General features: G+C 60.8%; 57 protein-coding genes (1 of these 57 running past the window's edge). 32 read left to right on the top strand and 25 right to left on the bottom strand.

What is annotated here, in order from left to right:
• The 3 genes in view from CKO42_RS15040 to CKO42_RS15030 are tightly spaced (at most 45 nt apart) and all read left to right on the top strand, a layout consistent with a single transcriptional unit that may run on beyond the window.
• Positions 1–443, top strand: partial view of a hypothetical protein gene (locus tag CKO42_RS15040; RefSeq protein ID WP_200245685.1) — the 3' portion only. The gene continues 91 nt to the left of window position 1, outside the view; the window shows 443 of its 534 coding nt (coding positions 92–534); the start codon falls outside the window, past its left edge; the stop codon is at positions 441–443.
• 45 nt (positions 444–488) lie between these two features.
• Positions 489–686 (top strand): hypothetical protein, encoded by a 198-nt coding sequence (locus CKO42_RS15035; protein ID WP_200245683.1) that lies wholly within the window; start codon positions 489–491, stop codon positions 684–686.
• Positions 687–721: 35 nt separating this feature from the next.
• The gene (locus CKO42_RS15030; RefSeq protein ID WP_200245674.1) at positions 722–1276 is read left to right on the top strand and encodes a Uma2 family endonuclease; all 555 of its coding nucleotides are present in this window, start codon (positions 722–724) and stop codon (positions 1274–1276) included.
• A 91-nt stretch (positions 1277–1367) separates the two neighbouring features.
• Here CKO42_RS15030 and CKO42_RS15025 read toward each other — a convergent pair whose 3' ends face one another.
• Both CKO42_RS15025 and CKO42_RS15020 read right to left on the bottom strand, forming a co-directional pair.
• Complete coding sequence (locus tag CKO42_RS15025) at positions 1368–2579, bottom strand: YbfB/YjiJ family MFS transporter (RefSeq protein ID WP_200245672.1); 1212 nt, start codon at positions 2577–2579, stop codon at positions 1368–1370.
• A 78-nt stretch (positions 2580–2657) separates the two neighbouring features.
• Positions 2658–3659, bottom strand: coding sequence for a Uma2 family endonuclease (locus CKO42_RS15020; RefSeq protein WP_200245671.1), 1002 nt, complete (start codon positions 3657–3659; stop codon positions 2658–2660).
• A gap of 283 nt (positions 3660–3942) precedes the next feature.
• Here CKO42_RS15020 and CKO42_RS15015 point away from each other — a divergent pair, with 283 nt between their 5' ends.
• The 6 genes from CKO42_RS15015 (at position 3943) to kaiC (ending at position 12844) form a co-directional block, all read left to right on the top strand.
• Positions 3943–5166, top strand: coding sequence for an efflux RND transporter periplasmic adaptor subunit (locus CKO42_RS15015; protein WP_200245669.1), 1224 nt, complete (start codon positions 3943–3945; stop codon positions 5164–5166).
• Complete coding sequence (locus CKO42_RS15010; RefSeq protein WP_200245667.1) at positions 5163–8240, top strand: efflux RND transporter permease subunit; 3078 nt, start codon at positions 5163–5165, stop codon at positions 8238–8240. Before CKO42_RS15015 ends, CKO42_RS15010 begins: the two co-directional genes overlap by 4 nt.
• Entirely contained in the window at positions 8237–9757 is a 1521-nt protein-coding gene (locus CKO42_RS15005; RefSeq protein ID WP_200245660.1) for a sensor histidine kinase, read from the top strand. The genes CKO42_RS15010 and CKO42_RS15005 overlap by 4 nt, the downstream gene beginning before the upstream one ends.
• 303 nt (positions 9758–10060) lie before the next feature.
• Positions 10061–10921 carry a response regulator gene (locus CKO42_RS15000; protein WP_200245658.1) on the top strand — a complete coding sequence of 287 codons (861 nt, stop codon included), beginning with the start codon at positions 10061–10063 and terminating at the stop codon, positions 10919–10921.
• 31 nt (positions 10922–10952) lie between these two features.
• On the top strand, positions 10953–11321 hold the full coding sequence (locus CKO42_RS14995; RefSeq protein ID WP_200245656.1) for a circadian clock KaiB family protein: 369 nt from the start codon (positions 10953–10955) through the stop codon (positions 11319–11321).
• Between the two features lie 11 nt (positions 11322–11332).
• On the top strand, positions 11333–12844 hold the full coding sequence (gene kaiC / locus CKO42_RS14990; protein WP_420844317.1) for a circadian clock protein KaiC: 1512 nt from the start codon (positions 11333–11335) through the stop codon (positions 12842–12844).
• 218 nt (positions 12845–13062) lie between these two features.
• Here the strand turns inward: kaiC and CKO42_RS14985 are convergent, their stop codons facing one another.
• The 12 genes from CKO42_RS14985 to CKO42_RS14930 all read right to left on the bottom strand — a co-directional run bounded on the left by CKO42_RS14985 (position 13063) and on the right by CKO42_RS14930 (position 23932).
• Positions 13063–13938 (bottom strand): DUF1295 domain-containing protein, encoded by an 876-nt coding sequence (locus CKO42_RS14985; RefSeq protein WP_200245652.1) that lies wholly within the window; start codon positions 13936–13938, stop codon positions 13063–13065.
• A 124-nt stretch (positions 13939–14062) separates the two neighbouring features.
• Positions 14063–14455, bottom strand: a complete 393-nt coding sequence (gene hisI, locus CKO42_RS14980) for a phosphoribosyl-AMP cyclohydrolase (protein WP_207148745.1) — start codon at positions 14453–14455, stop codon at positions 14063–14065.
• 127 nt (positions 14456–14582) lie between these two features.
• On the bottom strand, positions 14583–15470 hold the full coding sequence (locus CKO42_RS14975) for an Rpn family recombination-promoting nuclease/putative transposase (protein ID WP_200245650.1): 888 nt from the start codon (positions 15468–15470) through the stop codon (positions 14583–14585).
• 71 nt (positions 15471–15541) lie between these two features.
• Positions 15542–16159: an urease accessory protein UreG gene (gene ureG, locus CKO42_RS14970; RefSeq protein WP_200245642.1), complete on the bottom strand. Its 618-nt coding sequence runs from the start codon at positions 16157–16159 to the stop codon at positions 15542–15544.
• Positions 16156–16809, bottom strand: a complete 654-nt coding sequence (locus CKO42_RS14965; protein ID WP_242479412.1) for an urease accessory protein UreF — start codon at positions 16807–16809, stop codon at positions 16156–16158. The genes ureG and CKO42_RS14965 overlap by 4 nt, the downstream gene beginning before the upstream one ends.
• Before the next feature lie 22 nt (positions 16810–16831).
• Positions 16832–17434 carry an urease accessory protein UreE gene (ureE, locus tag CKO42_RS14960; RefSeq protein ID WP_200245638.1) on the bottom strand — a complete coding sequence of 201 codons (603 nt, stop codon included), beginning with the start codon at positions 17432–17434 and terminating at the stop codon, positions 16832–16834.
• Between the two features lie 126 nt (positions 17435–17560).
• On the bottom strand, positions 17561–19285 hold the full coding sequence (ureC, locus tag CKO42_RS14955) for an urease subunit alpha (RefSeq protein WP_200245636.1): 1725 nt from the start codon (positions 19283–19285) through the stop codon (positions 17561–17563).
• Positions 19282–19662 carry an urease subunit beta gene (locus CKO42_RS14950; RefSeq protein ID WP_200245629.1) on the bottom strand — a complete coding sequence of 127 codons (381 nt, stop codon included), beginning with the start codon at positions 19660–19662 and terminating at the stop codon, positions 19282–19284. The genes ureC and CKO42_RS14950 overlap by 4 nt, the downstream gene beginning before the upstream one ends.
• A gap of 55 nt (positions 19663–19717) precedes the next feature.
• On the bottom strand, positions 19718–20020 hold the full coding sequence (gene ureA, locus CKO42_RS14945) for an urease subunit gamma (RefSeq protein WP_200245621.1): 303 nt from the start codon (positions 20018–20020) through the stop codon (positions 19718–19720).
• A 144-nt stretch (positions 20021–20164) separates the two neighbouring features.
• The gene (locus CKO42_RS14940) at positions 20165–20998 is read right to left on the bottom strand and encodes an urease accessory protein UreD (protein WP_200245618.1); all 834 of its coding nucleotides are present in this window, start codon (positions 20996–20998) and stop codon (positions 20165–20167) included.
• 113 nt (positions 20999–21111) lie between these two features.
• Positions 21112–21807, bottom strand: a complete 696-nt coding sequence (urtE, locus tag CKO42_RS14935) for an urea ABC transporter ATP-binding subunit UrtE (RefSeq protein WP_200245610.1) — start codon at positions 21805–21807, stop codon at positions 21112–21114.
• A 139-nt stretch (positions 21808–21946) separates the two neighbouring features.
• A complete protein-coding gene (locus CKO42_RS14930; RefSeq protein ID WP_200245601.1) occupies positions 21947–23932 on the bottom strand; it encodes an ATP-binding cassette domain-containing protein in 1986 nt (661 codons plus the stop codon).
• A gap of 165 nt (positions 23933–24097) precedes the next feature.
• On the opposite strand from CKO42_RS14930, the gene CKO42_RS14925 reads away from it, so the two are divergent.
• From CKO42_RS14925 to CKO42_RS14885, 9 genes are all read left to right on the top strand, one after another.
• Positions 24098–24805, top strand: coding sequence for a Crp/Fnr family transcriptional regulator (locus CKO42_RS14925; protein WP_200245591.1), 708 nt, complete (start codon positions 24098–24100; stop codon positions 24803–24805).
• 207 nt (positions 24806–25012) lie between these two features.
• A complete protein-coding gene (locus CKO42_RS14920) occupies positions 25013–25426 on the top strand; it encodes a DUF6858 family protein (protein WP_200245589.1) in 414 nt (137 codons plus the stop codon).
• Between the two features lie 34 nt (positions 25427–25460).
• Complete coding sequence (locus tag CKO42_RS14915; protein ID WP_200245587.1) at positions 25461–25808, top strand: NifB/NifX family molybdenum-iron cluster-binding protein; 348 nt, start codon at positions 25461–25463, stop codon at positions 25806–25808.
• Positions 25809–25840: 32 nt separating this feature from the next.
• The gene (locus CKO42_RS14910) at positions 25841–27493 is read left to right on the top strand and encodes a cytochrome ubiquinol oxidase subunit I (RefSeq protein ID WP_200245585.1); all 1653 of its coding nucleotides are present in this window, start codon (positions 25841–25843) and stop codon (positions 27491–27493) included.
• Positions 27490–28632, top strand: coding sequence for a cytochrome d ubiquinol oxidase subunit II (gene cydB / locus CKO42_RS14905; protein ID WP_207148741.1), 1143 nt, complete (start codon positions 27490–27492; stop codon positions 28630–28632). The genes CKO42_RS14910 and cydB overlap by 4 nt, the downstream gene beginning before the upstream one ends.
• A gap of 185 nt (positions 28633–28817) precedes the next feature.
• Positions 28818–28952 carry a cytochrome bd-I oxidase subunit CydX gene (cydX, locus tag CKO42_RS14900; RefSeq protein WP_200245583.1) on the top strand — a complete coding sequence of 45 codons (135 nt, stop codon included), beginning with the start codon at positions 28818–28820 and terminating at the stop codon, positions 28950–28952.
• Positions 28953–29131: 179 nt separating this feature from the next.
• The gene (locus CKO42_RS14895) at positions 29132–29911 is read left to right on the top strand and encodes a YciK family oxidoreductase (protein ID WP_338034926.1); all 780 of its coding nucleotides are present in this window, start codon (positions 29132–29134) and stop codon (positions 29909–29911) included.
• 74 nt (positions 29912–29985) lie between these two features.
• Entirely contained in the window at positions 29986–30975 is a 990-nt protein-coding gene (locus CKO42_RS14890) for a transketolase (RefSeq protein ID WP_242479411.1), read from the top strand.
• Positions 30972–32102 carry a transketolase family protein gene (locus CKO42_RS14885; protein ID WP_242479410.1) on the top strand — a complete coding sequence of 377 codons (1131 nt, stop codon included), beginning with the start codon at positions 30972–30974 and terminating at the stop codon, positions 32100–32102. The genes CKO42_RS14890 and CKO42_RS14885 overlap by 4 nt, the downstream gene beginning before the upstream one ends.
• A 153-nt stretch (positions 32103–32255) precedes the next feature.
• Here CKO42_RS14885 and CKO42_RS14880 read toward each other — a convergent pair whose 3' ends face one another.
• Entirely contained in the window at positions 32256–33551 is a 1296-nt protein-coding gene (locus tag CKO42_RS14880) for a type II toxin-antitoxin system HipA family toxin (RefSeq protein WP_200245570.1), read from the bottom strand.
• Positions 33552–33615: 64 nt separating this feature from the next.
• Positions 33616–33939 carry a helix-turn-helix domain-containing protein gene (locus CKO42_RS14875; RefSeq protein ID WP_200245562.1) on the bottom strand — a complete coding sequence of 108 codons (324 nt, stop codon included), beginning with the start codon at positions 33937–33939 and terminating at the stop codon, positions 33616–33618.
• A 161-nt stretch (positions 33940–34100) separates the two neighbouring features.
• Between CKO42_RS14875 and CKO42_RS14870 the strand changes: the two genes are divergently transcribed.
• The 4 genes from CKO42_RS14870 (at position 34101) to lpdA (ending at position 41814) form a co-directional block, all read left to right on the top strand.
• On the top strand, positions 34101–35387 hold the full coding sequence (locus CKO42_RS14870; RefSeq protein ID WP_242479409.1) for a RuBisCO large subunit C-terminal-like domain-containing protein: 1287 nt from the start codon (positions 34101–34103) through the stop codon (positions 35385–35387).
• A 293-nt stretch (positions 35388–35680) separates the two neighbouring features.
• Positions 35681–38392 carry a pyruvate dehydrogenase (acetyl-transferring), homodimeric type gene (gene aceE, locus CKO42_RS14865; protein WP_200245560.1) on the top strand — a complete coding sequence of 904 codons (2712 nt, stop codon included), beginning with the start codon at positions 35681–35683 and terminating at the stop codon, positions 38390–38392.
• A 136-nt stretch (positions 38393–38528) separates the two neighbouring features.
• Positions 38529–40322 carry a dihydrolipoyllysine-residue acetyltransferase gene (gene aceF, locus CKO42_RS14860; RefSeq protein ID WP_200245557.1) on the top strand — a complete coding sequence of 598 codons (1794 nt, stop codon included), beginning with the start codon at positions 38529–38531 and terminating at the stop codon, positions 40320–40322.
• A gap of 61 nt (positions 40323–40383) precedes the next feature.
• Complete coding sequence (gene lpdA / locus CKO42_RS14855) at positions 40384–41814, top strand: dihydrolipoyl dehydrogenase (RefSeq protein ID WP_200245555.1); 1431 nt, start codon at positions 40384–40386, stop codon at positions 41812–41814.
• Positions 41815–41878: 64 nt separating this feature from the next.
• On the opposite strand, the gene CKO42_RS14850 is transcribed toward lpdA, so the two are convergent.
• From CKO42_RS14850 to CKO42_RS14825, 6 genes are all read right to left on the bottom strand, one after another.
• Positions 41879–43312, bottom strand: a complete 1434-nt coding sequence (locus CKO42_RS14850; protein ID WP_200245552.1) for a hypothetical protein — start codon at positions 43310–43312, stop codon at positions 41879–41881.
• Between the two features lie 55 nt (positions 43313–43367).
• A complete protein-coding gene (locus CKO42_RS14845) occupies positions 43368–44291 on the bottom strand; it encodes an outer membrane lipoprotein-sorting protein (RefSeq protein WP_200245551.1) in 924 nt (307 codons plus the stop codon).
• A gap of 18 nt (positions 44292–44309) precedes the next feature.
• Positions 44310–45065 carry an SEL1-like repeat protein gene (locus CKO42_RS14840; RefSeq protein WP_200245549.1) on the bottom strand — a complete coding sequence of 252 codons (756 nt, stop codon included), beginning with the start codon at positions 45063–45065 and terminating at the stop codon, positions 44310–44312.
• A 234-nt stretch (positions 45066–45299) separates the two neighbouring features.
• Entirely contained in the window at positions 45300–46532 is a 1233-nt protein-coding gene (locus tag CKO42_RS14835) for a TIGR03087 family PEP-CTERM/XrtA system glycosyltransferase (RefSeq protein ID WP_200245547.1), read from the bottom strand.
• Between the two features lie 72 nt (positions 46533–46604).
• Entirely contained in the window at positions 46605–47720 is a 1116-nt protein-coding gene (locus CKO42_RS14830) for a glycosyltransferase (RefSeq protein ID WP_200245545.1), read from the bottom strand.
• Complete coding sequence (locus CKO42_RS14825; protein ID WP_200245543.1) at positions 47717–48502, bottom strand: ElyC/SanA/YdcF family protein; 786 nt, start codon at positions 48500–48502, stop codon at positions 47717–47719. The genes CKO42_RS14830 and CKO42_RS14825 overlap by 4 nt, the downstream gene beginning before the upstream one ends.
• Before the next feature lie 46 nt (positions 48503–48548).
• Between CKO42_RS14825 and CKO42_RS14820 the strand changes: the two genes are divergently transcribed.
• The 10 genes from CKO42_RS14820 (at position 48549) to CKO42_RS28730 (ending at position 55827) form a co-directional block, all read left to right on the top strand.
• Positions 48549–49646, top strand: coding sequence for a GNAT family N-acetyltransferase (locus tag CKO42_RS14820; protein ID WP_200245541.1), 1098 nt, complete (start codon positions 48549–48551; stop codon positions 49644–49646).
• On the top strand, positions 49643–51142 hold the full coding sequence (gene xrtA / locus CKO42_RS14815) for an exosortase A (protein ID WP_200245539.1): 1500 nt from the start codon (positions 49643–49645) through the stop codon (positions 51140–51142). Before CKO42_RS14820 ends, xrtA begins: the two co-directional genes overlap by 4 nt.
• A gap of 6 nt (positions 51143–51148) precedes the next feature.
• On the top strand, positions 51149–53026 hold the full coding sequence (gene asnB, locus CKO42_RS14810; RefSeq protein WP_200245538.1) for an asparagine synthase (glutamine-hydrolyzing): 1878 nt from the start codon (positions 51149–51151) through the stop codon (positions 53024–53026).
• A 95-nt stretch (positions 53027–53121) separates the two neighbouring features.
• The gene (locus tag CKO42_RS14805; RefSeq protein ID WP_242479407.1) at positions 53122–53463 is read left to right on the top strand and encodes a hypothetical protein; all 342 of its coding nucleotides are present in this window, start codon (positions 53122–53124) and stop codon (positions 53461–53463) included.
• 238 nt (positions 53464–53701) lie between these two features.
• A complete protein-coding gene (locus tag CKO42_RS14800; RefSeq protein ID WP_200245536.1) occupies positions 53702–54067 on the top strand; it encodes a toxin-antitoxin system TumE family protein in 366 nt (121 codons plus the stop codon).
• Complete coding sequence (locus CKO42_RS14795; RefSeq protein ID WP_200245534.1) at positions 54064–54414, top strand: HVO_A0114 family putative DNA-binding protein; 351 nt, start codon at positions 54064–54066, stop codon at positions 54412–54414. Before CKO42_RS14800 ends, CKO42_RS14795 begins: the two co-directional genes overlap by 4 nt.
• A gap of 38 nt (positions 54415–54452) precedes the next feature.
• Positions 54453–54719, top strand: coding sequence for a transposase (locus CKO42_RS14790; RefSeq protein ID WP_200245532.1), 267 nt, complete (start codon positions 54453–54455; stop codon positions 54717–54719).
• Positions 54720–54884: 165 nt separating this feature from the next.
• Positions 54885–55349: a helix-turn-helix domain-containing protein gene (locus tag CKO42_RS14785; RefSeq protein ID WP_200245530.1), complete on the top strand. Its 465-nt coding sequence runs from the start codon at positions 54885–54887 to the stop codon at positions 55347–55349.
• The gene (locus CKO42_RS14780) at positions 55350–55664 is read left to right on the top strand and encodes a hypothetical protein (RefSeq protein ID WP_242479406.1); all 315 of its coding nucleotides are present in this window, start codon (positions 55350–55352) and stop codon (positions 55662–55664) included.
• A complete protein-coding gene (locus CKO42_RS28730) occupies positions 55633–55827 on the top strand; it encodes a VapC50 family PIN domain-containing toxin (RefSeq protein WP_242479405.1) in 195 nt (64 codons plus the stop codon). Before CKO42_RS14780 ends, CKO42_RS28730 begins: the two co-directional genes overlap by 32 nt.
• Before the next feature lie 290 nt (positions 55828–56117).
• On the opposite strand, the gene CKO42_RS14775 is transcribed toward CKO42_RS28730, so the two are convergent.
• The 3 genes from CKO42_RS14775 to CKO42_RS28285 all read right to left on the bottom strand — a co-directional run bounded on the left by CKO42_RS14775 (position 56118) and on the right by CKO42_RS28285 (position 56966).
• Complete coding sequence (locus CKO42_RS14775) at positions 56118–56417, bottom strand: type II toxin-antitoxin system RelE/ParE family toxin (RefSeq protein WP_200245528.1); 300 nt, start codon at positions 56415–56417, stop codon at positions 56118–56120.
• Positions 56414–56659, bottom strand: coding sequence for a type II toxin-antitoxin system ParD family antitoxin (locus CKO42_RS14770; RefSeq protein ID WP_200245525.1), 246 nt, complete (start codon positions 56657–56659; stop codon positions 56414–56416). Before CKO42_RS14770 ends, CKO42_RS14775 begins: the two co-directional genes overlap by 4 nt.
• Positions 56660–56837: 178 nt before the next feature.
• A complete protein-coding gene (locus tag CKO42_RS28285; RefSeq protein ID WP_338034925.1) occupies positions 56838–56966 on the bottom strand; it encodes an MBL fold metallo-hydrolase RNA specificity domain-containing protein in 129 nt (42 codons plus the stop codon).
• Between the last annotated feature and the right edge of the window lie 288 nt (positions 56967–57254).

Raw genomic sequence — 57254 nt, 5'->3', positions numbered from 1 at the left:
ATCTTGGCACTTGGGAGCGCGAACTGCTCGAGCAAGAACTGGCCAAGCCGGATCGAGTAGCCTGGCTGCGCAACCTGGATCGCAAGTCCTGGTCGCTGGAGATCCCCTACCAAACCGGCGGCGATATTCGGCCGCTGTTTCCCGATCTGGTCATGGTGCGCCAGCAAAACACTGCCGATGGAGATGAGCCAAGCTATCTGTTCGATATCCTCGAACCGCACGACCCGAGCCGGTCTGACAATTTTGAGAAAGCCATCGGGTTGGCACGCTTTGCCGAGCACCATGGGCACCTGTTTGGGCGGATTCAGCTCTTACGCAAAGACAGCAACGGCCATTTCCAGCGCCTGGAGATGAACGACTCCAGCATCTGCAAACAGGTCTTGCTAGTGACCTCTAACCCGCAGTTGGATGCGTTGTTTGATGCGCATGGGCTAGTTTGTTGATTGATCCAACGACGACTAAAGGGCTCACCAAATATGGAAAAAGCGATGAGTAATCGATTTCCAAAAGGCTGGGATGAAGAGCGTGTCAATCAAGTGATCGCTCATTATGAGGGCCAGTCGGAGGACGAACAGTTCGCCGACATTGAAGCGGCCTTTGAGCAAGAAGATATGATCATGATGGCTGTACCCGCGAGTCTCGCTCCTGAAATACGGGCGCTGATCGCGCGGAGGCCCGATCGCTAGGCGGCGAGTCCAACCCCGTCGAATAGGCAACAGCCATGCAACATGCTTACAAGCAAACCCTGTACGAACAGCTCGAAACCCTGCCCGGGGGGCTCACCGGAGAGATCCTCAACGGCCAATTGCACACCCAGCCTCGGCCAGCCGGGCCTCACGCTAAAGCAGAGAGTGAGCTGACCTACGATCTGGTCGGCAGCTATGGGCGCGGCCGAGGCGGACCGGGTGGCTGGTGGATCATCGTCGAGCCCGAGATCCACTTCATCACCGATACGGAGGTCACGGTTCCGGATCTTGCGGGTTGGCGCAAAGAGCGCATGCCTCAAATCCCCGAGGGACATCGCTTCGAGGTCGTCCCGGACTGGATCTGCGAGATCCTATCCCCCTCGACCGAAAGCAAAGACCGTCACATCAAGATGCCCATCTACGCCCATTACGGGGTTGCCTACGCCTGGCTCGTTGATCCCAAACAACGAACCTTGGAGGCCTATGGACTGGATAGCGGCGAATGGCGGTTACTCGCAGAGGTAGCCGGTAACGATTGCATCGCGGTCGCCCCCTTCGATGCGCTGAAGCTCGAGCTGGTAGTGTTATAGATCTGGATGCCCTCCGAAACCATGGCGTGATGATCCAGTTACAGGGTTACAGGGATAGCGTCATCTACTCGTTACCAACATATCTGTAGCACTACCGAGCGCCCCTACCGCGATCTCGAACCGCAATCATCGCCATCGCCACCAGGCACAATAAGCCGAGTCCCATCATCGCACTGACCCAGATCAGCGAGCCATCGAAGCTGCCTGTCACCTCAGCCAGCTCGCCAGCGACCACCGGCGCGATGATCTGCGCGATGCCGTAACCCACCGTCAGCCGCGCCATGATCTGTGCCGGATGCGCGGGATAGCGCACACCGACCATGGTCAGCACCAGCGAGACGATGCCAATGAAGGTCAGCCCAAACAGCAGCGAGCTGGCTACCGCGGCGATCAAGGAGCCGCTGAGCACTGGCAGCAGGATACCGATGATCTGCAGCAGATAGGCGACCTGCAGCGTGCGCAGATAACCCCAGCGGCGCGCGATCCGGTCCCAGAGGATCGGCGCCGGGGCCGCGGCCAGCCCGACCAGTAGCCACATCAGCCCACCCTGCCCGCTCAGGGCTGGCTGCTGCTCGGTGATCAGCACGGTGAAGGTGGCATTGATCGCATAGCCGAAGCCGGCGCAGAGATAGGCCGCCTGCAGCAGCCACAACCAGAGCGGCCCAGGCTCGCCCTCGACCGCGCTCGCGCCAGCTTGGAGCTGCATGCCCTGATTCGGCCGCGGCAGCCAACGCCAGGCTGGGATCAACAGCAGCAGCCCGACGCCGGTGAGCAGCCACCATTGGCCGCACCAGTCGGTGTAAGGCGCGGCCAGCTCGACCAGCAGGCCACCGAGCACAATCCCCAGCCCGAGTCCGCTGAAATGGATGCCCAGCTCACTGCGGTGGCCATGGCGGATCAGCCAGTTCAGGATCAACCCAGAGCCGAGCATCAGCCCACCGGCGGTGCTGAGGCCGGCCAGAAAGCGGCTCAGGCCCCAGATCAGTGGCGCATTGGCCAGGAACATTGATAGCGGCATGCCGGCCAGCGGCATCATCGCCGTGGTCAGCACCGCCAACAGCAGGCTGATGCGATACAGACGGTCCTTGAGCATCAGATCCTTGAGCCGTGTCACCAGCAGCACGCCGGACAGATAGCCGAGATAATTCCAGCCCGCCAGCCAGCCAGCGAGCGCATCGCCCATGCCGGTCTGCGGCTGCATGTAGGCCAGCATCGGCGTGTAAGCAAAGCGCGCCACGCCCATGGTGAGGATCAAGGCGAAGATGCCCGAGACGAGCACGAACAAGGGACGGGGCGACATCATCGACCAGCTCCAAGGCTAACAGTGCCCGGATGAGGATACCGGGCGCTGGACTCCAGAGGCTCCCCTGAGCGTTTGCGACTATCCGCCGGAGGTGCCGCGCAGACGCGCCAGCTCCGCTTCGAGCGCCGCTCGTGCGACCGCCTCGCGCCGAGCCTCTGCCAAGGCCTCATCGCGCTCACGGCTGGCTTGATCGCGCTCGTGGCTGGCTTGATCGCGTTCGCGACTGGCTTGATCACGTTCGCGGCTGGCTTGATCGCGCTCGTGGCTGGCTTGATCACGTTCGCGACCGGCTTGATCGCGCTCGCGACTGGCCTCTTCGCGCTCGCGCTCAGCCAGGGCTCGCGCCTGCTCGGCTCGAGCTTGCGCCTCCTCGGCCCGCGTCCATTCCGGCAGCACGAAACCGCTGTAGACCGGGTCGCGACGAATCGCATCGAGATCAGGCCGGCGGATCAGGTCATTGACGCGGAACTGGAAGCCTGGCAATACCCGCGAGCGCACCAGGCGCTCGTCACCGCTGCCCTCGATCGGCAGTGGGCTGTAGACGCGGCTGCCCCGGGTGCGGCCGTAGAAGGCCAGATTGCCATGCTCGCGGTGCAGCACGTAATACTCGGGCACACCGCCGGCGGCGTACTCGGCCTTCTTGACCACCAGGTCGCGATGCACATAGGCCGGCTTTTCCGTCGACAGGGCCTCGACACAGAGGTCGAAGATGCCATGATAGGAGCTATCGGTCAGATCAAGGGCGACCGGGTTGCTGTCCAGCACCACGGCTAAGTCCGGCTTACGGATCACCGTGCCCGAGCTGAGCGACAGTCGGAAGCCCATCTCCAGCGCCACCAGCTTGCCGATCGGCTGCAGCCGTAGGTAGTGCCGCAACAGCTCCAGGAACCAGAGGTAGACCTGAAAGGTCTCGAAATCCGACACCGGCTTCTCCTCCAAGCGGCCATTGTTCCACTCGTAGCTGAGATCACCGGTGTTGTACCAGTCCTGCCAGTACTCGGCTTCGCTCACCAGCCGGCCGTCAGCGGAGGTCGTCTCGACGCCGGCGAGCGGCTCACCTGTCACTGGCCATTGAGTCATTCGCGCGACCCTCGAGTCGATCAGATGGCGTTCGATACTAGTCAATGCCGGTCAGTACCGCAACCGCGCATGCAGACCAGACCACAGCGATCGGCTGAGCGTGCCATAAGCCTAGGCCGACATTGAATAGGCCTGCCTTGATCATGACTTTGACTGTTGTATACTCCCGCCAAACGTACTAAACAGACGTTTGAATCTAAGCGATTCAGTTGTCGTGTCAGTGATCTTGGTCTCCCGCACTCGCCCCCCAACTCGCCCCCTAATCCGCCCACGGAATCGATTCATGATCCTGCGCTCGCTGCTCGTCTTCTTCCTCCTCGCGCTGCTGGCCGGCGGACTCGCCTTTCTGAAGTATCAGCAGATCCAGGAAGGCATGGCCATGTTCTCACAGCCGCAGCCGCCCGCCGTGGTCTCGGCGGCCAAGGTCCAGATGAGCAGCTGGCAGCCGCGACTAGAGGCGGTTGGCAATGTACAGGCCGTCCAGGGCGTGATGGTCAATAACGAGGTCGCCGGGCAGATCAAAGAGATCCTTTTCGAGTCCGGCGATCAGGTGACCGCAGGCCAGGAACTGGTGCGGCTCGACACCGAGGTCGACGAGGCCGACCTGAACGGGCTCCGAGCCGGCTTGAATCTGGCGCAGTTACAGCTGGATCGGAACCAGAAGCTACTGCGCGATCGCGCCGTCTCGCAGGGCGACTTCGACCAGATCAGCGCGCAAGTGACCCAAGCACTGGCCCAGGTCCAGGCCAAGCAGGCCCTGATCCGCAAGAAGACCATCCGCGCGCCCTTTACCGGCCAGCTGGGCATCCGGCGCGTCAATCTGGGACAGTTTCTCGAGGCCGGCTCGGCGATCGTCGAGCTGGAGGCCCTCGACCCGGTCTATGTCGACTACGCGCTGCCGGAGCGGCGACTGTCTGAGATCGCGGTTGGCCAACCGGTCGAGGTGCGGGTCAGCGCCTACCCGGATCAGGTCTTTGAGGGCAAGATCAGCGCCATCAGCCCGGCGGTGAACCAAGCGACACGTAACATCCAGGTGCGCGCCTTGTTGCAGAACCCGGATCAACGACTGCTGCCGGGCATGTTCGCCAAGATCTCCACCCTGCTACCAGTCAAGGATCAGGTGCTGACCCTGCCACGACAAGCGATCACCTTCAATACCTACGGAGATTCGGTGTTCCTGATCCAGCCCGGCGAGGGCGAGCAGGAGGGTCAGCTGGTGGTCCAGCGCCGGCAGGTCAAGACCGGCGCCGTGCGTGACCAAGAGGTCGAGGTGCTGGAGGGCCTAGAGGCCGGCGATCAGGTGGTCTCGTCCGGCCAGGTCAAGCTGCGCAATGGCTCGGCCGTCAGCATTGCCGATGACAGCGACGCTGTCGGACCGGACGCTCCCGCCGAGAGCAGGGTGCCGAGCAACGCTGAAGGCGCGCCCGACTCGGCCTCGATCGCACCGGTTGATGATCGACGCTCGCAGGCTGATCTGCGCGACCCGAATCAAGGCCTGCCGGCATGAGATTCACTGACCTCTTCATCCATCGACCGGTCCTCTCCAGTGTCGTGAGCCTGCTGATCTTGGTGCTTGGGCTGCGAGCGATGCTCGGCCTCGAGATCCGCCAGTATCCCGAGACCCAGAACACCGTCGTCACCGTCACCACCGCCTATCCCGGCGCCAGCAGCGAGCTGGTCAAGGGCTTCATCACCACGCCGCTGCAGCAGGCCATCGCCGAGGCCAATGGCATCGACTATTTGACCGCCACCAGCACCCAGGGCGTCTCGGTGATCGAGGCCAATATGCGCCTCAACTACGACCCCAACGCCGCCATCGCCGAGATCCAGGCCAAGGTTGCGAGCAAGCTCAATGTGTTGCCGGCGGCGGCGCAGAATCCGGTGATCGACTCGACCACCGGCGATTCCACCGCGCTGATGTATCTGGCCTTCTACAGCCGCGAGATGACCCTACCGCAGATCACGGATTACATGATCCGCGTGGTCCAACCGCAGCTGCAGGCACAAGAAGGCGTGGCCAAGGCCGAGCTGCTGGGCAACCAGACCTATGCGATGCGCGTCTGGCTGGACCCGGACCAGATGGCCGCGCTCGGCGTCAGCGGCGATGAGGTGGCGCGCGTACTCGGCGCCAACAACTATCTCGCCGGCATCGGCCAGATCCGCGGCGAAAATGTCCAGGAAGACCTGTCCATCACCACCGATGTCGGCAGCGTCGCGGCCTTCCGCCAGCTGGTGGTGCGTGAGGACGGCGGCACCCTAGTGCGGCTCGAGGACATCGCCCGGGTTGAGCTGGGCGCCGAAGATTACGACTCGCGCACCCTCTACAAGGGCATCCCGGCGATCTTCATCGGCGTCGAGCAGACCCCGGGCGCGAACCCGCTGCAGGTCGCCGAGCGCATCCACACGCTGTTGCCCGAGCTGCGCGCCCAGTTCCCGGAGGGACTGGAGGCACACATCCCCTACGACGCCAGCGAGTTCATCGAAGAATCGATCATTGAGGTCTTCAAGACCCTGGCCGAAGCGGTGCTGATCGTGCTGTTCGTGATCTTCCTGTCGCTCGGCTCGATCCGCGCCGCGATCGTGCCCTCGGTCGCGGTGCCGCTATCGATCGTCGGCGCCGCCTTCCTGATGCTACTGATGGGCTTCTCGATCAACCTGCTGACGCTGTTGGCGATGGTACTGGCGATCGGCATCGTCGTCGACGACGCCATCGTCGTGGTCGAGAACGTGCATCGCCATCTGGAGATGGGCAAGGACGGCATCACCGCCGCCGTCGATGCGGCGCGCGAGTTGGCGCTGCCGATCATCGCCATGACCACCACCCTGGTCGCGGTCTATGCGCCGATCGGCTTCATGGGCGGCCTGGTTGGTTCGCTGTTCGTCGAGTTCGCCTTCACCCTGGCCGGCGCGGTGCTGATCTCGGGGATCGTCGCGCTGACCCTGTCGCCGATGATCTCGGCGCGGGTGCTGCGCTCGAGCAAGGAGCAAGGCCGCTTCGAGCACGCGGTCGAGCAGTTCTTTCAGGGGCTGGCGCGAACCTATGGCAAGGCCCTGCACAGTTGGCTGCGCTATCCCGGCGTCACCGTGCTGGTCGCGGTGGTGGTGACCGCCAGCATCTATGCGATGTACACCATGACGCAGAAGGAGCTGGCGCCGACCGAGGATCAGAGCATCCTGTTCGTGCTCGCCAACGCCCCGCAGACCGCAACCATCGACTACGACATCCGCTATGTGCAGGAGATGCAGGCGGTGTTCGAGCAGTTCCCCGAGTACAAGGAGAGCTTCCTGCTCGCTGGCTTCGGCGGCAGCCCGACCACCAGCTTCGGCGGCTTCAAGATGCAGCAGCCATCCGAGCGCGAGCGCTCGCAGATGGAGATCCAGCCGCAGCTGCAGGGCGCGCTCGCCAGCGTGACCGGGTTCCAGGCGCTGGTGTTTCCGCGACCCAGCCTGCCCTCGCCCGGTCAAGGCATCCCGATCGAATTCGTCATGGTCTCGGATGCCGACTATGAGGAACTCGACCGCCTCAGCGGCGAGCTGATCGGCCGCGCCATGGGCTCTGGCCAGTTCATCTTCTTGGATAAAGACGTCAAGTACGAGCGTCCGCGCACGGTGATCGAGGTCGATCGCGACCTCGCTGGCGATCTCGGTATCGACATGGAGCAGCTCGGGCGCTCGCTCGCGGTGCTGCTGAACGAGGACTATGTGAACTGGTTCAGCCTCGAGGGGCGCAGCTACAAGGTGATCCCGCAGGTCGACCAGCGCGAGCGCAATGACATCACCGACATCGAGGACTTCTCCATCCGCACCGGCAGCGGCGACCTGGTGCCGCTGTCGACCCTGGTCAGCATCAGCGAGACGATCGAGCCCTCCAAGCGCACCCAGTTCCAGCAGCTGAACGCGGTGACCATCTCCGGCATGATGGTGCCCGGCATCGCGCTCGGCGACGCGCTCGGCTATCTAGAGCAGACCGCCGCTGAGCTGTTCCCGCGCAATGTGCGCTGGGATTACAAGGGCGAGTCGCGCCAGTTCAAGAGCGAGGGCGCGGCGCTGGAGACCACCTTCTTCCTCTCCATCCTGGTCATCTATCTGGTGCTGGCGGCCCAGTTCGAGAGCTGGCGTGATCCCTTCGTGATCCTGATGTCGGTGCCGCTGACCATCGCTGGTGCCCTCGCCTTCCTGTTCCTAGGCTTTGCCAGCATCAACATCTATACCCAGGTGGGGCTGATCACGCTGATCGGACTGATCGCCAAGAACGGCATCCTGATCGTCGAGTTCGCCAACCAGGTGCGTGAGGAGGAAGGCCTCGACAAGCGCGCCGCCGTGCTCAAGGCCTCGATGATCCGGCTGCGGCCGATCCTGATGACCACCGTGGCGATGCTGGTGGCGATGATCCCGCTGCTGCTGGCGACTGGGCCAGGCGCGGTGAGCCGGTTCGATATTGGCCTGGTGATCACCACTGGGCTCGGCATCGGTACGCTCTTCACACTGTTTGTGGTGCCGGCCATGTATGTGCTGATCGCGTCGAAGGAGCTGAAGCGGCAGGTGATTGATTCATCAACCGAAGCGGCCCCAACCGGATGAAGATCAAGAGCCGGCTCGCCTTCGCGACGGGGCTAGTGGCAGCCGCGGCGGCCGTGCTCATCGTCTTGACGCTTCTGGTCACGCAGGATCTGTCCGTCGTGGTCGACGACCATCGTAAAATCTGGGAGGCCAGCCAGTCGGTGGCGCGGCTGCAGGCGGTCGGTTACGACTATCTGATCAGCGGCGATGAACAGGCCTTGCGGCAGTGGCGCGCTCGCCAGGCTGAGCTGTTATCGTTGCTTGCGCTGCTCTGGCAATCCGCTGAGGCGGACTCGGCACTGGTCGAACGCCTGCTCGCCGATGCCGGGGAGATCGAGGCGCGGCTGAATGCCTTTGTCTCCGACAGTTCGGATTTGGCGCCACTCAGCCGCGAGCGTGCCGATCGGGTTCAGCTCCATTTTCGTGATCTGCAAACGGCCTTAGCTCAGCTCGGCCGGAATCTCAGCGAACTTGATCAAAGTAATGCCGAGCGCGTCTTAAGCCTGAAGCAGCGCTTGCTCATGGTGGCGCTGGTCGGGCTGTTGCTGACCGCGCTGGCCGTCGGCATTGCCACCCTGTGGCTGACGCGAACGGTGCTGCAACCCATAGCGCGTTTGACCGCAGCCATCGACGACATCGACATTTACGATCTCGAACAGCGCATTGGCCTAGATCGAGATGATGAGGTCGGGCACTTGGCACGGGCCTTCGACCGCTTGCTATCGCGACTGCGACGCACCAACGCCTCCCGCGACCACATGGAGGCCGAGGCCAGCCGCCGCGCTCACGCCGAGCGCGAACTGAAGCGCTCCAACGAAGAGCTGGAGCAATTCGCCTCGGTTGCCTCGCATGACCTGCAGGAACCGTTGCGGACCATCACCAGCTTCCTGCAACTCTTTATGCGCCGCTACGGTGATGGCTTGGATGAGACGGCAACCGAGTATCTCAATTTTGCCATCGGCGGCGCGCGCCGCATGAAGCTGCTGATCGACGATCTGCTGACCTTCTCGCGGGTGGGCACCCGCGCACAGGCATTCGAGTCGGTAGATTTGAACGAAGTGGTCGCGCAGGTGCAGGCGGATCTTGCCAACCGCTTGACCGAGACCGATGCGCAGATCGAGGTCGCGAACTTACCTAGGCTGCTCGCCGACCGCAGCCAGATGGCCCAGCTCTTTAGCAACCTCATCTTGAATGCGATCCGCTACCGCAGCGCGGCGGCGCCACTGATCCGGATCACAGCCAAGCGCATAGGGCCTGACGAACCGGTTGCTGATGCGACCGCCGCTGTCCTCGGCCCACAAACCCAGGGACCAGCCTGGGTGATTTCAGTCGCCGACAACGGCATCGGCATCGAGCCGCAGTATTTCGAGCGCATCTTCATCATCTTCCAGCGTCTCCATACTCGCTCCGAATATCCTGGCACCGGCATTGGTTTGGCGGTCTGCCAACGCATCGTCGAGCGCCACGGCGGGCATATTTGGGTGGAGTCGGAGCCCGGCCACGGGTCCGTCTTCTCCTTCGACTTACCTGTATACTAATCGGCTTGTACCTGCTGCGCGAGTTCAGGCGCCGTGTCGAGTCGGCCCCCTGCGATCGCTCATCGCATCTAATATCGATCGCGCAGCACTAGCGGGCATCGCTAACAGGCAGTACGCGCGCTCATCACACGCGCGCACGATGAGGCGCATGTTTCACGGTAACCTGATGCAACATCGACATGCTTAATGTGAATTTCATGCGATTCATTGACCGGGCTGGCTCCGCGCCATGAGCGTTAGGTCCGACGCGTGTCGCCACCCCAAAAGATGGAGCGATTGCTTCAGGGTCACAGGTGACGCATCGTGCCGGACCATCTGACTCCAAATTACGACCCCAGCACACCACTGCGGCTGCTCATCGTCGAAGACAGTCCAGCCGACCAGCGCCTGATCGAGGAGATGCTGATCGGCTCCTCCATTACCACCGAAGCCGTCGCATCCTTAGCGGAAGCCGAAGCGCGCTTGAGTCGCGGGAATCTTGAGCTGGTACTGCTCGATCTTGGTCTGCCGGACAGTCAAGGACTGGATGGTCTGATCCGACTGCTGGCAGAGGCGCCCGGCATTCCGATCGTCGTCATGACTGGCCTCCGCGACGACGAGCTCGGCTTCGAGGCGCTGCGAGTCGGCGCTGAGGACTTCTTGCAAAAGGACTGGATTGCCGACGCGGCGCTGATCAAACGCTCGCTGCGTTTTGCGCTGGAACGGCACCGCTTACGCCTGCGTGTGCAGATCGCCGAACGTGAACAGGAGGCCATGGCGCTCGAACGTATCGGCGGCGTCGCCAAGGTGCGCATCAGCGCCAGTGCCTTTGGCCTCAAGCCCCTGCGCGATAGCGATCCAACCCTGTTCACTGAAATCCGCGATACCTACGGGCAGATCTTGCGCGCCGCGGCCGAACGGCAGGTCTATCAGGTCCAACACCCGATTAGTGACCAGCTCCGCAAGCTCGCCGATCAGCTCGGTTTCGTCCGCGCCAGCCCACGCGACCTGATCGACATCCACAGTGCCGCGCTCGAAATCGAGACCCATTCCGTCGGCCCTGCGCATGAACGCCTGATCATCAACGAGGGTCGCATCACGATCCTTGAACTCATGGGCTACCTGGCCTCCTACTACCGGCGCTACTATGTCGGCAGCATGGGTATTCAGGCCAGGGGTGCCTGATGAGTCCGCTCATGAATCGAGAGCATGCACAATGAGCAATTACAAACTCCGTCTCTACATCACCGGCCACACCGCACAGGCGGAACGCGCCGTCGCCAATCTCAAGCGCATCTGCGCCGAGGAATTGCAGGGACGCTATGAGATGGAGGTGATTGACCTGGTCGAGGACCCGGAGGAAGGCGAACGCCAGCGCATCGTCGTTACGCCCACGCTCATTAAACAACTACCACCGCCATTGCGGCGCATTATTGGCGATCTCTCAGACAAACAACGGGTCGTGTCGGGTCTCGATGTCTTTCCTGCCTTCAGGGATGAAGTCGACACTTCAGGAGATGAAATAGACGCCTCAGGAGAGGCGGCAAAAAAAGCATCAGGAAAGGCATCAGAAGACGACTCATGAGCAAAGAAACCATGCTAACCATTGAAAAGCTACCGAGCGGCGTTCCTGGTCTCGATATCGTCACAGACGGCGGGCTACCCCAGGGTCGCACCACACTGATCAGTGGCACAGCAGGCAGCGGCAAGACGATTCTCGCCGCTCAGTTCTTAGTCGAAGGCGTGCAAAAGTTCGGCGAGTCCGGCGTCTTTATCACCTTTGAGGAAAGCGCGGCTGATATCCGCCACAACGTGGCCTCGCTCGGATGGGATATCGAGGCGTTCGAGGCCGCTGGAAAATGGACCTTCGTTGACGCGGCGCCGCAGCCCGGCGAGCCGGTAGTGGAAACCGGTGACTATGACCTAGGCGCACTCATCGTGCGCATTGAGCTGGCTGTGCAACGGGTGGGCGCCACACGCGTCGCCTTGGATTCACTCGGCGCCATCTTCAACCAGTTTCAGAACGCCAGCATCATTCGCAACGAACTGTTTCGTCTCGCCGTCGCGCTCAAGCAGATGGGCGTCACCGCGATCATGACGGCCGAACGCGATGACGAATATGGCCGTATCGCCCGCCATGGGGTCGAGGAATTCGTCGCCGATAACGTCATCGTGCTGCGCAATGTGCTCGAAACCGAGAAACGCCGGCGCACCGTCGAGGTGCTCAAGTTCCGTGGCACCACGCATCAGAAGGGTGAATACCCCTTCACCGTGATGCCCGATGAAGGCATCGTCGTCATCCCGCTATCGGCGATCAAACTCAAACAGCGCTCATCGAATGTGCGCATCAGCTCTGGCAATACCGAGCTCGACGCGATGTGCGGTGGTGGCTTCTTCCGCGACTCGATCATCTTGCTATCCGGCGCGACCGGCTGCGGCAAGACCCTAATGACCACTGAGTTCATCGCCGGCGGCGTCAGCCGCGGCGAACGCTGTCTGTTGCTCGCCTTTGAAGAAAGTCGGCATCAATTGATGCGCAATGCCAGTGGCTGGGGTCGGGATTTTGAGGCCTACGAACAGGCCGGGCTCCTCGAGATCATCGCGACCTATCCGGAAACCTGTGGCCTGGAAGATCATCTGATCGCCATCAAGCATGCCATCGAACGGTTCGATCCCAACCGGGTCGCAGTCGATAGCCTGTCAGCGCTCGAGCGTATGGCCAGCGTCAAGGGCTTTCGAGAATTCGTCATCGGACTGACCTCATTCATCAAAGACCGCGAGATCGCCGGACTCTTCACGGTGACCACCGACACCTTACTCGGCGGCGAATCGGTGACCGATGGGCATATCTCCACCATCACCGACTCCATCATCCTGCTGCGCTATGTCGAGATGCTGGGAGAGATGAAACGAGGGCTCACGGTGCTGAAGATGCGCGGCTCGCCGCACAATAAAGACATCCGCGAGTTCAGCATCGATGGCACTGGCATGCATATTGGCCGCGCCTTCCGCAGCATTTCAGGCATCCTCGCCGGACATCCGCAGCACGTCCCACCGCGCGAGCTGGAGCGCATGGAGGCATTGTTTCAAGATACGCCGGGAACATAGGCGATTGCTGTCGAAGCTGATACCAGCCTTGCTGGTCTTTTCGCTGGTCTTCTTCGTCGCGCCGCCCGGTCACAAGCTCATCCATGCCCTCGACGACACTTCTCGAAGGCAAACGAACATCCTGCGCAATTCGGTACGAGCTTTTCCGCCAATCGCCTTAGCAAGCGTGCGCCCGGCTTGTGCGCAGCTAGGCCGCGAATTTGTTCAGTGGCCTTGGGTCAAGTCTGCGGCGGCCGTGGAAACAGCACCGGTGTGCGCGCCTTGTAGTCGCGATAGCTCGGATCATCGCCCCAGCGCTCATCGGCACGCGACTCCAGCATTGGGATACCGCTGATGAAAACGATCAGCACGTAGACGAAAAGCGGCGATATCAACGTGACATATTGCCAGCCCGAGAGCGCGGGCAGCGCAATCAATGCGATGCCAAACCAGAGCGTGATCTCACCGAAATAGTTCGGATGCCGAGACCAGGCCCAGAGACCAGAGTGAATGAAGTGCCCCTTGTTGGCAGGGTCTTTGCGAAAGTTCTGCTTCTGGGCATCGGCAATCGCCTCGATCGCAAAGCCGATCATCCACACCAGGATGCCGATCACACCGATGACCCCCAACGGCGGTGTTGTCGACGCCGTCATTGCGGCCAGTGCCGCTGCCAGCGTCAAGAAGACCCAAAGACCCTGCAGGGTCCAAGCCATCAAAAAGCTGACGAAACATGGCTTGATCTCGTCAAAGCGACTGTCGCTGCCAGCCTTCCGCACGCGCCGATAGAGAAAGCTGCCGAGGCGTGCAGCCCAAATCGTCACCAACCCAACGATGACCAGCGATCTCAGGTCGAAACGCCCCACCAAGAGTAGCGTGCCGATCACCATGCTGAGATAGGTCAGGCTACCGGTCAGGTCATACCAGTGCTCGGTCTGCTGCCGATAGGATGGCACGAACACCGCCCATTGGATAGCAAAGGCGACCACAGCGGCCAGAGTGAATAACGGAACGCCAGCGATGCTGACGCCGCCTTGGCTACCCGCCCAAGCAACAGCGGCGGCCACCAGAAGCGCGACCAAGATCGCAATGACTGCTTCGACTTCTTGCTTCTTCATGGCTTTTATGTGCTCCGCCATCTCTCGATACGCTTATTGATCGGTGTCTCAACAATCCCGCGCGCAGCGACAGCGTGTAACGCGGGATCAAGTCACGCAACAACTTCTCCTCGACGATCCTTGCTCACTTTTTGTACACCTCGCCCGGGTCGAAGACCTGCACGCCAACATCGGTGACGCTGTCCTGATCGAGCTTGCGGAAGAAGCAACTGCGCTTTCCGGTATGACAGGCCGCACCGCCGATCTGCTCCACCTTCAATAGCAGCGCATCGCCGTCGCAATCCAGATACAGCCCGCGAATCTTCTGGGTATGGCCGCTCTCCTCGCCTTTGTGCCAGAGTTTCTTGCGCGAGCGACTCCAGTAGACCGCCTCGCCGAGCTCGATGGTCTTGGCCAGAGATTCCTCATTCATATTGGCCACCATCAAGATCTCGCCGGTCTCGGCATCTTGGACGATAGCCGTCACCAGCCCATTGCCTTTGGAAAAATCGACAATGTTCTTGATTTCTTGGTTCAGTGTCACGGTTTGTTAATGACCTGGTGATAATGATCTGGTGATTCAGCCCATAGGCTGCGCATAAAGAAACGGCGGAGCAACTGATCGATCTTCGGCCAATGGCATGCAGCATGGAGGTCCGTTGGAGCTAGTCCACTGAACCGCGCAGCTGAGCCTTGAGGCGCTCAACCTCCGCAAGGGCAGATTCCTTGGCCGCACGCTCTTGTTCAAGCGCCATGCGCGTCTGCTCTTCACTTTGCCGCGCCTGCTCTGCATTTTGCCGTGCCTGCTCAGCCATCAACCGTTCACGCTCGGCCTCGGCGCGGCGTTCGTCTAGCTCTTGCTGAATACTCATCTGCTGGCGTAGATAATTCTGCCGCGCTTGATAGGCATGATAGGCGCGGTCTTTCTCAGAAAAGCGTTCTAAGGTGCTCATGGCTTGCCTCATCTCAGGGGTCTGCATCCAAGGGGGGAGCGCCTCGCTGTCCAGGCTGGCGCCCTCCTTAAAGAACTTTAACCAACGTTCTTGCTCAGTTTCGACCAGCTCAGCGTGGAACTTGTTCAGTTCAAGAACCCAGATGCCACCGTGCTCGACGAGGCTGAGGCCTTGGACATCACGCAGACGGAAGTCGTGCAGGTAGGCATCACTGTCACAGATGAGGTCTTGGGCGAGCAGCCAGATGGCATACGTTGGCTTAAGCTTGGCATAGGTCTCCCCACTGTTGAGCTGGGAGCTGTAGAGATCGGCCCAGCCATAGCTGATGCGGGCGGGAAGATCGCGATAAGTCAAAAGCTGGATCTCGACCTGGTGCAGTCCGCCATAGTCATCACGGGCCTTCACGTCGACGACGCTGAGCTTGTCGTCGAGGAATTCGCGCTCGTTGTAAGGGTTAAGGATATCGACCGTGGTGATCGGCGCGGGTAGATCCGCTCCCAGCATGGCATTGAGAAAGTGGATCAGCAGGCAGCGGTTGGCCTCAGCGCCGAGTAGCGCCTTGAAGACGCAGTCAATCTTGGGGTCGATATGATGGCGCATGCGAGCAGTCTAGCAGAGCCCCTGCAAGCGTGGCGACATGCCAGGCGGACAGCTCTGCACCAAGTCTGCGCTCAAACAAGCATCCCTTGGCGAACCACAAAATCGACGATGGCCTCAACGCCCTCACCGGCGCGCAGGTTGGTCATCACGAAAGGGCGCTCACCACGCATGCGCTTGGTGTCGCTCTCCATGACCTCGAGTGAGGCACCAACATGCGGCGCGAGATCGATCTTGTTGATGACCAGCAGGTCGGATCGAGTGATGCCCGGGCCACCCTTACGCGGGATCTTCTCGCCTTCGGAGACATCGATCACATAGAGGGTTAGGTCGGCAAGCTCCGGACTAAAGGTCGCGGCTAGGTTATCGCCGCCGCTCTCGATGAAGATCAGATCCAGCGCCGGAAACTGCTGCTGCAGATCGGCAACCGCGGTCAGATTCATCGAGGCGTCTTCGCGGATCGCGGTATGTGGGCAGCCGCCGGTCTCAACGCCGATAATCCGCTCGGCCGGCAGCGCCTGGCTGCGGATCAGGAATTCGGCGTCTTCACGGGTGTAGATGTCATTGGTGACGACGGCGATCTGATAGCGGTCGCGCAAGCGTTTGCAGAGTGCATCCAGCAGCGCGGTCTTGCCGGAGCCGACGGGACCGCCAACACCGACCCGGAGCGGATTCGAGGTTGCTGTAGTCATGAGCGATAGAGTCGTGTGTATTGGGTTTCGTGTCGACTGCTGGCGATGGCTAGGGCCGGTGTGCTGGCGCCGATATCTGCGTCATCGAGCCTTTGCGCAGCCTCGACCGCGGCCGGGATCTGTTCCGCAAGCCGCAGCAGGATACGCTGTCCAGCGGTTTGCCCGAGCGGGATCAGCTTGACGCCCGCCAAGGTCAGATTCTCGGCCCAAGACCAGGCATAGCCGAGCAGCGCATCGGTGGGCTCAATCTGCCAGGCCGCAGCGGCGAAGGCGAAGCCTGAGAGTTGGCTGCCTGAGAGCAGCGCTCGCCAGTGCACGCTTGGCTCATCGAGCAGCCCAAGCGAGCCGAGAAGATCGGCCAGCGCCCGGCCCCGTCCGGTCTCTTCTGCACGTAGCTCTGGGGTCTCCCGCAGCGCCCGAAGCTCGCTGATCCAGTGCGACATCAATTGCGCATCGTCGGCCACTGCCGCTTCTATCATGCGCAGCAGGATCGGCAGATCAACATAGGTCAAGGCCTGCGAGAGTTGATCCGAGAGCCAATTCGCAAGCGCCTGTTCGCTGTTGACCCAGCCGGTTTCGGCCGCCCATTCCAAGCCCTGCGAGTAGGCGAAGGCGCCCACCGGCAGCGACGGGCTGAGCAGTTGGAACAATCGCAGCCGCCTTATCTGCCCATCAGTGATGGTGGCTGTGACCATATTCCTGCCCAGCCTCGCCTAGCGTTTGTCCGTGCCCATGTCCATGTCCGTGCCCATTTCCATGTCCATGTCCCGGGCCAATCGCAGCGCCACCGTAGGCACCCGCTTCAGGCTCAAACGGCGCGCGCTCGGCGCTCACCCTCAGCCCGAGCCCGCGCACCATCGCGTCCAGCACATGATCATGGAGCCAGCACAGTCGCCCAGGCTCGATCTGCAGCGCCACATGCCGGTTACCGAGATGATAGGCAGCACGCGTCAGTTGCAGTGGGTCATCGACCTCGGCGCAGGACACCGGCTCGGCGGCGGCTCGTATCCGAATCACCTCGCCCTGCTCATCCGCCAACAGGTCTCCATCGCGCAGGGTCTCGCCGCGCGGCAGCAGGATGCCAACCTGACGGCCGTCATCCAGCTGCGCACGCAGGCGCGAGCGTGAGCGCTGCTCGTAGGTGAGCGACAGTGTCCCGGCCGGTGTTACAGCCGGGTCCGTACAGGTGAATTCACTGGCCGTTTCACCAGTCTCTTCAGCCGTGGTCGTGACCCGACGCACCAGTCGCAGCGAGACCTCGTCGCTAAACGTCATGTCGCTGGACCCATAACGTCATCGTGCTGCACCAAGCCATCGTCTTGCGAGATCTGATCTCAAATCGCCGCACCAGCAGTGCTGCTCGGCGCCAAACGGTGCCGAGCGTGAAGTTACGATGAGGCATCAAAAGAGAAAATACCGCTGCGCCATCGGCAACACATCCGCCGGCTCGCAGGTCAGCAGCTCGCCGTTGGCGCGCACCTGATAGGTCTGCGGATCGACCTCGATCTTTGGCTGCCAGAAGTTGTGGATCATGTCGACCTTGCGCACCTGGCGCACATCGCGCACCACGCCGATCCGCCGTCTCAGGTTCAGGCGCTGTGGCTCGCCGGCCTGCAATCCCCATTGCGAGATGAAGGTCATGCAGGTCTCGCCGAGCGCGCCGCCGAAGGCGCCGAACATCGGCCGATAATGGACTGGCTGCGGGGTCGGGATCGAGCCGTTGGGATCGCCCATCGGTGCCATCGCGATCATGCCGCCTTTGAGGATCAGGCTCGGCTTGGTGCCAAAGAAGGCCGGCTTCCAAAGCACTAGATCAGCCAGCTTGCCGACCTCGATCGACCCGACCTCATGCGCGATACCATGGGTGATGGCCGGATTGATGGTGTATTTGGCGATATAACGCTTGGCGCGGTAGTTGTCATTATCGCCACGGTCGACCACCCCAGCCCAATCCGGTGCGGACAGATGGCCACGCTGCACCTTCATCTTGTGCGCGGTCTGCCAGGTGCGGCAGACGACCTCGCCGACCCGACCCATCGCCTGCGAGTCCGATGAGATCATCGAGAAGGCGCCGAGGTCATGCAGGATGTCCTCGGCCGCGATGGTCTCGCGACGGATGCGCGACTCGGCAAAGGCGACATCCTCTGGGATCGATGGGGACAGATGATGGCAGACCATCAGCATGTCCAGGTGCTCATCGACCGTATTCACCGTGTATGGCCGAGTCGGGTTGGTCGACGAGGGCAACACATTGGAGAGACCGGCGGCCTTAATGATGTCCGGTGCATGGCCACCGCCCGCGCCCTCGGTATGATAGGTGTGGATACAACGATCCTTGAAGGCAGCGATGGTGTCCTCAACGAAGCCCGACTCATTCAGGGTATCGGTGTGGATCGCGACCTGCACATCCATCTTCTCGGCCACGCCGAGGGCGCAGTCGATCGAGGACGGGGTCGTCCCCCAATCCTCGTGCAGTTTCAGGCCCATGGCCCCGCAGCGCACCTGCTCCTCGAGCGCATTCGGCTGGCTGCCATTGCCCTTGCCGAGAACACCGATGTTGACCGGCAGACCCTCGGCGGCCTGTAGCATCCGACGGATGTTCCAGGGCCCAGGCGTACAGGTCGTCGCCAGACTGCCCGAGGCCGGACCAGTACCGCCGCCGAGCAGCGTCGTGACGCCGGAGGCGAGCGCCTCTTCGGCCTGCTGCGGGCAGATGAAGTGCACATGCGCATCGATGCCGCCGGCGGTCAGGATTCGCCCCTCACCGGCGATGATCTCGGTGCCAGGCCCGATCAGCACATCCACGCCGTGCTGCGTGTCCGGATTACCGGCCTGGCCAATCGCCGCGATCCGTCCGCTCTTGATCCCGACATCGGCCTTGACCACGCCCCAAAAGTCGAGGATCAGGGCATTGGTGATGACCAGGTCCATGACCTCGTCGGACTGACGTTGGCACTGCCCCATGCCATCACGGATGACCTTGCCGCCGCCAAACTTGACCTCGTCGCCGTAGTGGGTCAGGTCTTCTTCGACCTCGATGATCAGGTCGGTATCGGCCAGACGCAGCTTGTCGCCCGTGGTCGGACCGTACATCGATGCATAGGCCTGCCGGCTGATTCGACTCATGCCTTGATCTCCTGCTCGACCTGATTGTTAGCGCCCTCGTCGTCGGGCTCGATGGTTGGCGCAGGCTCCGGATCGAGCGGCCCCATCACCTCGCCACGAAACCCAAAGACGATGCGATCACCGGCATAGGGCACCAGGGTCACGGTGCGCGACTGGCCAGGCTCGAAGCGAACCGCGGTGCCTGCGGGGATATCCAGTCGGTGACCGCGGGTCGGACCACGATCGAAGCGCAGTGCCGGGTTGGACTCGTAGAAATGGTAGTGGGAGCCGATCTGGATGGGCCGATCGCCGGTGTTCGCAACCTCGACCGACAACTGGAGCCGGCCGGCGTTGAGCTCGATCTCACCGGCGGCTGGAAAGAGTTCGCCTGGAATCATGCTGCGATCCTCAAGGTGGGGAAACGGGCTAGGGGAACGGGCTAGACGATCGGAGCTAGACGATCGGATCGTGGACGGTGACCAGCTTGGTGCCATCAGGGAAGGTTGCCTCAACCTGCACGTCCGGGATCATCTCCGGGATGCCGTCCATGACATCGTCTCGGGTCAACAGGGTACGGCCGAAGTCCATCAGCTCGGCGACCGTACGGCCATCGCGCGCACCCTCAAGGATGGCGCAGCTGATGAAGGCCACTGCCTCCGGATAGTTCAACTTCAGCCCTCTGGCCTTGCGCCTTTCGGCCAGCAGCCCGGCCGTGAACAGCAGCAGCTTATCTTTTTCGCGGGGGATCAGTTCCATGGTCGACGCCTCGTCGAGTCGCGGATGGAAAGTTGAGAGTTTACGCCAGCGCCGTCTGCCGATACAGCATCGAGCAAAAGGGTCAGACTCCCTGCTAAGGTGACTATGCTAGGGCGACCGCCAGGCTGACGATCTGGCTGGCGCTCAGGTTGCCCAGATCCGGGGCGAAGATGCCTCCTGCCCGAGCAGCCGTGGTCGCAGACACCGCCAGATCGCACGAAACTGGTGCATCACCGGCTCGACCTTCGACGCCAGCGCCCGCGCTACGAGCAGGTCGTCGAGCAAGGTGAGGCCAAGCGCAAATCCAGGCTCAGCCGGAACCGCTGCGCGCGCCGCCTCCAGATCAGCAGCCACCGCACCGGTCGCGATCAAGGTTGCTGTGATGGGCAGCCCACGCAAACCGCTAGCGCCGTCAAGGCCGGTCTGCGGCGACTGCTCCACATCGAGCCGCAGGCGCTCACTCAGCATCGGCTTGTCATCGCGTTCGATACGCAGCCCGATGGTCGCGCAACCCCGATCGAAACGCTCATCGATCACCGGCCGTCCGAGGCTGAGGATTTCCCAGCCGATCAAGCGCGCGCTGCCGCGCAGGGTAACCTGAGTCTGCAGCTGGAGGCGCGCACCCGGGAACAGAATCGACTCCTGCGGCAGCCACTCGAGCACGCCGCCATCAGCAACCTCGAAGTGCTGGCGCTGTTGGGCCATGGCGCCGGCACTGCGATAGAACTTGGCCGCACCCGGCGTGGTCAGCAGTGCGTGTGCGCCGGTTGCGACCTGTGCCTCAATCTCGAGGCGATCGCCGCCGACGACGCCACCGGGCGGATGCAGCAGGTAGAGATGACAGGCCGCCCCTTCCGGATAGAAGGCACGCTGCACCGTCAGCGGGCCCTGCTGCTGCTTTTGCGCCAGAACGGTGCGCTCGCCGCGCGACGCGAACTGAAGCGCGATGCGTGCGCCCCACCCTCGTGCTGGCTTCATAGATCGAGCCTCCGGCGGCGCCGATGGCGCGATAGGCTTCGCTGATGGCGTAGCGGGCAACTGCATTGACTGTCCCAAGCGCCGGTCTTCGATCAGTCTCGGTGCGATTGACATTAGACGGTCAGATACTCGCGCACTAGCTCATCGCCGAGCGCGTCCATCGTACCTTCGGCCTTGAGCCGACCGCGATCAAGGATCGCAAAGCGGTCACCCACCCGGCGCGCGAATGGCAGCTTCTGCTCGACCAGGATGACGGTCAGGCCAAGTTGCTCCATCAAGCGACGGATGATGTCGCCGATCTCATGCACGATGTTGGGCTGAATCCCCTCGGTGGGCTCATCTAAGATCAACAGCTTTGGGTCGATCACCAAGGCCCGACCGATCGCCAGCTGCTGCTGTTGACCGCCCGAGAGATCACCGCCACGGCGGCCACGCATCTGATCTAACACCGGAAACAGCTCGAAGATAAAGTCAGGGATGTGACGACTGCGATCGGCGCGCGCCGGCAGGCCAATGCGCAGATTCTCTTCGACCGACAACAGTGGAAAGATCTGCCTCCCCTGCGGCACATAGCCGATGCCAAGACCAGCCCGACGTTCGGCGGGTAGGCGCGCAAGGTTATGGTCTTGGAATTGGATCGCGCCGCTGCGCAGTGGTCGTAGCCCCATGATGCAGTCCATTAACGTCGTCTTGCCGACGCCGTTGCGGCCCATCACGCAGGTGCACTCCCCCTCCGGGAAGGTCACCGACAGATCCCACAGGGTATGGCTCTCGCCGTAGTATTGATTCAGCGTATCGATCTGTAACATGAGGCTGCCCAGGGGTTTGCGAGCTAAATCGTCTTGTGATCAAGTCGTCTTGTGATCAAGTCGTTTTGCGAGCAAGTCGTTTCCAGATCCAGTCGGTTCGAGACGACATTCTGATAAGCAATCGTCAAGCCATCCTTGCTCATTGCAGCGCCTCTTGAGCGGCCTCGAGGGCCTCCCAGCGTTCGTAACAACCTTTCAGCTCAGCCTCGACCTCAGCCAGCCGGGCCTGAACGCTGCTGACCTCGCTTGCAGGCCCCTGGTACAGCGCCGGATCACCCAGCCGCGCATGCAGCTGCTCGACCTCGGCCTCGAGTGTTTCAATCTGCTGCGGCAGCTGCTCCAGCGCACGCTGATCCTTGTAGCTGAGCTTGGCCGGCGTTTTACCCCGACCCGCCGAGGCGACGCCCCCATCCTCGCGACGCTGGCCCTTCTGGCTCGGCGCTGACGTGCTCAGCTGGGCTGACGGCCGTTTCGCCCCGGGCGTGGTCGACGCCACAGCTCGATCGTCGCGTTGCCGCTGTCGCTGCCAGTCAGAATAGCCGCCGACGTATTCCTGCACCCGACCGTCCCCCTCGAGCACCAGGCTTGAGGTGACCACATTGTCAAGCAGATCACGATCGTGGCTGACCAACAGCAGAGTGCCGTCGAAGTCGTTCAGCAACTCCTCCAACAGGTCCAGCGTCTCAGCGTCCAGATCGTTGGTGGGCTCGTCGAGCACCAGCAGATTGGCCGGCTGGGTGAACAGCTTGGCCAACAATAGCCGGTTACGCTCGCCCCCGGAAAGGGCCGAGACCGGTTGCTGCGCACGGTCGGGGGCAAACAGGAAGTCTTTCAGATACGACAGCACATGCAGGCTGCGTCCACCGACCTCGACCTTGTCGCTGCCACCCGCCACGTTATCGCGCACGCTCCGAGCGGGATCGAGCTGCGCTCGCAATTGATCAAAGTAGGCGACTTTTAGGTTCGTACCCAGCCGGATCTGCCCAGAGTCCGGCTGCAACTGGCCGAGCAGCAGCTTCAGCAAGGTCGACTTGCCGGCGCCATTGGGGCCGATGATGCCGACCCGGTCGCCGCGCAGGATCAGGGTACTGAGGCCCTGGATGGTCGCTGGCACGGCCGCATCAGGCTGGTAGGAAAAGCTCACGCCCTCCGCCTCGACTACCAACTTGCCGCTGCGATCGCCGCTGTCGATGCTCAGGCGCGCCTGCCCTGGACCCTCGCGCCGCGCCTGCCGATCCTCTCGCATCGCCTGCAGCGCGCGCACCCGGCCCTCATTGCGCGTCCGGCGTGCCTTGATACCTTGGCGAATCCAGACCTCCTCCTCGGCAAGACGCTTATCGAAGCGCTCACGCTCCTTGGCCTCGGCGTGCAGACGCTCCTCGCGTCGGCGCAGGTAGTTGTCGTAATCGCCAGGCCAGTCCGTCAGCTGGCCGCGATCGAGTTCGAGGATGCGGGTGGCCAGATTGCGCAAGAAGCGGCGGTCGTGGGTGATGAACAGCAATGAGCCCTGAAAGCCGAGCATCAACTCCTCGAGCCACTCGATGGTCTCGATATCCAAGTGGTTGGTGGGCTCGTCGAGCAGCAGCAGATCCGGCTCGCTGATCAGCGCTCGCGCCAGCATCACGCGCCGCCGCAAGCCGCCGGAGAGGGTTGCGTAGACCGCCTCGGCATCGAGACCCAGCCGCGAGATCACGCGCTCGGCGCGTTGTTCGATCTCCCAGCCATTCTCGGACTCCAGCGCTTGCTGGACGTTAGCCAACCGCGCTAAGTCACGCTCCGACGCCGCGGCGCCATGCTCAGCCAAACGGTGGCTCAGGTGGTGATACTCGGCAACCAGGCGACCCAACTCACCCAGACCGCTAGCCACGACATCCAACACCCGATGCTCGTCGCCAAGCGGCGCCTCTTGAGCCAGGCGGGCGACGCGCAGGCCGTCGGTGCGCCAGACCGAGCCGGCATCGGGCTGGATCTCACCATCGATGATCTTGAGCAAGGTACTCTTGCCAGTACCGTTGCGCCCGATCAGGCAGGCGCGCTCGCCTGGACCAATCTCGAGATCGATCCCCGCGAGCAGCGGCGGATGGCCATAAGTAAGCGTGACAGAGCGCAGCGAGAGCAAGGACATTGGGACAATCAGCCTCAGCAAGACTAGGATCAAACATCGATTCCCTGCATCATACTGCGAGGCTGTTGATCGGGTACTTCTTCGCTAGGCCGATTATGCAGCGCAAAATTCCTGTACACTCGTCCGTTAACCGTCATTGACAGCGCTGATAATAGACTTAGAGGCATGGTCAGATCCGTGACACTCCGTGAGGCTTGGGCCGGCGAGGCCGACTGCCGGAATTGCTCGCTGCGAGCATCGGTGCTGTTCGCCGGACTCGCCGAGCAGGACTTCGACCGCATCCACGACCCGATCGATCAGTTTGAACTGAAGCCGGGCACCCCCCTGTATCAAACCGGCGAGATCGGGGACTACATGTTCACCGTCCGCAGCGGCTCCCTAAAGCTGGTGCAATATCTGCCAGAAGGTAGCCAGCGCATCGTCCGCATCGCGCGCGGGACCGATGTGCTCGGACTCGAGGCACTCCTTGGCAATGCCTATCAGCACGACGCTGTTGCGCTCGCGCCGACTGAGATCTGTCGCTTTCCAACGCGGGTCGTCAAGGCACTGAGTAAGGATAATCCTAGCCTGCACGAAGAGCTGATGCAGCGCTGGCAACGCGCCTTGAACGAGGCCGACGCCTGGCTCACTGAGCTTTCCACCGGCTCGGCTCGGCAGCGCGTCGCGCGCTTACTGTTGCGTTTGGTGCGCGATCGCGAATCGAGCGAATGCCAGCTGTTCGGCCGCGAAGACATGGGCGCCATGCTCGGCATCACCACGGAAACGGCCAGCCGCACCATCGCGAGCTTCAAGCGTGAAAGCCTGATCGTTGAGTCGCGCCCGAATCGCTTCCTGCTCGACATCCCCAACCTCAGGCGTATCGCTGAGGATTAAGTGATGACAGGGACAGCGCTTCCCGAGGGGCGCCGAAGCCGTCACTCGGACCCGCTCCTCGCGGGCCTCCCTCCATCCAAGCGGTCAGAGACTTGTGCGGTCAATGACAGCTTTCAATGTCGCTGTTGAGTCACGCCTACTATGCTGCGCGGACGACGCGCAAGAACAACCCCGACTGGCCATTCGGGCCAAGCGACGCACAGCACTATGAAGCAAACTCTGCTCAACGAACGTTATCCGCTCTTTGTGCTCAAGCTTGATCGCAACGAGACCCGATTCAACAGCATCGACGAGATCTGCGACTACTTTCGCGGCTGCATCGAAGCCCATCGCTGCGCGCATTTCATCTCGATCTTCGACCACTATGCGCATACCTGCGCCCTGCCGGACGGCCACATGGCCAGCGAGATCCGCGCAGCGAAGAATGTGCTGTTTTGCTTCGGCCTGGCGCTTCCGAGCCCCGAGATCCTGGGGCTCCGGCCGCGCTCGATAGGCGTCGCTGAGCTAGACGAGCAGTTTGTCATTAGCTTCATGGAAACACCGATGCCAGTCGCCAACGCGGCGATGGAAGACTGGGCGCTCGAGCTGCGTCAGAACGACGCCGAGCCGCAGCAGGCATAGACCCAAGCCGAGCCCTCACCGAGAGACCTAACCCATGCGCATTGCCGTCAGCAGCCAGAACTTCAAGACCATCACCGGGCATGCCGGCAAGAGCCGCCGCTTCATGATCTACGATCTCGAGCCGGGCAGCGAGCCGGTCGAGGTCGAACGGCTCGATCTGCCAAAGGAGCTCTCGCTGCACGAGTACCACGGCCCCGACCATCCGCTCTATCAGCGCCAGCTCACCCATATTTTGACCGGCGGCGCCGGAGATCTCTTCATCGAGCGCATGGCACGCCAAGATATCAGTGTCATCAGCACCTCCGAGACTGATATCTCAGCGGCACTGAGCGCCATCGCAAACGGGCAGGCATTGCCGCCCGCCGCCCCTCACGAGCACTAACTCCAAGCCAGCCCTCACTCGGGATTCCAACGATGCTAGATAGCGCAATGGTCGAGCTATCGCGGTGGCAATTTGCCATCACCGCGATGTACCACTTCCTCTTCGTCCCGCTGACCCTCGGTCTCAGCTGGATGCTGGTGATCATGGAAAGTGTCTACGTGATGACAGGACGTCAGATCTATAAGGATATGACCAAGTTCTGGGGCAAGTTGTTCGGCATCAACTTTGCCCTCGGGGTCACCACGGGCCTGACCATGGAGTTCCAGTTCGGCACCAACTGGGCCTACTACTCCCACTATGTCGGCGACGTCTTCGGCGCGCCGCTGGCCATCGAGGGCCTGATGGCCTTCTTCCTCGAATCGACCTTCATCGGCCTGTTCTTCCTCGGCTGGGAGCGCCTGACCAAGCGCCAGCATCTGGCCGTCACCTTCCTGGTCGCTGTGGGCTCGAGCCTCTCGGCGATGTGGATCTTGATCGCCAACGGCTGGATGCAGCATCCGGTCGGCTCCGAGTTCAGCTTCGAGACCATGCGCATGGAGATGGTCAGCTTCACCGAGGTGCTGTTCAACCCGGTCGCGCAGGTCAAGTTCGTCCATACCGTTGCCGCTGGCTATGTGACGGCGGCCATGTTCGTCGCCGGCATCAGCGCCTACTACATGCTCAAAGGGCGTGATCTCGCCTTCGCCAAGCGCTCGTTCTCGGTTGCGATGGGCTTCGGCCTCGCATCGATCCTCTCGGTGATCCTGCTCGGCGACGAGTCCGGCTACGAGGTCGGCGACGTGCAGAAGGTCAAGCTCGCCGCGATCGAGGCCGAATGGCACACCGAGCCTGCACCAGCCGCCTTCACCGCCTACGGACGGCCGAGCAATGAGGACGAGGAGACCCATGACGCGATCAAGATCCCCTGGCTGATGGGGCTGATCGCGACCCGCTCGCTCAATCAAGAGGTCACCGGGCTGAAGGAGTTGATGGTCGACCACGAGATCCGTATCCGCTCCGGCATGATTGCCTACGAATACCTGCAGCGGCTTCGTAACGGTCAGGACACCGAAGGCAACCGCGCCATGTTCAAGGACCACATGGACGATCTCGGTTACGGACTCCTGCTCAAGGCCTACATCGACAACCCGGCCGAGGCCACCGAAGAACAGATCCAGATGGCGGTCAAGGACTCGATCCCGGAGGTTGCCCCCTTGTTCTGGAGCTTCCGCGTCATGGTTGCCGCCGGCTTCTGGATGCTGCTGCTGTTCGTGCTCGGCTTCTACTACAACGCCAAGCGCCAGGTGCAGGACAAGCGCTGGCTGCTGCGCGCCTTCCTCTTCAGCATCCCGGTGCCCTGGATCGCGGCCGAGACCGGCTGGTTCGTGGCCGAGTTTGGTCGCCAGCCTTGGGCGATTGGTGAGGTGTTACCCACCTCGGTTGCAGCCTCCAGCCTGGCCGCGAATGATCTGCTCATCAGCCTCAGCGCCTTCATCATCTTCTATACAGCGCTGTTCATCATCGAGATGTTCCTGATGTTCAAGTTTGGTCGTCAGGGGCCAAGCTCACTGCACACCGGCAAGTATCACTTCGAGAAGCTCGAGAAACAGCGGGCACCCACGACGGCAACCGAGACTGACCCGAGCGGCGCTGGCGCCCCCTCAGCAAGCGCACCCGCTAATCGGCACCTAGGAGATGGCGCATGATCATCGACTACGAAGTCCTCAAACTGATCTGGTGGGTGCTGGTCGGTGTGCTCTTCATCGGCTTTGCCGTCACCGACGGCATGGATATGGGCGTGGGCACCCTGCTGCCCTTCCTCGGTAAGGGTGACGACGAGCGCCGCGTCATCATCAATACCGTCGGCCCGCACTGGGACGGCAACCAGGTCTGGCTGATCACCGCGGGCGGCGCCATCTTCGCCGCCTGGCCGCTGGTCTATGCAACCGCCTTCAGTGGCTTCTACTTCGCCATGCTGCTGGCCTTGTTCGCGCTCTTCTTCAGGCCAGTTGGCTTCGATTACCGCAGCAAGATCGAAAACAAGGCCTGGCGCAACGCCTGGGACTGGGGGCTGTTCATCGGCGGTGCAGTACCGGCGCTGGTGTTCGGCATCGCTTTTGGCAACCTGTTGCAGGGCGTGCCCTTCCACTTGGATGAACTGCTGCGGCCTTACTACACCGGCAGCTTCTTCGGCCTGCTCAACCCCTTTGCGCTGCTCGCTGGGCTCATCAGCCTTGGCATGTTGACCATGCACGGCGCCATCTGGCTGCAGTTGCGCACCGCCGAGCCGATTGCATCTCGCGCCAAGCATTGGGCGAAGATTGTCGGGCTGGCCACGATAGCGGCCTTCGCACTAGCCGGGATCTGGCTAACGCTCGGCGTCGATGGCTTCAAGGTAGTGAGCATGCCGCCGCTAGATGCGACACCAAACCCACTGACCAAGGAGGTCATTGTTGACCCTTACGGCTGGCTAACCAATTACCGGCAGTATCCCTGGACCCTCCTGTTCCCGGCCCTCGGCTTTGCTGGACTCGGACTTGCCATCTCGCTGTCGATGCGCGATCGGGCCGGGCTCGGGCTGATCATGAGCGGGCTCGGTATCACCGGCATCATCATGACCGCTGGCGCCGCCATGTTCCCGTTCATCATGCCCTCGAGCAGCAACCCGAACAGCAGCCTGATCGCCTGGGATTCCACATCCAGTCATCTCACGCTGACGGTGATGTTTTGGGCCGCGGTCATCTTCATCCCGATCATCCTCATCTACACGACTTGGACCTATGTCAAGATGTGGCGTCGGATCACGGTTGAGGAGATTCGCGCCCAGGACAAGCTGGCCTATTAGGCAGCCTTAGAGGCTGCCTGAAATCCCAATCGCAGCGGCAAAGTTCCGTGCTTGAGAGACTTCTAGGCCAGCCAACGCAGCATTTCCAGACAGCTTCTTAGTCGCCGAGGCAGTCCCCTGATCAGCAACCACCCAAGCGCCAGCCACTGGCTGGCGCGGTCCATCCCGATTCGGAGCAGCAACGCATGTGGTACTTCACCTGGATTCTCGGCGTGTTACTCGCCGTCGCCTTTGGCATCATCAATGTCTTGTGGTACGAGTCGTCGCAGTGTTTAGGTGGCGCCGAAGACGACCCCCAAGAGGACGATCTATCGGCTTAACCCCCATCAGCGCCTGTACGCGACCCTAAACGCCCGCGCTGACTGGCCTTGCTGATCAAGCGCTAGCCTCAAGCCATCGCTATCTTGCTCATCAGCGCTGGCGCTGTAGGTCATGACCAGCGCTGCCGAGAGCGTCCTTGGAGATATGCTTTTGATTGTCGAAAAACAGATGCATCGCCGTGAAGCCTAACCTGCAGGACTACCAACCCCGCCCTAACCTGCTCGAGGATCGCGTGATCCTCATCACCGGCGCCGCCGAAGGCATCGGCAAGGCATTGGCGCTCGCCGCGGCGCGCTACGGCGCCACCGTGATCCTCAGCGGCTTTCGCCAGAAGGCGCTCGAGTCGGTCTACGACGCGATCACCGCCGAGGGCTCGCCCGAGCCTGCCAGCCTGCCACTCGACCTCGACAAGGCCGACGAGCCACTGATGCTCGGCATCGCGACCACGCTTGGTGATGAGTTCGGCCGGCTCGACGGGCTGGTACACACGGCCCAGTACATCCCCTTCCTGAGCCGCATCGATGACTACGACGCCGAGCAGTGGAACAAGGTGCTGCGCATCAATCTGACCGCGCCCTTCCTGCTCACCCAGGCCTGCTTGCCGCTGTTGCGCGCCGCGGAAGCCGCCTCGGTGCTGTTCCAATCCGATCGCGTCGGTCGCCGTGCGCTCGCCTACTGGGGCGCCTTCGCCGCGGCGATGTCCGGCATCGAGGCACTGATGCAGACGCTCGCTGAAGAGACCGAGAATAGCAGTCGCATCCGCGTCAATAGCATCGATCCCGGCGCGGTCCGCACCGCGCAGCGGCGGCAGCTCTACCCAGCCGAAGATCCGAACACGCTGGCGCCCCCTGAGCAGATCATCAACGCCTACCTCTACCTGCTCGGACCCGATTCGCGCGGCGTGACGGGCCAGGCATTCAGCGCACAATCTGCGCCAGCCGGCGCAGCCGCAGAATGAACGCGCAACCATTGCAAACTGGACAGCAGGCAACGTCTGCTCAGCCGCCGTCGCCGTCGCCGTCGCCGTCGCCATTGACGGTTGAAGCAGTCGCTGCAGGCATTCGCCGTCGCGTGCTCGAGCATACCCTGCGCAACAATGGCGGCTATCTAAGCCAGGCCTGCTCGTCCGCTGAGATCCTCGCGACCCTCTACCTGCGGGTCATGCGGCTCGGCCCCAGCATCGCCCCGTTGATCCCTCGCGCCTTTGCTGGCGTGCCCAGTCGTGATAATCCCAACGCCTTCACCGGCGCCGGCTACAACGGCCCGCGCGCGTCCGAGCTGGACCGCTTCATCTTCTCGCCGGTGCATTACGCACTGGTCTTGTACGCGCTGCTGATCGAGCTTGGCCGACTCGGCCCAGATGCGTTAGAGGCCTTCAACACCGACGGCAGCACGGTCGAGCTGATCGGTGCCGAACATTCCCCTGGCCATGAGCTTACCGCAGGCTCACTCGGCCAGGCCCTGAGCCAGGCCGGTGGCATTGCGCTCGCGCGCCGGCTGCGCGGCGAGACCGGACGGGTCTGGGTGTTCATGTCCGATGGCGAGTTCCAAGAGGGCCAGACCTGGGAGGCCTTCGCCGCGCTCGCCCATCACCGCATCGGCAATCTCGGTGTCTACATCGATGCCAATGCCCAGCAATGCGATGGTCCCATGACCGATGTGATGACCATCGAGCCCCTTGCCGATCGCCTGCGTGCGTTTGGCGCCGAGGTGCATGAGGTCGATGGCCACGACAGTGAGGCATTGGCTGCGCCGGCGCTGGCGCGCTTATCAGGATCAGGCGCGGGCACAGGTGCAACGCCGAGAGCCGTGACAGCAACGGCACCAACGCCCCAGCACCAAGCCGAGCCGGCGCCAACCGATCGGCCACTGGTCGTCATTGCCCGCACCGACCCTTGCCGCGGCATTGAGCTGCTGCGCGAGCGCGCACCGAAGCTGCACTATCTGCGTTTCAAGACCCCTGCCGAGCAAGATGCCTATGAGGATCTGCTCGAGCACTGGCAAGACAGTAGCAGCCAATGAAAGCCAGATCGCAGCCAACCGAAGAGCGACAAGTCGAGTCGGGGCGCGCGCCTCGTCAGTCCATGCTGCAGGCCTTCCGCCAGGACCACCATATGATCGAGCTGGTCACCCGCCCCCATCGCTCGAACCTGATCCGCTTCGCTGCCGAACACCCGGACCTGCTGGTGCTCGGCGCCGATCTCACTGCCTCCTGCGAGGCCGATGGCTTCCGTGACCAATACCCGGAGCGGTTCTTCTCCTTCGGCATGGCCGAGCAGAACATGCTGGGCTTCGCCGCCGGACTCGCGCGCGAGGGCTTCTTTCCTTATATCCATACCTTCTCGGTCTTCATCACCCGCCGCCCCTTCGATCAGTTGGCGATGAGCATCGCCTATCCGAACTTACCGGTGCGCATGATCGGCTTCCTACCCGGTATCACCACCCCCGGCGGCGTCACTCATCAGGCCATCGACGACATCGCCCTACTGCGCGCGGTGCCGAACATGACCATCCTCGAGGCCGGCGACGCGACCGAGGTGGAATCCGTGCTCGCGGTCGCGCAGACCATCGACGGCCCGGTCTATGTGCGCCAGTTGCGCGGCGAAGTGCCCCGCCTGTTCCCAGCCGATCAGCCGTTGCGACTTGGCCAGGCAAGGCATCTTGGGCAAGGCACCGATCTCGCCATCATCAGCGCCGGCATCTGCACCGAAGAGGCCATCAACGCCGTCGCCGCCCTGCGCAGCCGGGGCGTCTCGGTCAGCCATCTGCACGTCTCGACCCTCAAGCCATTCGATGACCCGCAGCTGCTCGAGCAGATCGCCAAGGCCCGCCATGGCGCGATCTCGATCGAAAACCACAGCATCATCGGCGGACTCGGCAGCGCAATCGCCGAGCAGCTCGCCGAGCAAGGCATCGGCAAACGGCTGATCCGACTCGGCCTACGCGACACCTATGCCCACGGCGCCAGCAAGCCCTACCTGATGCGCGAATACGGGCTCGATGCAGCAGCGCTGATCCGAGCCGCTGAGACCTTGATCGGCGAATCACTGCAAATCGACGACATCGCCTTAGCCAAGATCGCAGCCAACATTCGCACCGAGGCTCAGGGCGAAACCCTCGCCAAGGCGGATAAGACCGAGGATCTCTGATCGTGGATCTCTAGCTGGCAGTGATCATCGAAGGCCCAGTCGCCGAGTAACCTTGCATTATCAAACTCAAGCTTTGATATTGCGCGCTTGTGACGCCATGCTCGTCTCTGTTGGTTGATCTGGCACTGGAAGACAATCTTTGCTTGACTTTGCCTATTGTCTGAGCAACACCGCAGCTGCCTCTGTCTGATCATGCTCAAAGGCTGGTGCGAAGTCGCCCAGCTCCGCTGGTTGCAGTCCCACCTCCGAGCTGAGTGCAATCTGGCGCCAGTTCGAGACTGCCGCATACACCTCGGCCAGAGCCGCCAACGCTTGCTGCTGGTTCAGCGCAAAATATTCGGCCCTTCCTAGCAACATGGCCACATCCGTGATCGGCCCATCCTCCTCAGACAGCCAGGTCTTTGATTCCAGCTCCTTGTCCGGAAAAGGATTAATATCGAACGCAGGCGCCAGCTGCCAGAGGCCTTTCCCAAGGTGCAGGAAGCCATGATTTTGCAAATGATCATCCACATTGGTGATCAAGAGATTGAGAACCAGCCGGCGCCAGAGCTGCTGTAAGTCCTGGGTCGGGGCATAGCCGTAACGACGAATCGCATCAGCGATTTCCGTGTAGCTGCGTTCCTCTGCGCGGGAGGCCTGCAGCAGCGTTGCCGCCGACTGGTAAGGTACCCGGGCGTCGCTCTCGCTGCGGTCGAAACGACGGATCACGGCCACGGGGATGTTATCCAGCTGCACGATACGCGCCTGAGCTGCTTCAATGCCAGCAAGCCGAGCCAGCTTCAGAGCCAGCACTTCCCCTCGTGTGACACTGCGCAGATCGCCGACACTTGGGAACTTGCCAATCGCCAGCCAGCCGTCCTCCTCCACCACAGAACATTTGGGCCGCATTCCACCCAGCGATGTCCCCTTGCCCTGCAGGTAACGCAAATCGGCGATGGTTTCCTGACCGCGCTCTAGCGCCTGGCTGGCCTGGAAGATCCGACTCAGCTCGATCAGCGGCGGTGTGCTGCGACGTCCTTCTTCGACTGTTCGAAGGTAACATCCGTCCCCATCAGAGAGGCGCAAGGCGCCGACGCGGCTAAAATCATCGACCGCCAGCAGGTAGTCCATCTCTGTGAGTGGAGCAAGGCGTGGATGCTCTTTACGGCGCTTGGCATGGTCACGGGCAATGACCCGTCTTCCCCAGGCGTCCGGGGCCGTGTCAGCGATCGCCCCATGAAAGACGGAATCCTGCGCGGTGGCCGCTTTATGAGGCTGGTAGCCCAGGCCCAATTGCAAATCGGCGGAGATGTTGAATCGGTCAGGGTTGGACAACCATGACTCGGCATAGGCCAGCGCGGTGTTTTCCCGTCGCCCCTGGCGGACATAGATCAGTTGGCCGACTCGCGTTCCCGCCTTGCCGATGCGGAGCTCGACTTGTTGGCGGACCGATGCTGTCGCAGACTTCATGACCTCTCCGTCATCATAGGGCCTCAGGGTGTTGCGCTATAAGGCCTGCGCCATAAGGCCTGCGCTATAAGGCCTCAGGAGTGTTGCGCTTGTTGCGCACACGCTTGGGCAGTTGCTCATCCATCAGCGTCAGACCAATATCATCATTCGCGGTATCAAGTAGCTGCTCCAGCGCCTGAATGTCGCCAAAGACATGCAGAGCGCGCGCAAAGAAGTGGATAGGCACCCGGACATCGCCTTTCTCCATGCGCCGGACCGTGGACAGAGAGGCGCCCATCCGCTCCGCGAGCGACGCCTGGGTGATGTGGCGCCGCCGACGGGCAAGGGAGAGATCAGCGCCCAACTTGCGAATCGCACGCTCAACCGGCAGGGGGATCGGTGATTCCATCTAAACATTCCCAGCAGGACTGATGATTAACTTTAGAACTCTTCTGAGAACGATTATAGAAAAATCCGAGTCAAAATCAACAATCGCTCCAATGGAAGCCCTTAACGACTATAAGCGCCCTCTTGAGAGCACTTAAAACACCAGCACACCAAAAAGCCCCGATGACACCCAGTTCAACACTCTCCCTCAGCGGCGAGCGCTTCACCGCGGTCTATCGCCTCAGCGGCACAGCGGCGGAGGTCGAGGTACGCGCCCGCTCGATCTGCCTTGAGCAGACAGTCGAGTTCCCAGAGGCGCTGATCCCAAATGAGGCGATTCGCGCGCAGATCGTCGGCGTGATTGCTGAGATTAAGCCCTGCTCCAGCATGGGCTCCAGCACCAGCCAAGGCACTGGCTTCAGTCCAAGCTCCAGCACTAGCCACGGCACTGATTCCATTTCCAGCTCGAGCTGGAGCGACAGCTTCGACCCCGACGCCAGCGATGAAAACCCAAGCAGCTTCGAGGTCAGCATCCGCTACCCGATCGAGGCCGCTGGACGCGAGCTCACCCAGCTGCTCAATGTCCTCTTCGGCAACGTCGCGCTGCAGCCTGGGGTGCGACTGCAGCGCATCGATCTCCCGCCCGCGCTGCTGCAGCACTACACAGGACCGCGCTTCGGTATCGCCGGGCTGCGCCAACAGCTTGGCATCACCGATCGGCCACTGCTCTGCACCGCGCTGAAGCCCATGGGGCTCAGCCCGACCGAGCTGGCCGACATGGCCTATCGCCTCGCCCTGGGCGGCATCGATTTGATCAAGGACGACCACGGCTTGAGCGATCAGACCTTCTGCCCCTTCGACGAGCGGATCACCCGCTGCGCCGAGGCGATTGCCCGTGCCAATCAGCAGACGGGTCGCACCAGTCTCTATCTGCCGAACATCACCGCGCCCGCTGACGAACTCAACGCTCGCGCCGAGCGGGCTCGCGAGCAGGGCGCCGGTGGCCTGCTGCTCTGTCCCGGTCTGACCGGGCTCGACAGCCTGCGACGACTCGCCGCGGACGATCAGATCGCGCTGCCGATACTGAGTCATCCGGCACTGCTCGGCGGCCTTAGCCTGGGGCCGAGCCAGGGCCTAGCCCACGGCCTGCTGTTCGGCACCCTCACCCGCCTCGCTGGTGCCGACGCGACCATCTTCCCAAGCTTTGGCGGGCGCTTCGCGTTCACCGCCGCTGAGTGCCAAGAGATCACGACCGCCGCCAGAGCACCGCTAGCTGGGCTCGCGCCGATCTGGCCAGTGCCCGCCGGCGGCATGCGCCTCGAGCAGGTGCCTGAGCTGGTGACCTTCTATGGACGCGACAGCATGCTACTGATCGGTGGTGATCTGCATGCAGGCGAGGATCTCACAGCGCGCTGCCAGGCCTTTCTGCGGCTCGTCAGACAGGCCTCTGAGCAAACGTCAAATGATTGAAAAACCGAAGACCGACAGCTGCGCTGAGTCCGGCGACCAAACTGCTCGCTCGGCGACAGGCCCCGTCATGGATCAACCGACCACGCTTAGCCTTCGCTGGGCGCAGCGGCATCCGGCGGCCTAAGCGCAAGCCCCCGTCAATCCGCGGCTTTTTGTTTGAACAGGCTTTGTCAACCTGACCCCATCGACCCCAATGAAATAATCAGTATTTGCCAATTCACTGAGGCTCGGGTAGCTTTGAAGACTTTCGACCGCTCGCCGCCGCGTTGCGCCCTCGCTCTCAAGGAAACGCCATGCCCAATAAGCCCGATATCGACCCCCAGGAGACCCTAGAGTGGCTCGAGTCCCTGGATGCCGTGCTCGAGAACGAGGGGATCGAGCGCGCGCACTACCTGCTCGAGCGCCTGATCGATAAGGCCCGCCGCTCTGGCGCCTATCTACCCTTCAGCGCCAACACCGCTTACCTGAACACCATCCCGATGCAGAAGCAGGAACGCTTCCCCGGCGACCGCGCCATGGAACGCCGCATCCGCTCCTTCATCCGCTGGAACGCGATGGCAATGGTGGTCCAAGCCAACCGACTGTCCTCGGAGTTGGGCGGACATATCTCCTCCTTCGCCTCCAGCGCCACGCTCTACGACGTCGGCCTCAACCATTTCTTCCGCGCTCGCAGTAAGGATCACGGCGGCGACCTGGTCTTCATGCAAGGCCACTCGGCCCCCGGCATCTATGCCCGCGCCTTCCTCGAAGGCCGCATCAGCGAAGAGCAGCTCTACAACTTCCGCCAAGAGGTCGATGGCCCAGGGCTGTCATCTTATCCGCATCCCTGGCTGATGCCCGGCTTCTGGCAGTTCCCGACCGTGTCGATGGGCCTCGGGCCGATCATGGCCATCTATCAGGCGCGCTTCATGCGCTACCTGAGCGACCGCGGCGTCCTCAACACCGAGGGCCGCAAGGTTTGGGCCTTCCTCGGCGACGGCGAGATGGATGAGCCCGAATCCCTCGGCGCCATCTCCCTAGCCGCGCGCGAGCGACTCGACAACCTGGTCTTCGTCGTCAACTGTAACCTACAGCGCCTCGACGGCCCAGTGCGCGGCAACGGCAAGATCATCCAGGAGCTCGAGGCCGTCTTCCGCGGCGCCGGCTGGAACGTCATCAAGGTCATCTGGGGCAGCTATTGGGACCCACTGCTGGCGCGCGACAACCAGGGCTTCCTACTCAAGCGCATGGAAGAATGCGTCGACGGCGACTACCAAGCCTACAAGGCCAAGGGTGGCGCCTACACCCGCGAGCATTTCTTCGGCAAGTACCCTGAGCTCGCCGACATGGTCGCCAACATGACCGACGAGGACATCTGGCGCCTCAACCGCGGTGGCCATGACCCGGTCAAGGTCTTCAATGCCTACGCCGCAGCCATGAGCCATCAGGGCCAGCCCACGGTGATCCTGGCCAAGACCGTCAAAGGCTATGGCATGGGCGTCGCCGGTGAGGGCATGAACATCACCCACTCGCAGAAAAAGATGGGCGAGACCCATCTCAAGGCCTTCCGCGACCGCTTCAACATCCCGATCTCGGACGAACAGATCGGTGCCGCGCCCTTCTACAAGCCAGCGCCCGACAGCCCCGAGCTGAAATACCTGCAGGAGCGCCGCGAGGCCCTCGGCGGCCCGCTACCGGCGCGTTTCGACGACGCCCCGGCGCTCGCGGTGCCCGAGCTAACAGCCTTCTCCCAGCTGCTCGAATCCAGCGGCGAGCGCGAGATGTCGACCACCATGGCCATGGTCCGGTTGATGACGATGATCCTCCGCGACAAGGCCATCGGCAAACTCGTGGTGCCGATCGTACCGGACGAGGCGCGCACCTTCGGCATGGAAGGCATGTTTCGCCAGCTCGGCATCTACTCGCATGTCGGCCAGCTCTACGAGCCGGTCGACTCTGATCAGGTGATGTACTACCGCGAGGAGACCAACGGCCAGATCCTGCAAGAGGGCATCAACGAAGCCGGCGCCATGTCGTCCTGGATCGCCGCCGCCACCGCCTACGCCAACCATGGCCAGGCGATGATCCCGTTCTACATCTACTACTCGATGTTCGGCTTCCAGCGCGTCGGCGACCTGATCTGGGCCGCCGGCGACATGCAGGCGCGCGGCTTCCTGCTCGGCGGCACCGCCGGACGCACCACGCTGGCTGGCGAGGGTCTACAGCACCAGGACGGCCACAGCCATCTGGCGGCAGCAACCATCCCCAACTGCGTCAGCTACGACCCCGCCTTCGCCTACGAGCTGGCCGTGATCGTGCAGGACGGTCTACGCCGGATGTATGCCGAAAAGCAGAACTGCTTCTACTACATCACGGTGATGAACGAAAACTATCCGCAGCCGGCGATGCCCGAGGGTGTCGAGGACGGCATCCGGCGCGGCATCTACCGGCTGCCGCCGGCCGAGGCGGCAGCAACGGAAGCGGCGCCGGCGACGAAAAAGAAGACGAAGGCGAGCGCCAAGGGCTCAGCACCGCGCGTGCAGCTGCTCGGTAGCGGCACCATCCTGCGCGAGGTCCAAGCCGCCGCCGCACTGCTCGCCAAAGACTTCGAGGTTACCGCCGATGTCTGGAGCGTCACCAGCTTCAATGAGCTGCGCCGCGAGGGCATCGATGTCGAGCGCTGGAACCTGCTGCACCCGGAAGAACCACCCCGCAGTCCCTATGTGACCGAGCAGCTCGCCGACAGCGAAGGCCCAATCGTCGCCGCCACCGACTACATGCGCGCTTATGCTGATCAGATTCGGCCCTATCTGCCGCGCCACTACAGCGTGCTCGGCACCGATGGCTTCGGCCGCAGCGACATGCGCAGCCAACTGCGCAAATTCTTCGAGGTCAATCGCTGGTATGTGGTGATCGCCGCACTCAAAGCGCTGGCCGACGAGGGCAGCATCCCGGCGTCGCGCGTACGCGAGGCCATTGAAAAGTATCGAATCGATCCAGAGAAGCCGAACCCGGTGACCCAATGAGCGTTCCGCAGCGTTTTCCAATAAAGCCAGCGGGACTAAGCCATCGCTTGCGGATGCCAAGGCTCCTGAGCACCCACTGGCCCTTCCAGATCGCGCATCCCCATCTGGCCCCTCACTGGTCACAGGAGACAGCAGCGTGGCAACGGTAGAAGACATTCTGCTTCCCGATATCGGAGAGTTCGCCGATGTCGAGATCATCGAGATCCTGGTCGCCCCTGGCGATCGCATCGAGCCCGAACAGTCGCTGTTGACCCTAGAGAGCGACAAGGCATCCATGGAGATCCCGTCGCCCCTAGGTGGCGAGGTCACCGAGATCAACGTCAAGGTCGGCGAGCGGGTTGGGCTAGGTCATCTGCTGCTGCGGGTTGATACCAGTGCTGACGGCGGCAAAGCGGCCGCTGAGCCAGAAACCAGCCGCGCTGGGGGAACGGCAAGCGGCGCCGATGAAACTGCATCAACCGCGAACAAACCCGCCTCGACGGCATCAGCGAAAACCGGAAATAAGCAGGCTGCGGCAGCAACCAACGCCGCCTCCACTGAGCAGATCGAGGTGCCGATGCCAGACATCGGCGACTTCACCGACATCCCGGTGATCGAGGTCTTGGTCGGCATTGGTGACCAGGTCGAGGTCGATCAATCCATCGTCACCCTCGAGAGCGAGAAGGCGACCATGGAGATCCCCTCGCCGACCGCCGGAACCGTCGAGGCGGTGCACATCAAGACCGGCGACAAGGTCAATCAGGGCGATCTGCTGCTGACGCTGAAGGGAGCGGCTCAGGCTAGCGTTGGGGATGGATCAGACGCACCCGCAGCCGAAGAAGCCGAGATTGCGCAAGCACCCGCGGCCACCGCAAAGCCCGAAGTCGCCCAAGCCCAACCCGAAGCAACCAGCGCCTCTGAAAGCACCCAGGCTCAACAGGCTCGATCCACGAGCCGCGCGCCCGGTGAGGCCGAGCGCCGCAAGGCACCGATCCTGCCACGCCCCGCGGATATGCAGGCCATCGCCAGTGGCCGCACCCCGCATGCTAGCCCCGCGATCCGCCGCTTCGCGCGCGAGCTCGGCGTCGACCTGGCACAGGTCAAGGGTAGTGGGCGTAAGGGGCGCATCCTCAAGGACGACGTTCAGGCCTACGTCAAAAAGACACTCTCAGCCGGCGGCCCGCCTGCCGCAGCCGGCGGCATGCCATTCCAGCTCCCGGCCGCGTCCGAGGTCGATTTCAGCAAGTTCGGCCAGACCGAGACGCAGCCGCTGTCGCGCATCAAGAAGCTCAGCGGCACCCATCTGCACCGCGCCTGGCTCTCGGTGCCGCATGTCACTCAGTTCGACGAGGCCGACATCACCGAGCTCGAGGCCTTCCGCAAGGGCCAGAAGCAGACCGCCGAGCAAGCCGGTGTCAAGCTCACCTTCATGCCCTTCCTGATGAAGTCCGTCGCCGGCGCGCTGGCGCAGATGCCGACGCTCAAGGCCTCGCTCTCGGCCGACGGCGACAACCTGATCCTCAAGCACTACACCCACCTCGGCGTCGCCGTCGACACACCGAACGGGCTGGTGGTGCCGGTGATCCGCGATGTCGACAAGAAGGGCCTGTTCGAGATCGCCCGCGAGCTGATGACGCTCAGCACCAAGGCACGTGATGGCAAGCTGCTACCGGGCGATATGCAAGGTGGCGTGTTCAGCATCTCCAGTCTCGGCGGCATCGGCGGCACTGCGTTCACACCCATTGTCAACGCCCCCGAGGTCGCCATCCTCGGTGTCTCACGCACTGAGATGAAACCGGTCTGGAATGCTGACAGCAACAGCTTCGAGCCACGGCTCATGTTGCCGCTGTCGCTGTCCTATGATCATCGTGTCGTCGATGGCGCTGATGGTGTGCGCTTCACCACCTTGCTCGCCAACCTGCTTGCCGATATCCGCCGGCTACTATTGTAGAGTGTCCACTGCTACGCGGACCGGGCGAGGCAACTCAACAAACACCTGAACGAGAGACTTCATGAGCGACACCGCTCCGAATAAAGAACTCAGCGCCCAAGTCGTCGTCCTCGGCGGCGGACCCGGTGGCTATACCGCCGCCTTTCGCGCTGCCGACCTCGGCCTGCGTACGCTGCTGATCGAGCGCTACCCCAGCCTCGGCGGCGTCTGCCTCAATGTCGGCTGCATCCCCTCGAAGGCGCTGCTGCACACCGCGCAGATCATCGAAGAGGCCAAGACCATGGGCGCGATGGGCGTCACCTTCGCCCCGCCCGAGATCGATCTCGACAAGATGCGCGTAGGCAAGAACAAGGTGGTCAAGAAGCTCACCAGCGGCCTCAGCGGCATGGCCAAGCAACGCCAGGTCGAAGTCGTGCAAGGCACCGGCCGCTTCGAGACACCCAACCGCATCAGCGTCGACAGCCGCGAAGGCAAGATCGCGATCAGCTTCGACCAGTGCATCATCGCCGTCGGCTCGACTCCGATCCGCATCCCCGGCTTCCCGCACGATGACCCGCGCGTGATGGACTCCACCGATGCACTCGAGATCGACGGCATCCCAGAGCGCATGCTGGTGGTCGGCGGCGGCATCATCGGCCTCGAGATGGCCAGCGTCTATGCCGCGCTCGGCGCCAAGATCGACGTCGTCGAGATGAAAGACCAGCTCATGCCAGGCGCTGACAAGGATCTGGTGCGCGCGCTCCAGAAGGTGGTCAAAAAGCGGTATCAGAACATCTGGCTCGAGACCAAGGTCGCGACCATGAGCGCCAGCTCCAAGGGCATCGACGTCGTGTTTGAAGGCAAGCACCCCGGCGAGGCCAGCTACGACAAGGTGCTGGTCGCCATCGGCCGCCGCCCCAACGGTAAGCTCATCAATGCCGAGGCCGCCGGCGTCAAGGTCGACGAGCACGGCTTCATCAAGACCGACCAGCACATGCGCACCAATATCCCAACCATCTTCGCCATCGGCGACGTTGTCGGTGGGCCGATGCTCGCGCACAAGGCCACCCACGAAGGCAAGGTCGCCGCCGAGGTCATTGCCGGCGAACCAGCGCTGTTCGACCCCATGACCATCCCGTCGGTCGCCTACACCGACCCCGAGGTGGCCTGGATGGGCCTCACCGAGACCGAGGCCGCAGCCAAGGGCATCGAGGTCGAAAAAGGTGTCTTCCCCTGGGCCGCCAGTGGCCGCGCGCTCGGCATCCATCGCGACGAGGGGCTGACCAAGCTGCTGTTCGACCCCGAGACCAAGCGCATCCTCGGCGCCGGCATCGTCGGCCCCAACGCCGGCGAACTGATCGGCGAGACCGTGCTCGCACTCGAGATGGGCGCCGACATGGAAGACCTCGGCATGACCATCCACCCGCATCCGACCTTGAACGAGACCATTGGCCTCGCCGCCGAGATGGCCCATGGCAGCATCACCGATCTCATCCCGCCAAAGCGGCGTTAATCAGAGCGATCGCTGAGGCTTAGGGGGCTCTTCGCAACCTGGTAGGCGCTTTTACGGCAATCGCCTAAAAGCTCATCCGCCAGCCAAGGGCGACATTCGTGTTATCAGAGAAATAGTCGCCAAAGGTGCCATTCTCGCCCGCGAAATAGTGCAGTCCAGCGTAGATCTCCAATGAACGGATGCCAGTCCAAACAACCTCCGGATTGAGATAGAGGTTGTCGTGATTCAGGTCGGCGACCATGTTCAGACGCGCGCGCCAGCGGCCTTGGCCCCATTCGGTTTCAAGCTGCCCGTTCAAGGAAATCACATCCACCTGGTCCAACACCCTGGGTGGATTCATCAGGTGGTGCCCCATCAGCTGGAGATTCAAACGGGTATCCGCATCACCAGGGTAGAGTTCGATGCCAGCCACCCAATCCACGCCGTTCACGGTCTCCATCTGTAGCGCTTCCGTGGTCACTGGCACGTCGCTCAGCCAAGCCGCCTCCAAGCGCAGGGTGGCCGACCCCAGCACCAGACCGAGGTCACCGCCAACCACTGTGGTGTAAGGATGCTGGCCTTCAAAGGTTGGACGCCCCTGCCCCTGAGCGACCGCTAGCTGCGGACTGGCACCGGCGAGCAAGGCCGCACGAACCTGCGGGTCCAACGCGTAGTAGGGCAGCGAATGCCGGACCCGCTGCAGGGTCAGGGCGTAATCGAGACCGCTCAAGGTCTGACTAAAGCGGACACCCCCGCCAGCACCGCCGGGTCGGGCATCATCCCCCACACTCCCAGCCGCGAGCAGCCCCTGGAGCAACGGACCGGTCGGAATCCCCAGCACCATCCCGCGCTCCTGATCGACCGGATACCAGACGCTCTCCTGCTCCGGCAGCTCGGCGGCGCGAAATTCGGGAATCAGAATGACGTCCAGCTTGGTGCTATCGCCGAATTCTTCCCAACGTAGCATCGGCACCGCACGGCGGCGCTCGCCCAATTCGTCGAGGATAAAGCGCGTGATGTCCTGCACCGAGAGCCGATCGGTCGGCGCCACTTCGTCAACCCGACCCCAGAGCACGGTCTGAGCACCCGCTGTGATGCTGCGACGGTCATCCCGATAGCGGACGAAGGTCTCGCCATAGTCGAGTCGAGTCCCCTCGGAGTGACGCGCACCGGTTTGCAAGGTCGAATCTAGTCGCCCCGCAGCCTGCCACTCCCAAGTCTCGCTCGGTCTCCACCGCGCTGAGACCTGGCCTTGAGCGTACAGGGTGCCAGCCGCCTCGCTGCTGGAGCGGGTGAAGGCCGCGGTTTCAAGCCAAAGCCGGTCTAACCCGATCTCGAAGTCACTAGAGCCCAACGCCTCAGCGCCAGCGCTTGAGCCGGATGTTGGCTCGGCCAGCGGCTCGGCCGCCGCCGGGAGCTGATCGGCATCCGCACCCTGCCCCAGCACGATGACATCACCGTCCTGCGCCCCGCTGGCGTAGCTCCCAAGCACCATGCTCACACCAGCGACCAGCGCCATGAGAGGCCTCAGCATCGACATGCAGCGTTCCCCAACAATGACTTCCGCAGACCTCTCAGGGCCGAGAGCGCGCTTCGAGGCTTGGATCTTCCAGCGCACGCTTCGAGAACAGCGATGATGGCAGACCCCGGTCGTACCGAGTCACGGCACTCGTTAGCCGCGTCTCGTGGTTTTGCTCCAGGTCTGTCATCACACTCGAGGTCACCGTCCAGTAACCTTGAATGCGCTCCAACCGCTCCACAGTCAGACGCTTGAACGGCTTGCGGGCTCCAGGCTCATAATATTCAATCTGCAACGGCACTAGCGCCGTCGGATGAATCCAGCTCACCCGCTTGCCGTAGACCGAGTTACTCGCGCTAATTGGAATACTCTCGAGCACCTCGGTTTGCACGCCCTCAAGGCGCTCGGAACGCAGCCAAGTGTGGCGATCCATCGACACCTTGCGGTCCCGCAAGTCCTCGTAGAAAAAGTCCGAGCCAACAAAACGCCCACCCTGGCGATCCGCTGAGATGCGCCGCGAGCGTTTTAGCGCCGGCAGATACACCCATTGCTCGGTATCGCCTGCCGCAGGGTCGATGGTCAGCAGCCCCGTATCCGCAATGTCAGGTGGATCAGTGAAGCGAATCAACGTCGACACCGCTCCGCTCCCCGACTCCTGCCGATAAATAATCAGACTACGCGTGCGCGGTGAGCCACCCCGCTCTGTCAGCACCATACTGCCGCGGGTCGTGACATCATCGCCATCCGGACGGTTATAGACCCGTTCAGCCAGATCACGACCACGCGCTTCATCAGCGCTCAGCGCGCAAGGCAACAGCACCAGCACAACGGCAAAAAGCAGCCATGGAATCAACAAGCGCGGCTTGTTGTAGGCAAGCAAAGCGTAAGCAGGCAAAGCGTAGGCAGGCAAAGCAGGGGCAGCAAACACGGGAAGATCCTCCAACTCAAGCAGCACCAGGCTGACGAGCCTAACAGACATCAGCGATCAGAGGTCTTGTCAAAAACCGGGCGGCCAGTCGTCAAACTCAACTGACAATCGCGGTATGTTCTGGTCAAAATGCCGCGAGGCATCCTGAGCGGCGACCAAGTCCTCGACCGACATCCTGATCTGAAGCCGCTCCCGCTCTCGCTCAGCATCATACAGCCCGCGTGCCGCCGCAAGATTCAGCCACTGATAGGCCTGAATGACATCGACCTCAACGCCACGACCATCCGCCAAGAGCTTTCCCAGCAGCAGCATCGCCATGGGATTTCCTGCGAACGAGGAACGCTGATACCACTGATACGCCTGGGCATGATCCTGAATCACGCCGCGCCCCTTCTCATAAGACCGGCCGAGGAACGCCTGCGCTTGATGATGGCCAGCGTCGGCCGCCTTGCGTACCCAATTGATCCCATCCACGAGCTTAAACTGCTGGTCTTGCTGCCAAGCCCGTTTCACCAGACGCACACCAACCTGATATTGCGCCTCGGGATCACCCGCCAACGCCGCCTGCTCAAACCCTTGATGCGCTGCTGCCGGATCAAGACCGAGGTCTTCCGCCCCTACCCCAGGACCAGAACGCACGATCCGGCTCACCGACTCGACCGAATCCGAAACCGGCGTCACCCAGGGCTGACGCGAGTAGCCCCAAGACAGCGCCGCGACCACGGAGACGATACCCAACGCACTGAGTAGCCCAAGCCGGATCAAGAACGCATCTTGCGCGACAAAGAGATGACCACACTCGCAACATCGAAACCGCCGCGTCACTCGCAGGCCGCCTACCGAACCCGCTGTATCACGCCGCTCCAGCCTCGATTTTCTGACATTGTCGGTGCCACACTGTGGACAACGCGCAGATCGCAAAACATTCGGAATCAATGGGAGCAAATGAGACTCCATCGCAAGCAGATGCACAACGAGCCGGTAGATTGTCGACCTAACTTTCGCACATTTTTCACCCAAGCGACAACACACCCAGCCAACCGCTCACAGTAACCTGAGTCAAGCGCTTGCCCCGGACGCTTCTAACCCAATCAATGCGCGCAGCGGTGCCAATTGTTGATGCCAAGAATAAACCCGACGGATGGTTGCAAGCGCTTCGCGACGAACCGCAGCGTACCTGAGAGGATGCGTCGTCAACGCCTCAATGGTTTGCAAGTAGCGCGCTGCAGAGTCCGCGATGAGAATATCGACGCTGTCGTCAGCTGCGATGCCCTCTGCACCAACCGTCGTTGCGATCACCGGCAAACCACAGGCCATTGCTTGCAGGATTTTGTTTTGCAGCCCGCGCGCGATGCGAAAGGGCGCCACAAACAAAGTCGACTGCTGAAAGTACGGCAAAATCTCATCAACATACCCGGTCACGCGGATGCCCTCGTCCCGAGCCAGCGCTTGAATAGCAGGCGTCGGATTCATCCCCGCAATGGTGAACGTCGCTCCAGGCCAGCGTCTTCTCACTGCGGCCCAAACATGCTCATAGAACCACAGCACCGCATCAACATTGGGTGCATAGTCCATCACGCCCACGAACAACAATCGTGGAGGCGCAAGCTCCATCGGCGACACTGCCGGCGAAAACTCATGACCGTCGATCCCATTGCCAACGGTCAAGATCCTGCATTTCGCTTGGGGTTGAGAGGCTCGAAACAACGCTGTCTCGGGCTCCGCCACCAGCAGTGCTGCATCAAAGCGCTCTGCCACTGCCTTTTCGAGCGCAGCGACCTTCTCAGCTTCGCGTTGATAGACAGACGCCATGACTAACCCAGCATGATCAGCATACTGTTGCCATTTATAAGAATCCAGATCCATAAAATCCATAATCGTTAGCGTCTTTGATGACAAATAACGACGACTCTTATCGATATAAGGCGCCATACTTGACGCAGTACAGAGGATGGCATCCACTGAAGTCGTTGAGAGGCTGCCCTGCAAGTCTTTCAGCAACTGACTGGAGTAAAAAAAAGACTCACTGATGGCACAGTTAACAACAAAGGCGCGAAAATAACGGATAAGCCTTGAGCTCGCGCGATGATAACGTACCTGGCATACAGGATGCATCCGTTCGAGTTGCTCGCAGTAAGCAATATCCAGGTCGGTCTCCACCGTACAGAGAACAGTGACCTGAGCACCATTGGCAACAAAATCCTTGATTTGGTGATATGTTCGCAACTTCTCACCCTTGTTGGGCGGGTAAGGAACTCTATGCGCCAAATAAACAATATTCAAATCGTTCACCACTGCCCAACAAGTCGACAGCCGACACGCGGGTCATCTGACACTCGGGTCATCTTTAGGTTAACAGCCTCTTCATCGTCTGGAGACAACATCCTTGTACAGCGCATCGTATGCCTTGACCATGTGCTCGACTGAAAACTGCCGATTAAAGCGAACAAAGGCTCCGCGCGAAAATGCCTCGCGGAGATCCGGTTGCTCCACCATCTGCTTCATCGCAGTCGCAAACGCCATCTCATCGTCATTCGGCGTCACTATCCCATTCTCAGCCCGAGCAACGACCTCGGCATTACCACCCGCATCAGTGACGACACAAGGCTTGCCAAGACTCATCGCCTCCAACAGGGTCATCGAGGTCCCCTCACTCAGAGAAGACAGCAAAAAGATATCCATGGCTGCGATATAATTGACAGGGTCAGTGATATAGCCAGTAAAAAACACGCGCTCATCCAGACCCAATGCGTGCACGAGCGTTTCCAAACGCATTCGCTCCTCGCCATCCCCGACTAAGAGCAATCGGGCATCAGCATGCTCAGCAACGACCCGAGAAAAGGCCCTGAGCATCATCGTCTGATTCTTAATCGGATCGAAACGGGAAACGGTTCCAAACAGAAAATGACGTTCGTCTAAACCATAGCGCGCACGAATATTCCGAACCTCCTCGTTATCTGAGTATAGCTGAGCGATCCCGTTGTAAATCACAACAACGTCTTCAGGCTTGATCGCCTCATAATCGACCAACGCCTGCTTGGTCGAACCTGAAATCGCCGTGATCGCAGAGGTTAGACGCGCAAACCATGGATTCAGCAACGTCCGTTTCCAGCGGCGTGAATCGGGATAAAAACGCCCATGCTCGGTAAAAATAACCCTAGCCCCTGTACCCAGGGATGCAATGAGCCCATACACCCAAGGGGTATATTGATGACAATGTAGAACATCAATCGCTTGCGCCTGAACAAGGCGACGAATACGTCGTATCAGGGTCCAGTCGAAACCCGGATGCCGACGATAGCTTTCTATCGCAATACCTTTGCTCGCCAGCTCTTGCCCCCATGGTCCTAGCGGATGTTCTATACAGAACAAAGAAAAATCAACGTCCGGATCAGCTTGCGCAAAACCTTCAATAATGGCCTTGATGACCATCTCCGTGCCACCAATCCGCATGTCGAAAGTAACATGGAGAACCTTCATTGGTAGGCGACACTCTCTTGATCAGCGGCAGTCTGTTGTCTTCGCATGTAATAATCTTTGGCAAGTGCAATATATTCGTAAAATGCTCGGCGCGCTGCCTCGAGCGCAAGGATCGAGGGAATCTCAAGCCTTGGCGTCAGGTTTCCTAAACTGATAAAATCGACAGGGTAGAAAGAAACATTCTGGCGATTATCCACGAGCAGCCTGATTCGTCGAATATGGGTGGCAGATGAAATAATCAGTGTCGGCCGATCTTTCAAGAACGCCATTGCAGCAGTAATTTCCCCAGCAGTAGTGCCACCACGCTCAATCAACATGATATCCTGCTTCCTGACACCAAGGGAAACCAAAAGCGCTGCCGCCTTTTCCGCATAACTCACGTTTTTATGAGAATTGTTTTTCCCACCGGTGACCAAGATCTTACCCTGATACTGATGATAAAGCCGCGCCGCCGCGGTTAATCGCTGCAACGAGCATTCAGCCCAACGACTGATCTCCGGAACGTCTCCCTTGTCGGAGTAATAGCAGGCTAATGGATAAATAAATGATTTCGCATATTCTAGTTCAGGCTCGACGCGATTCATATACTCAAGCGGATACAGTAGCAGGTCAGTGAAATAGTGCTGGGAGAAGATAAACAATACGCTGACAGCGATCCCATAGCTCATCATACGGGCAAGGGCACGGTGCGCTAAACCAAACAAAAACCCCAGGACAAAAAACAGGCCCGCGATGACCAACGGGGAGCAAAGGGTGACTACAATACCCTTGATGATCGCCACTCAAGAACCTCCCGCGTATCCGCTCACACGACCGAGGCCGCCGACCTTGTACACCGCAAAAATCACGGACCTCAAAAACACCGATCAATTGAAGGATACTTGGACCTCGGTTCAGGCCACGGTCCATGATGCCCCGTTTTTCCTGACCTGGCCGTGGATTTCAATCTGGCTCGAGACCTACAATCCGCAATGCCTGCAGCTCACCGGCTATTGTGGCCAGCAAGCCGTCTGCGTCGGCCTATTGACGCGTTCCTACGTCAAGCGGCGAAAGCTGATCGGCGCGCGGCAGCTGCGGCTTCACCAAACCGGCATCCAAAGTCAAGATCAAATCTGGATAGAGTACAACGACTTTCTCGTTTCTGAGCAACACAGAGCCGCCGCAGTCAGCGCGTGCCTGAAAACATTGGCGTCGCTGACAGACTGGGACGAGCTCATCATCTCCATGATGCCCCGCAACCGCACCAAACAAGTGCAGCGCTGCTTTCACCGAAGCCGAATCCTGATGACGGCGCCGGCCTATGCTGTCAGCTTGTCGCCGTTCGGTCGTGATCCAGCCAAGTACATGCCCAGCCTGTCCCCCAACACGCGCTACCAGATCCGAAGATCGGCGCGTGACTACAGGATGCAGCATGGTAACATCTCCCTCGAAATCGCGGCTACCGAGGAGCGTGCGATCACCCTATTTCATTTGGCCGGGTCCCTTCACAAGACGCGGTGGAGTGACAGCGGCTTCAACAACGCCGAGTTTGTGCGCTTTCATGAGCACCTCATTCGCTCTACTTTCGCATCAGGCAAAACTGCAATATTGAGTATCACCGCCGGTAACCACCTCATCGGTGTGCTCTATTTCCTAATCGACAACACGACGGCCTACTTTTATCTCCAGGGGCTGAACTATGACAACAACCCCAAGCTCAAGCCAGGCCTTTTAGCTCATCAACTGGCCATCGAATATTTCATCGCCAGAGGATTACAAGTGTATGATTTCATGGGAGGCCATAGCCAGTACAAACAACAACTCGGCACTCTCACACAGAATCTCGACAGTTTTCTCATTCAAAGACCGCGGCCACGCTTTTTCATAGAAAATCTGGCCCGATCGCTAAAAGATCGTCTCATTTCCTTCGGGACAGACAGCCGATGACTAAGCTCGACAATACCTCCCTACTGATTGGCCTAATCCTGCTGATCCCAGCGGTCTTCTTTGGCACCACATTCTCAATGGCCCAAGTCTGGGCTACCAATGAAACCTTCACACATGGTTTTATCGTTTTTCCGATTTCGCTGTGGCTAATCTGGCAAAATAGGCAGCAGATCAATCAAGCCCCGCTGTGCAGCACGCCTATGGCATTAGTGCTGGCACTGCCCGTGATCGGCCTTTGGATGTTAGGTGCCCTGGTTGACGTCAAGATCGCTCAACAACTGGCCCTGATCACGCTGATCCCGCTTTCGGTCTGGGCGCTGCTGGGCCCGCGCGTCCTCAGTGCGGCCCTCTTCCCTATCGGTTACCTGATATTCGCGGTTCCTCTCGGTCAGGAGCTCATCCCTCCGCTGATGGATTTTACCGCCTACTTTACCGTCGAATTGATTCGACTATCCGGCGTCCCGGTTTATCAGGATGGACTCTATTTCACCCTGCCCTCGGGCAACTGGTCGGTGGTCGAAGAGTGCAGCGGCGTCCGCTATCTCATCGCATCGCTCGCCCTGGGTACCATCTACGCCTACCTCAGTTACAACAGCTTCTACAAACGGATCATCTTCTTCCTGTTCGCCATCGCTGTTCCCATCATCGCCAACGGATTGCGAGCCTACATGATCGTAATGATCGGACATCTTAGCGGCATGAAATATGCCGTCGGAGCAGACCACCTGCTATACGGATGGGTGTTTTTCGGTATTGTTATCTTTCTCATGTTCTATATCGGCAGCTTCTGGCGAGACCCGCAACCAGAACCCTCGTTCTCTGATGACAAGCCTGCACCGCCCCCCAGTCGCTCCAACAACATCAGTTGGCAGGTGGTCGTCTTATTTTCCGCCCTGTTGGTAGCGACCAAACTGGTTACAGCTTCTCTCGTGGCACCACCAACGGAAGACTTCATACCACAGTATGTGGAAATCCCCAGCCAACTCGGAGACTGGGGCGAACGAGAGACAATCGGCTTTGACTGGGCGCCTATTTTCAATAATCCAGACCAGCATGTGGACGTCATTTACGGCAATGACACCCAGGCAGAAACAGGTGCTGACACCGATACCGTGCGGGTCGACATCGGTTTCTTCCGTTATCAACGCGATGGCGCCGAAGCGGCCTCCTCGCTTAACCGGCTATCAGATCCCTACGATGGAGACTGGAAAATCATCGCCAGCAGAACCAGTCGCCATGGTCGCCAAAGCATCCAAGAAACCGAGCTCAGAAAGCAAAATGAAAAGATCATGGTCTGGAGTTGGTATCGTGTCGGCAATCAAGCCGCGAGTAGTTCCGTTGAGGCAAAGCTCAAACAGTTGTTTAGCCACTTGCTCAGCGGCCGACGTGATGCCTCAATGATGACCCTTGCGACAGACGCAGGGGAGAGTGCCGCGGCCGCAAGAGACCGGCTCAAGCGCTTTAAGACCAGTCTCGAGACACAAGTGTTTGAGTGATTCAACATGTGCGGCATTGCAGGTTTCACCCAATTCCATCGCCCCCTCGGTGACCATGACACCCTTACGCGGATGGGTGAGGCCATCCGCCACCGCGGCCCCGACGCGCAGGGCAGCTATCTCCAAGGCTCGGTTGGATTACATCACCGCCGCCTCTCGATCATCGACCTCTCCGCGGCCGGCAACCAGCCGATGCATTCCCATTGTGGCCGCTACGTGCTTGTCTTTAACGGCGAGATCTACAACTTCCTCGAATTGCGCGAAGCCCTGGCAAAAGACGGATACCCATTCCGCACCCAGACAGATACGGAAGTCATTCTCGCGCTCTACGCCCAAAAAGGAAAAGACTGTCTTGCTGACCTAAACGGCATGTTCGCCTTCGCGCTCTGGGATCGCGAAGAAGAGCGCTTATTCCTGGCACGTGACCGCATCGGCAAGAAACCACTCTACTACAGCCTCATTGACGGCGACATCGCCTTCGCCTCAGAGATCAAGGCCTTGCTCGCGGCAAACCTAGTCAATCGGACCATACGCCTCGATGCGCTGCGCGATTACTTCGCCTTCCAATATGTCCCAGACCCAAAAACCATCTTCGAAGGGGTATTCAAGCTCGAACCGGGTCACTGGCTGGAAATCACGGCCAGCGGCCATCGCAAAGCAGAGTACTGGGATCTCTCCTTCGCAACCAACGGCATCGACGCAGACCAAGCCATCGGTCAGTTGCGCGAGCAAATCAATGCCGCCACCCGACGGCGCATGGTCGCCGACGTACCGCTCGGCGCCTTCCTCTCTGGTGGGATCGATTCCAGCGGCATCGTCGCCACCATGGCCCAACAGAGCGAGCGTCCGGTCACCACCTGCTCGATCGGTTTCGACGAAAAACGCTTTAACGAGACTGAATTTGCCCAGATCGTCGCCCAAGCATACGCGACGGATCACCATGAATACGTCGTCAACCAGCAGGTTGCAGAGAACCTGCATGAGATTGCCCGCTACTTCGACGAACCCTTCGCCGACGCGTCTTTAGTCCCCACCTATTTCGTCTCAAAACTGGCCCGCCAACAAGTCAGCGTCGCGCTGGCCGGTGATGGTGGTGATGAAGTCTTCGCCGGCTATGAAAAATACGCCATCGACGCCATCGAAAACCGCTGGCGCGAGCGCGTACCGACCGTCATACGGCACAAGCTGCTGCCAGCCATCGCCTCACTCCTGCACCGCACCCCTGTCAGACTGCTCCGTCGCGCGGGCACGCTCTTGTCAGCCTTAGCCACGGAACCGGCCATGGGCTTTTATCTCTCCAATGCCCAGATCACCGATGCACAATGGCAGCGCATTGCCAGCGAAGACACCCAACAACGTCTTTCCGACTACCACCCGAGTACCCAGGTCATCGACGTCTACCGGCGCTGTGATGGGCCAGACCACCTCTCACGCATCCTCTACACCGACATCAAGACCTTTCTGCCGGGCGACATCCTCGTCAAGGTCGACCGCATGAGCATGGCCCACTCCCTAGAGGTCCGCGCGCCGCTGCTCGACTACCAGCTCATCGAATTTGCCGGCCATCTGCCGTCAGCGCTCAAGTTCCATGAGGGCGAGAAAAAACGCATCCTCAAAGCCGTCTTCAAGCCAGACCTACCCGAGGCCATCCTCGACCGCCGCAAGATGGGCTTTTCCCCGCCACTCGCAGACTGGTTTCGCCAGGATTTACGCAGCCTCGCCGAAGACAAGCTCCTCAAGGCCCAAGACGGCCTCCCCCGCTACTTCAACATCGAACGCATCCGCGAATTGTGGAGCCAGCACCAAGCCCGCACCCACGACCACGGCGCGATCCTATGGAGCCTGCTCATGTTTCAACTCTGGTGGCAGGAATACATGACCTGAATTTTGCTAGGCTTCTGCGGCGCATGGGCTGTGAACGGCTCGACGCGCAGTCTGGGCCAACTAGGCAGATTCCATGCTAATCCACATAATAAATCATGCCTCGTAAAATTCGAGCATTACTGAACGATCTGCAGAAATCAGGGTTCATAAATCGTGGAGGAAAAGGAAGTGAAGCAAAAGACTCGAGAAGCAAAACAATGAAAGGAAGTGCAAAATATTTAAAAATTGTTGAGTGGTCGGATGAAGATCAATGTTTCATTGGTGAATGCCCTGGTGTTATTGGCCCATGCTGTCATGGGGAAAATGAAAGAGAAGTTTATTCGGAGCTTTGTGAAATAGTAGATGAATGGTTGGATTTATGGAAAAAAGAAGGAAAGCCATTGCCACCATCGACCTATGGTAGAGGTATCGCTCAAAAATTGGCAGAAATGGCCTAACAAGCTGCCGTAGCCCACCGCCCACTTCGCTTTGAAATAGCCGAGAGCATTCCGCTGATAGTCGAGCGGATGGCGTAGCGCTCGCCGTCGAGCATGACATCGCCTCCGCCCGGGCCGTACCTTGGATGTCTCGCCCAAGGATGCCCTTGGCCTGGGAGCCGACGAAGGCCAGTTTGGCGCTGGTCAGAGCAGTGCCTTGATGATCAGCGAGACGATCCCCTGAATGATACGCTAGGGCATGCGTGAGGATTCTGGAATCGACACCCTGCTTGACCTGCACGATCAGGTCATCGAGCAAGGCCAGGGGTATTGGCTTAAGATCGAGGCATGGCGGGTTGAGCCGACAAACCAAATCCCGCACGGCATTCGCTACGCGCTGACGCTCCACGAGCCATCCGGGCAGCGCATCCTCGGTTATGACAATGCGCATGCGGTTAAGCCACCGAGGACGTTCAAATATGCCGGGCGCATCCTGACCTTTGATCACAAGCACCGCCACCGCTCGGACAAAGGCGTGCCCTACGAATTCCAGGATGCCCACCAACTGCTGACAGATTTTTTCGCGGACGTGGATCGCGTGCTGCTGGAGGTTCAACAACGATGAAGGCCATTGTGATCGGAATCATGCCGCAGGAGAAAATCCGTGCACGGATGCTGGCCATCGCCCGGGGTGAGTACCGGCCCAAACCCGGTGAGCCCAAGGTCTGGTTCACCTCGATGAAGTCGCTGGCCGAAGTGTTGAGCGATGAGAACCGAGCGCTGCTGAAGGTCATCAGCGAAACTCAGCCGGAGTCGATTACAGCGCTGGCCGAGGCCACCGGGCGCAAACCCAGCAACCTGTCTCGTACACTCAAGACCTTGTCGAACTATGGCATTGTCGATATGCAGCGCGAAAAGCGCCATGTGCGCCCCATTGCCAAAGCAACCGAGTTTCGGATTCTGACGGCATAAGCCTAATGCCCCATGAACCGCTACCTGGCCCACAGCGCATGATCTACCAACAAGAGCACGCGCCGGAAGCCACCGCAATCAGCGGTTTTGCCGAGCGCTTTCTGCGCCAGGGTGAAGCCATTGGCGAAGCCCGCGGTGAAGCTAAGGGCGAAGCCCGTTTACTACGGCAGCTGTTAACAAAACGTTTCGGCGAGCCCTCCGAGTCGATCCACCAGCGTCTTGAAACCGCCGACGCCGAGACGCTAGCCCTCTGGTTCGAGCGCGCCTTAGAGGCCCCCACACTCGAAGACATCTTTTGCGATTGACCGGTATTTCTACCTCGTGGCCGTTGAAGGCCTCCCACAAAAAGCCCAGGACGCGGACATAGCGACCCGCCCGGAAAGACCATCCTGTTTCGGATATTTCGATTATTCGTTTATTTTGGTTATACTCCGCCTCATGATGCTGCTTGAAGCTCCCAGGAGGCTGCCATGACTACACTCTCTCTCACCCATTCGTTGCCGACGGCCGAAGAAGTTGCCATCGCTCGCGAGAGCGGTCGGGCGTTGTCCGCCTTCCTGCAGACCCGCGCGGAAGCTCAGCAGTTCGAGATCTTCGACGACAAGGGCGCGTCTCATCCGGTCCGCGTCCCGGTGTCGGCGTTGCGACTGCTCGTCGACGTCCTGACCGAAATCGGTGAGGGCAACGCGGTCAACATCATCCCGATCCACGCCGAACTGACGACCCAGGACGCAGCGGACATGCTCAACGTCTCGCGGCCCTTCCTCGTGCAGTTGTTGGAGCGCGGCGAGATCCCGTTCCACAAAACCGGAACGCACCGTCGCGTCCGCTACCAGGATGTGATCGCGTACAAGGAGCGGATCGACGCTGAGCGCAGCAAGGCCCTTGATGCATTGGCCGAGCAAGCCCAGGCGCTCGAGATGGGGTACGACTGAATGAGTTCGAACTTTACCGTCATCTATGACGCGTGCGTACTCTACCCGGCACCGTTGCGCGACCTGCTGATGCGCCTGGCACTGACCGATCTGTACCGGGCGCGTTGGACGGACAGGATCCACGACGAGTGGACGCATAACGTTCTGAAGCAACGGCCGGACCTGAAGGCGGAAGACCTGGAGCGGACGCGGTCGCTGATGAACGCTCATGTCCGCGATAGCCTGATCACCGGCTTCGAGCATCTGATCCCGTCTATCGAGTTGCCGGACGCCGATGATCGGCATGTGGCAGCACCCAGACGACTTCATCTTTGATCTACTGGATCTGCACGCCGCCCGAGTATGCGAGGCGGCTGCCAACCATCGCCGATCGCTGAAGAACCCGCCCAAGACGGTCGACGAATACCTGGACACGCTGCTCAAGCAGGGACTGACACAGACCGTCGGCCAGTTACGGGAGTGGAAGGTAGTGATCTGACGGACGCGGGTTCAATTCCCGTTTCGGGAATTGAACGGGTCCCCGAAAGCTGATGGGGTTGAGCAGCCTTCCTTGCCACCAATCAGCTCGAAAAACCCGCTTGCAGACCTCACGGAAATGCCGTGAGCTGGAAGCGTTCGCAGAGCGATTGGTAGCCGAGGCAACCCATTTTTTCTTCAAAGGCCAAGGTTTTTGTTAAAAAAACCCTATCATGCCACTTTTTTGTTAACGCCGAATCAAGCCGGCGGAGGTCGTCGAAGAACAGGGACTCGGCGCCGCGCTTTCGGTCGTCACAAGCGAACCGCCTCGCGCAGCCAATCTTCATGTCCATGTCGCACGCGCAGAATGTAGATGTCGTTTGGCCGAATGGTGTAAATCAGGATATGCGAACCGACCGGGTGAATGCGGCATGCAGGACGCAGCTCCGAGCGCTCTGGCCCGGCAAACGGGTTGTCGGCTAAAAAATTAAAGGCCTGATACAGTTTTCGGTGGTAGCGCTTGGCTTGCTCAAGCCCAAAGTCCATCGCACCTGTGACGTAAATCTGGATCAAGTCCTCCTCGGCCAGTTCACTGAGAACATACGGATTCACTTGATATTCGCAAGCCTTGCGAGCGCCTCGGCTTCGACCGCCTCCATGGATCGCCGCCCTTCACCAGCGGCCAGTGCCTCGTCAATGAGGCTTTGTAGCTCGACAATCTTTGCAGCACGCTCCTGATCGCGACGTATCAGATCCCGAACGTAATCGCTTACATTGCTGTAGCGACCTGAGCGCGAGCATTGATCGACCCAGGCCTTCATCGCATCCGGCAAAGAAATGTTCATGGTTGCCATAAGATCACCTCCGGGGACGAGGTTGGCAATCTTTGCCAAATATTGTCAAGCTACTAAACAAACTACATCGCTTCATATACCGCCCGCTCACGCGCCTGCTCGCCCAGCCGCCCCGTCTCGCGCTGCGCCAACACCCAGGCGATGTCGAAGCTGATCACCGGGTTGGCGCAGACTGACATCATCGTGTAGACGGCACCCTGGGAATGCCGGTGACAAACTCGATAAAATCCCACTGGTCGGCATGGGCTGAGTACCCACCGATACTGTGGATCTGGGCGCGGATGGCGTAGCACTCGCCGTCGAGCATGACATAGCCTCCGCACGGGCCGTAGCGCTGAATGTCTCGCCCGGGCCTGCCCTAGGCCGGGTAGTCAACGAATGCCAGTTTGGCGCTGGTCAGAGCAGGGCCTTGATGATCAGCGAAACGATCCCCGCCAGCACAGCGCCCATCATCCACTTCAACAGTAATGGAATGGTCCGCCCCGCTCCTCCAACACACCCCGAGCGGGCACAATAAGCGATGATGAGAACCCATCGTCAACCAAGGTAGCGGAGCAGACCAATGACAGAGACTCACAAAGACCGGGCCATCACG

This window comes from Lamprobacter modestohalophilus (assembly GCF_016583905.1).
Lineage (GTDB): Bacteria > Pseudomonadota > Gammaproteobacteria > Chromatiales > Chromatiaceae > Lamprobacter > Lamprobacter modestohalophilus.
The sequence above is the reverse complement of the archived record's forward strand: the minus strand, read 5'-3'. Positions and strand labels throughout refer to the sequence as shown.

Bases quoted from the DNA above. Each gene is read 5' to 3' on its own strand.
- CKO42_RS14780 (WP_242479406.1), top strand. From the start codon at position 55,350: ATGAGTTCGAACTTTACCGTCATCTATGACGCGTGCGTACTCTACCCG.
- xrtA (WP_200245539.1), top strand. From the start codon at position 49,643: ATGACTAAGCTCGACAATACCTCCCTACTGATTGGCCTAATCCTGCTG.
- urtE (WP_200245610.1), bottom strand. From the start codon at position 21,807: ATGTTACAGATCGATACGCTGAATCAATACTACGGCGAGAGCCATACC.
- CKO42_RS14850 (WP_200245552.1), bottom strand. From the start codon at position 43,312: ATGGCGCTGGTCGCTGGTGTGAGCATGGTGCTTGGGAGCTACGCCAGC.
- CKO42_RS14790 (WP_200245532.1), top strand. From the start codon at position 54,453: ATGATCTACCAACAAGAGCACGCGCCGGAAGCCACCGCAATCAGCGGT.
- CKO42_RS14910 (WP_200245585.1), top strand. From the start codon at position 25,841: ATGCTAGATAGCGCAATGGTCGAGCTATCGCGGTGGCAATTTGCCATC.
- aceE (WP_200245560.1), top strand. From the start codon at position 35,681: ATGCCCAATAAGCCCGATATCGACCCCCAGGAGACCCTAGAGTGGCTC.
- CKO42_RS14995 (WP_200245656.1), top strand. From the start codon at position 10,953: ATGAGCAATTACAAACTCCGTCTCTACATCACCGGCCACACCGCACAG.
- CKO42_RS28730 (WP_242479405.1), top strand. From the start codon at position 55,633: ATGTGGCAGCACCCAGACGACTTCATCTTTGATCTACTGGATCTGCAC.
- cydB (WP_207148741.1), top strand. From the start codon at position 27,490: ATGATCATCGACTACGAAGTCCTCAAACTGATCTGGTGGGTGCTGGTC.
- CKO42_RS15020 (WP_200245671.1), bottom strand. From the start codon at position 3,659: ATGACTCAATGGCCAGTGACAGGTGAGCCGCTCGCCGGCGTCGAGACG.
- CKO42_RS15015 (WP_200245669.1), top strand. From the start codon at position 3,943: ATGATCCTGCGCTCGCTGCTCGTCTTCTTCCTCCTCGCGCTGCTGGCC.
- CKO42_RS14985 (WP_200245652.1), bottom strand. From the start codon at position 13,938: ATGAAGAAGCAAGAAGTCGAAGCAGTCATTGCGATCTTGGTCGCGCTT.
- ureE (WP_200245638.1), bottom strand. From the start codon at position 17,434: ATGACGTTTAGCGACGAGGTCTCGCTGCGACTGGTGCGTCGGGTCACG.
- CKO42_RS14870 (WP_242479409.1), top strand. From the start codon at position 34,101: ATGACACCCAGTTCAACACTCTCCCTCAGCGGCGAGCGCTTCACCGCG.
- CKO42_RS14920 (WP_200245589.1), top strand. From the start codon at position 25,013: ATGAAGCAAACTCTGCTCAACGAACGTTATCCGCTCTTTGTGCTCAAG.
- CKO42_RS15005 (WP_200245660.1), top strand. From the start codon at position 8,237: ATGAAGATCAAGAGCCGGCTCGCCTTCGCGACGGGGCTAGTGGCAGCC.
- CKO42_RS14830 (WP_200245545.1), bottom strand. From the start codon at position 47,720: ATGAAGGTTCTCCATGTTACTTTCGACATGCGGATTGGTGGCACGGAG.
- kaiC (WP_420844317.1), top strand. From the start codon at position 11,333: ATGCTAACCATTGAAAAGCTACCGAGCGGCGTTCCTGGTCTCGATATC.
- CKO42_RS14805 (WP_242479407.1), top strand. From the start codon at position 53,122: ATGCCTCGTAAAATTCGAGCATTACTGAACGATCTGCAGAAATCAGGG.
- CKO42_RS14785 (WP_200245530.1), top strand. From the start codon at position 54,885: ATGACTACACTCTCTCTCACCCATTCGTTGCCGACGGCCGAAGAAGTT.
- CKO42_RS15035 (WP_200245683.1), top strand. From the start codon at position 489: ATGAGTAATCGATTTCCAAAAGGCTGGGATGAAGAGCGTGTCAATCAA.
- CKO42_RS14950 (WP_200245629.1), bottom strand. From the start codon at position 19,662: ATGATTCCAGGCGAACTCTTTCCAGCCGCCGGTGAGATCGAGCTCAAC.
- asnB (WP_200245538.1), top strand. From the start codon at position 51,149: ATGTGCGGCATTGCAGGTTTCACCCAATTCCATCGCCCCCTCGGTGAC.
- CKO42_RS14800 (WP_200245536.1), top strand. From the start codon at position 53,702: ATGCGTGAGGATTCTGGAATCGACACCCTGCTTGACCTGCACGATCAG.
- CKO42_RS14770 (WP_200245525.1), bottom strand. From the start codon at position 56,659: ATGGCAACCATGAACATTTCTTTGCCGGATGCGATGAAGGCCTGGGTC.
- lpdA (WP_200245555.1), top strand. From the start codon at position 40,384: ATGAGCGACACCGCTCCGAATAAAGAACTCAGCGCCCAAGTCGTCGTC.
- CKO42_RS14885 (WP_242479410.1), top strand. From the start codon at position 30,972: ATGAAAGCCAGATCGCAGCCAACCGAAGAGCGACAAGTCGAGTCGGGG.
- CKO42_RS14930 (WP_200245601.1), bottom strand. From the start codon at position 23,932: ATGTCCTTGCTCTCGCTGCGCTCTGTCACGCTTACTTATGGCCATCCG.
- ureA (WP_200245621.1), bottom strand. From the start codon at position 20,020: ATGGAACTGATCCCCCGCGAAAAAGATAAGCTGCTGCTGTTCACGGCC.
- CKO42_RS14975 (WP_200245650.1), bottom strand. From the start codon at position 15,470: ATGCGCCATCATATCGACCCCAAGATTGACTGCGTCTTCAAGGCGCTA.
- CKO42_RS14925 (WP_200245591.1), top strand. From the start codon at position 24,098: ATGGTCAGATCCGTGACACTCCGTGAGGCTTGGGCCGGCGAGGCCGAC.
- CKO42_RS14940 (WP_200245618.1), bottom strand. From the start codon at position 20,998: ATGAAGCCAGCACGAGGGTGGGGCGCACGCATCGCGCTTCAGTTCGCG.
- ureC (WP_200245636.1), bottom strand. From the start codon at position 19,285: ATGAGTCGAATCAGCCGGCAGGCCTATGCATCGATGTACGGTCCGACC.
- CKO42_RS15030 (WP_200245674.1), top strand. From the start codon at position 722: ATGCAACATGCTTACAAGCAAACCCTGTACGAACAGCTCGAAACCCTG.
- CKO42_RS14915 (WP_200245587.1), top strand. From the start codon at position 25,461: ATGCGCATTGCCGTCAGCAGCCAGAACTTCAAGACCATCACCGGGCAT.
- CKO42_RS28285 (WP_338034925.1), bottom strand. From the start codon at position 56,966: ATGCTCGACGGCGAGTGCTACGCCATCCGCGCCCAGATCCACAGTATC.
- cydX (WP_200245583.1), top strand. From the start codon at position 28,818: ATGTGGTACTTCACCTGGATTCTCGGCGTGTTACTCGCCGTCGCCTTT.
- CKO42_RS14845 (WP_200245551.1), bottom strand. From the start codon at position 44,291: ATGTCTGTTAGGCTCGTCAGCCTGGTGCTGCTTGAGTTGGAGGATCTT.
- CKO42_RS15010 (WP_200245667.1), top strand. From the start codon at position 5,163: ATGAGATTCACTGACCTCTTCATCCATCGACCGGTCCTCTCCAGTGTC.
- CKO42_RS14880 (WP_200245570.1), bottom strand. From the start codon at position 33,551: ATGAAGTCTGCGACAGCATCGGTCCGCCAACAAGTCGAGCTCCGCATC.
- CKO42_RS14795 (WP_200245534.1), top strand. From the start codon at position 54,064: ATGAAGGCCATTGTGATCGGAATCATGCCGCAGGAGAAAATCCGTGCA.
- CKO42_RS14875 (WP_200245562.1), bottom strand. From the start codon at position 33,939: ATGGAATCACCGATCCCCCTGCCGGTTGAGCGTGCGATTCGCAAGTTG.
- ureG (WP_200245642.1), bottom strand. From the start codon at position 16,159: ATGACTACAGCAACCTCGAATCCGCTCCGGGTCGGTGTTGGCGGTCCC.
- CKO42_RS15025 (WP_200245672.1), bottom strand. From the start codon at position 2,579: ATGATGTCGCCCCGTCCCTTGTTCGTGCTCGTCTCGGGCATCTTCGCC.